This window comes from Acidimicrobiia bacterium, from assembly GCA_035948415.1.
Lineage (GTDB): Bacteria > Actinomycetota > Acidimicrobiia > IMCC26256 > PALSA-555 > PALSA-555.
The window spans coordinates 1-56642 of sequence record DASZJD010000123.1; the positions used below are offsets into that span (position 1 = coordinate 1).

The 56642-nt window shown below is 72.0% G+C and carries 58 protein-coding genes (1 of these 58 running past the window's edge); 38 read left to right on the forward strand and 20 right to left on the reverse strand.

The window, feature by feature from the left end; genetic code table 11:
- The 3 genes from VG869_16265 to VG869_16275 all read left to right on the forward strand — a co-directional run.
- On the forward strand, nt 1-1103 hold a 1103-nt coding region (locus VG869_16265; protein ID HEV3452739.1), incomplete at its 5' end, for a hypothetical protein.
- A gap of 68 nt (nt 1104-1171) precedes the next feature.
- On the forward strand, nt 1172-1984 hold the full coding sequence (locus VG869_16270; GenBank protein ID HEV3452740.1) for an enoyl-CoA hydratase/isomerase family protein: 813 nt from the start codon (nt 1172-1174) through the stop codon (nt 1982-1984).
- A 16-nt stretch (nt 1985-2000) separates the two neighbouring features.
- Nucleotides 2001-2813: a pyrimidine reductase family protein gene (locus VG869_16275; GenBank protein HEV3452741.1), complete on the forward strand. Its 813-nt coding sequence runs from the start codon at nt 2001-2003 to the stop codon at nt 2811-2813.
- Here VG869_16275 and VG869_16280 read toward each other — a convergent pair.
- Genes VG869_16280 through VG869_16300 form a run of 5 tightly spaced genes read right to left on the reverse strand, consistent with a single transcriptional unit; the run spans nt 2787 to nt 6570 of the window.
- Entirely contained in the window at nt 2787-3434 is a 648-nt protein-coding gene (locus VG869_16280) for a TetR/AcrR family transcriptional regulator (GenBank protein HEV3452742.1), read from the reverse strand. The genes VG869_16275 and VG869_16280 overlap by 27 nt on opposite strands.
- A complete protein-coding gene (locus VG869_16285) occupies nt 3431-4438 on the reverse strand; it encodes an aldo/keto reductase (GenBank protein HEV3452743.1) in 1008 nt (335 codons plus the stop codon). Before VG869_16285 ends, VG869_16280 begins: the two co-directional genes overlap by 4 nt.
- 60 nt (nt 4439-4498) lie before the next feature.
- On the reverse strand, nt 4499-4786 hold the full coding sequence (locus VG869_16290) for a hypothetical protein (protein ID HEV3452744.1): 288 nt from the start codon (nt 4784-4786) through the stop codon (nt 4499-4501).
- Nucleotides 4783-5868: a glycosyltransferase family 4 protein gene (locus VG869_16295; protein ID HEV3452745.1), complete on the reverse strand. Its 1086-nt coding sequence runs from the start codon at nt 5866-5868 to the stop codon at nt 4783-4785. The genes VG869_16290 and VG869_16295 overlap by 4 nt, the downstream gene beginning before the upstream one ends.
- A 21-nt stretch (nt 5869-5889) precedes the next feature.
- The gene (locus VG869_16300; protein ID HEV3452746.1) at nt 5890-6570 is read right to left on the reverse strand and encodes a hypothetical protein; all 681 of its coding nucleotides are present in this window, start codon (nt 6568-6570) and stop codon (nt 5890-5892) included.
- Between the two features lie 584 nt (nt 6571-7154).
- Here VG869_16300 and VG869_16305 point away from each other — a divergent pair.
- From VG869_16305 to VG869_16335, 7 genes are all read left to right on the forward strand, one after another.
- Nucleotides 7155-8333 carry a hypothetical protein gene (locus tag VG869_16305; GenBank protein HEV3452747.1) on the forward strand — a complete coding sequence of 393 codons (1179 nt, stop codon included), beginning with the start codon at nt 7155-7157 and terminating at the stop codon, nt 8331-8333.
- The gene (locus VG869_16310) at nt 8314-8667 is read left to right on the forward strand and encodes a hypothetical protein (protein HEV3452748.1); all 354 of its coding nucleotides are present in this window, start codon (nt 8314-8316) and stop codon (nt 8665-8667) included. Before VG869_16305 ends, VG869_16310 begins: the two co-directional genes overlap by 20 nt.
- Before the next feature lie 257 nt (nt 8668-8924).
- Nucleotides 8925-9701: an enoyl-CoA hydratase-related protein gene (locus VG869_16315; protein ID HEV3452749.1), complete on the forward strand. Its 777-nt coding sequence runs from the start codon at nt 8925-8927 to the stop codon at nt 9699-9701.
- Nucleotides 9702-10559: 858 nt separating this feature from the next.
- Nucleotides 10560-12041, forward strand: a complete 1482-nt coding sequence (locus VG869_16320; GenBank protein ID HEV3452750.1) for a hypothetical protein — start codon at nt 10560-10562, stop codon at nt 12039-12041.
- Between the two features lie 33 nt (nt 12042-12074).
- On the forward strand, nt 12075-13685 hold the full coding sequence (locus tag VG869_16325) for an acyl-CoA carboxylase subunit beta (GenBank protein ID HEV3452751.1): 1611 nt from the start codon (nt 12075-12077) through the stop codon (nt 13683-13685).
- Between the two features lie 116 nt (nt 13686-13801).
- Complete coding sequence (locus tag VG869_16330) at nt 13802-14020, forward strand: biotin/lipoyl-binding carrier protein (GenBank protein HEV3452752.1); 219 nt, start codon at nt 13802-13804, stop codon at nt 14018-14020.
- A gap of 1 nt (nt 14021) precedes the next feature.
- Nucleotides 14022-14798: an enoyl-CoA hydratase-related protein gene (locus VG869_16335; GenBank protein ID HEV3452753.1), complete on the forward strand. Its 777-nt coding sequence runs from the start codon at nt 14022-14024 to the stop codon at nt 14796-14798.
- Nucleotides 14799-14850: 52 nt separating this feature from the next.
- Here VG869_16335 and VG869_16340 read toward each other — a convergent pair whose 3' ends face one another.
- Nucleotides 14851-15723: a class E sortase gene (locus VG869_16340; GenBank protein HEV3452754.1), complete on the reverse strand. Its 873-nt coding sequence runs from the start codon at nt 15721-15723 to the stop codon at nt 14851-14853.
- Between the two features lie 125 nt (nt 15724-15848).
- Between VG869_16340 and ccmA the strand changes: the two genes are divergently transcribed.
- The 13 genes from ccmA to VG869_16405 all read left to right on the forward strand — a co-directional run bounded on the left by ccmA (nt 15849) and on the right by VG869_16405 (nt 27404).
- Nucleotides 15849-16547 carry a heme ABC exporter ATP-binding protein CcmA gene (gene ccmA, locus VG869_16345; GenBank protein ID HEV3452755.1) on the forward strand — a complete coding sequence of 233 codons (699 nt, stop codon included), beginning with the start codon at nt 15849-15851 and terminating at the stop codon, nt 16545-16547.
- Nucleotides 16544-17218: a heme exporter protein CcmB gene (locus VG869_16350; protein HEV3452756.1), complete on the forward strand. Its 675-nt coding sequence runs from the start codon at nt 16544-16546 to the stop codon at nt 17216-17218. Before ccmA ends, VG869_16350 begins: the two co-directional genes overlap by 4 nt.
- On the forward strand, nt 17215-17979 hold the full coding sequence (ccsA, locus tag VG869_16355) for a cytochrome c biogenesis protein CcsA (GenBank protein ID HEV3452757.1): 765 nt from the start codon (nt 17215-17217) through the stop codon (nt 17977-17979). The genes VG869_16350 and ccsA overlap by 4 nt, the downstream gene beginning before the upstream one ends.
- A 112-nt stretch (nt 17980-18091) precedes the next feature.
- Nucleotides 18092-18505 (forward strand): cytochrome c maturation protein CcmE, encoded by a 414-nt coding sequence (locus tag VG869_16360; protein HEV3452758.1) that lies wholly within the window; start codon nt 18092-18094, stop codon nt 18503-18505.
- Nucleotides 18502-20532, forward strand: coding sequence for a cytochrome c-type biogenesis CcmF C-terminal domain-containing protein (locus tag VG869_16365; protein ID HEV3452759.1), 2031 nt, complete (start codon nt 18502-18504; stop codon nt 20530-20532). The genes VG869_16360 and VG869_16365 overlap by 4 nt, the downstream gene beginning before the upstream one ends.
- Nucleotides 20529-21071 (forward strand): TlpA disulfide reductase family protein, encoded by a 543-nt coding sequence (locus VG869_16370; protein ID HEV3452760.1) that lies wholly within the window; start codon nt 20529-20531, stop codon nt 21069-21071. Before VG869_16365 ends, VG869_16370 begins: the two co-directional genes overlap by 4 nt.
- A complete protein-coding gene (locus tag VG869_16375; GenBank protein ID HEV3452761.1) occupies nt 21068-21523 on the forward strand; it encodes a cytochrome c-type biogenesis protein CcmH in 456 nt (151 codons plus the stop codon). The genes VG869_16370 and VG869_16375 overlap by 4 nt, the downstream gene beginning before the upstream one ends.
- A 4-nt stretch (nt 21524-21527) precedes the next feature.
- Complete coding sequence (locus VG869_16380) at nt 21528-22388, forward strand: tetratricopeptide repeat protein (protein HEV3452762.1); 861 nt, start codon at nt 21528-21530, stop codon at nt 22386-22388.
- Entirely contained in the window at nt 22385-22858 is a 474-nt protein-coding gene (locus tag VG869_16385; GenBank protein HEV3452763.1) for a peptidylprolyl isomerase, read from the forward strand. The genes VG869_16380 and VG869_16385 overlap by 4 nt, the downstream gene beginning before the upstream one ends.
- A gap of 12 nt (nt 22859-22870) precedes the next feature.
- Nucleotides 22871-23767: a DNA-3-methyladenine glycosylase 2 family protein gene (locus VG869_16390; protein HEV3452764.1), complete on the forward strand. Its 897-nt coding sequence runs from the start codon at nt 22871-22873 to the stop codon at nt 23765-23767.
- A gap of 43 nt (nt 23768-23810) precedes the next feature.
- Nucleotides 23811-24590 carry an oxygenase MpaB family protein gene (locus VG869_16395; protein ID HEV3452765.1) on the forward strand — a complete coding sequence of 260 codons (780 nt, stop codon included), beginning with the start codon at nt 23811-23813 and terminating at the stop codon, nt 24588-24590.
- 100 nt (nt 24591-24690) lie between these two features.
- The gene (locus tag VG869_16400; GenBank protein HEV3452766.1) at nt 24691-26976 is read left to right on the forward strand and encodes an aconitate hydratase; all 2286 of its coding nucleotides are present in this window, start codon (nt 24691-24693) and stop codon (nt 26974-26976) included.
- A complete protein-coding gene (locus VG869_16405; protein HEV3452767.1) occupies nt 26973-27404 on the forward strand; it encodes a hypothetical protein in 432 nt (143 codons plus the stop codon). The genes VG869_16400 and VG869_16405 overlap by 4 nt, the downstream gene beginning before the upstream one ends.
- A 3-nt stretch (nt 27405-27407) precedes the next feature.
- Here the strand turns inward: VG869_16405 and VG869_16410 are convergent, their stop codons facing one another.
- Complete coding sequence (locus VG869_16410) at nt 27408-28754, reverse strand: CUAEP/CCAEP-tail radical SAM protein (GenBank protein HEV3452768.1); 1347 nt, start codon at nt 28752-28754, stop codon at nt 27408-27410.
- A 96-nt stretch (nt 28755-28850) separates the two neighbouring features.
- On the reverse strand, nt 28851-30035 hold the full coding sequence (locus VG869_16415) for an ATP-grasp domain-containing protein (GenBank protein ID HEV3452769.1): 1185 nt from the start codon (nt 30033-30035) through the stop codon (nt 28851-28853).
- Nucleotides 30036-30052: 17 nt separating this feature from the next.
- Here VG869_16415 and VG869_16420 point away from each other — a divergent pair, with 17 nt between their 5' ends.
- Nucleotides 30053-30679: a NifU family protein gene (locus VG869_16420; GenBank protein HEV3452770.1), complete on the forward strand. Its 627-nt coding sequence runs from the start codon at nt 30053-30055 to the stop codon at nt 30677-30679.
- A gap of 6 nt (nt 30680-30685) precedes the next feature.
- Here VG869_16420 and VG869_16425 read toward each other — a convergent pair whose 3' ends face one another.
- Genes VG869_16425 through VG869_16440 form a run of 4 tightly spaced genes read right to left on the reverse strand, consistent with a single transcriptional unit; the run spans nt 30686 to nt 33820 of the window.
- Complete coding sequence (locus VG869_16425) at nt 30686-31402, reverse strand: DUF169 domain-containing protein (protein HEV3452771.1); 717 nt, start codon at nt 31400-31402, stop codon at nt 30686-30688.
- Between the two features lie 28 nt (nt 31403-31430).
- A complete protein-coding gene (locus VG869_16430; protein ID HEV3452772.1) occupies nt 31431-31892 on the reverse strand; it encodes a VOC family protein in 462 nt (153 codons plus the stop codon).
- Nucleotides 31893-31899: 7 nt separating this feature from the next.
- A complete protein-coding gene (locus tag VG869_16435; GenBank protein ID HEV3452773.1) occupies nt 31900-33045 on the reverse strand; it encodes a cysteine desulfurase family protein in 1146 nt (381 codons plus the stop codon).
- Between the two features lie 10 nt (nt 33046-33055).
- Nucleotides 33056-33820, reverse strand: coding sequence for a helix-turn-helix domain-containing protein (locus tag VG869_16440; protein ID HEV3452774.1), 765 nt, complete (start codon nt 33818-33820; stop codon nt 33056-33058).
- Nucleotides 33821-33873: 53 nt separating this feature from the next.
- Between VG869_16440 and VG869_16445 the strand changes: the two genes are divergently transcribed.
- Genes VG869_16445 through VG869_16465 form a run of 5 tightly spaced genes read left to right on the forward strand, consistent with a single transcriptional unit; the run spans nt 33874 to nt 38949 of the window.
- Nucleotides 33874-35022: an Mrp/NBP35 family ATP-binding protein gene (locus VG869_16445; GenBank protein ID HEV3452775.1), complete on the forward strand. Its 1149-nt coding sequence runs from the start codon at nt 33874-33876 to the stop codon at nt 35020-35022.
- Between the two features lie 39 nt (nt 35023-35061).
- Entirely contained in the window at nt 35062-35292 is a 231-nt protein-coding gene (locus tag VG869_16450; GenBank protein HEV3452776.1) for a DUF3107 domain-containing protein, read from the forward strand.
- A 7-nt stretch (nt 35293-35299) separates the two neighbouring features.
- Nucleotides 35300-36271, forward strand: a complete 972-nt coding sequence (locus tag VG869_16455) for an ArsA family ATPase (protein ID HEV3452777.1) — start codon at nt 35300-35302, stop codon at nt 36269-36271.
- The gene (locus tag VG869_16460; protein ID HEV3452778.1) at nt 36268-37455 is read left to right on the forward strand and encodes an ArsA-related P-loop ATPase; all 1188 of its coding nucleotides are present in this window, start codon (nt 36268-36270) and stop codon (nt 37453-37455) included. Before VG869_16455 ends, VG869_16460 begins: the two co-directional genes overlap by 4 nt.
- Before the next feature lie 9 nt (nt 37456-37464).
- Nucleotides 37465-38949 carry a sensor histidine kinase gene (locus VG869_16465; GenBank protein ID HEV3452779.1) on the forward strand — a complete coding sequence of 495 codons (1485 nt, stop codon included), beginning with the start codon at nt 37465-37467 and terminating at the stop codon, nt 38947-38949.
- 41 nt (nt 38950-38990) lie between these two features.
- On the opposite strand, the gene VG869_16470 is transcribed toward VG869_16465, so the two are convergent.
- On the reverse strand, nt 38991-39281 hold the full coding sequence (locus VG869_16470) for a WhiB family transcriptional regulator (protein ID HEV3452780.1): 291 nt from the start codon (nt 39279-39281) through the stop codon (nt 38991-38993).
- A gap of 181 nt (nt 39282-39462) precedes the next feature.
- Here VG869_16470 and VG869_16475 point away from each other — a divergent pair, with 181 nt between their 5' ends.
- A complete protein-coding gene (locus VG869_16475) occupies nt 39463-40176 on the forward strand; it encodes a glycerophosphodiester phosphodiesterase (GenBank protein HEV3452781.1) in 714 nt (237 codons plus the stop codon).
- A gap of 4 nt (nt 40177-40180) precedes the next feature.
- Here VG869_16475 and VG869_16480 read toward each other — a convergent pair whose 3' ends face one another.
- Entirely contained in the window at nt 40181-41101 is a 921-nt protein-coding gene (locus VG869_16480) for a diacylglycerol kinase family protein (protein ID HEV3452782.1), read from the reverse strand.
- A gap of 32 nt (nt 41102-41133) precedes the next feature.
- Between VG869_16480 and VG869_16485 the strand changes: the two genes are divergently transcribed.
- Complete coding sequence (locus VG869_16485) at nt 41134-41868, forward strand: uracil-DNA glycosylase (GenBank protein ID HEV3452783.1); 735 nt, start codon at nt 41134-41136, stop codon at nt 41866-41868.
- On the opposite strand, the gene VG869_16490 is transcribed toward VG869_16485, so the two are convergent.
- The gene (locus tag VG869_16490) at nt 41822-42655 is read right to left on the reverse strand and encodes a sulfite exporter TauE/SafE family protein (protein HEV3452784.1); all 834 of its coding nucleotides are present in this window, start codon (nt 42653-42655) and stop codon (nt 41822-41824) included. The two genes, VG869_16485 and VG869_16490, sit on opposite strands and share 47 nt — an antisense overlap.
- A 25-nt stretch (nt 42656-42680) precedes the next feature.
- On the opposite strand from VG869_16490, the gene dapA reads away from it, so the two are divergent.
- The 3 genes from dapA to VG869_16505 all read left to right on the forward strand — a co-directional run bounded on the left by dapA (nt 42681) and on the right by VG869_16505 (nt 46000).
- Entirely contained in the window at nt 42681-43577 is an 897-nt protein-coding gene (dapA, locus tag VG869_16495) for a 4-hydroxy-tetrahydrodipicolinate synthase (GenBank protein HEV3452785.1), read from the forward strand.
- A gap of 132 nt (nt 43578-43709) precedes the next feature.
- Nucleotides 43710-45383, forward strand: a complete 1674-nt coding sequence (locus tag VG869_16500) for an MFS transporter (protein HEV3452786.1) — start codon at nt 43710-43712, stop codon at nt 45381-45383.
- A complete protein-coding gene (locus tag VG869_16505) occupies nt 45380-46000 on the forward strand; it encodes a TetR/AcrR family transcriptional regulator (protein ID HEV3452787.1) in 621 nt (206 codons plus the stop codon). The genes VG869_16500 and VG869_16505 overlap by 4 nt, the downstream gene beginning before the upstream one ends.
- Before the next feature lie 4 nt (nt 46001-46004).
- Here VG869_16505 and VG869_16510 read toward each other — a convergent pair whose 3' ends face one another.
- The 4 genes from VG869_16510 to VG869_16525 all read right to left on the reverse strand — a co-directional run bounded on the left by VG869_16510 (nt 46005) and on the right by VG869_16525 (nt 52567).
- Nucleotides 46005-49718 (reverse strand): multifunctional oxoglutarate decarboxylase/oxoglutarate dehydrogenase thiamine pyrophosphate-binding subunit/dihydrolipoyllysine-residue succinyltransferase subunit, encoded by a 3714-nt coding sequence (locus VG869_16510; protein HEV3452788.1) that lies wholly within the window; start codon nt 49716-49718, stop codon nt 46005-46007.
- A 70-nt stretch (nt 49719-49788) separates the two neighbouring features.
- A complete protein-coding gene (locus VG869_16515; protein HEV3452789.1) occupies nt 49789-51150 on the reverse strand; it encodes a 3-deoxy-7-phosphoheptulonate synthase class II in 1362 nt (453 codons plus the stop codon).
- A gap of 4 nt (nt 51151-51154) precedes the next feature.
- The gene (locus VG869_16520; GenBank protein HEV3452790.1) at nt 51155-51628 is read right to left on the reverse strand and encodes a proteasome activator; all 474 of its coding nucleotides are present in this window, start codon (nt 51626-51628) and stop codon (nt 51155-51157) included.
- A 138-nt stretch (nt 51629-51766) separates the two neighbouring features.
- Nucleotides 51767-52567, reverse strand: a complete 801-nt coding sequence (locus VG869_16525; GenBank protein HEV3452791.1) for an SDR family oxidoreductase — start codon at nt 52565-52567, stop codon at nt 51767-51769.
- 284 nt (nt 52568-52851) lie between these two features.
- Between VG869_16525 and VG869_16530 the strand changes: the two genes are divergently transcribed.
- Complete coding sequence (locus VG869_16530) at nt 52852-53226, forward strand: Hsp20/alpha crystallin family protein (GenBank protein ID HEV3452792.1); 375 nt, start codon at nt 52852-52854, stop codon at nt 53224-53226.
- A gap of 30 nt (nt 53227-53256) precedes the next feature.
- On the opposite strand, the gene VG869_16535 is transcribed toward VG869_16530, so the two are convergent.
- Entirely contained in the window at nt 53257-53685 is a 429-nt protein-coding gene (locus VG869_16535; GenBank protein HEV3452793.1) for a nuclear transport factor 2 family protein, read from the reverse strand.
- Nucleotides 53686-53771: 86 nt separating this feature from the next.
- Between VG869_16535 and VG869_16540 the strand changes: the two genes are divergently transcribed.
- From VG869_16540 to VG869_16550, 3 genes are all read left to right on the forward strand, one after another.
- Nucleotides 53772-54380, forward strand: a complete 609-nt coding sequence (locus VG869_16540; protein ID HEV3452794.1) for a TetR/AcrR family transcriptional regulator — start codon at nt 53772-53774, stop codon at nt 54378-54380.
- A 91-nt stretch (nt 54381-54471) separates the two neighbouring features.
- On the forward strand, nt 54472-55281 hold the full coding sequence (locus tag VG869_16545; protein HEV3452795.1) for a phosphotransferase: 810 nt from the start codon (nt 54472-54474) through the stop codon (nt 55279-55281).
- 315 nt (nt 55282-55596) lie between these two features.
- Nucleotides 55597-56642, forward strand: partial view of a zinc-binding dehydrogenase gene (locus tag VG869_16550; protein ID HEV3452796.1) — the 5' portion only. Its footprint extends 151 nt past the window's final position; 1046 of the gene's 1197 nt are visible here — the first part of the coding sequence; its start codon is at nt 55597-55599; the stop codon falls past the right edge of the window.

Genomic DNA, 56642 nt, shown 5'->3' on the forward strand with positions numbered 1-56642 from the left:
TGGAGATCCCCGCCCGCTACGGCGTCCGCCAGCCGGTGGGGGACAGCGTCGGCCCCGGTGGCATCAGCCGCGCGCTGCGCAGCGTCCCGGTGCTGCTGCGCATCGCTCAGCAGGTGGCGCGACGCTGCCCCGACGCGCTGCTGCTGAACGTGACGAACCCGCTCTCGGCCCTGTGCCGCGTCGTGACCCGCGAGACCGCGGTCCGCACCGTCGGCCTCTGCAACGAGGTGGTCGGTCTGCAGTTCGTCACCAGCCTCCTCCTCGACGCCGACCTCCGCCGGGTGGACCCGGTGGTGGCCGGGGTCAACCACCTCCCCCTCGTCACGGCCCTGCGCGTCGACGGCGACGACGGGTTCGCGCGCCTCCGGGCCCTGCTCGAGGACGAGGAAGCTCAGCGCCAGCCGCTCTGGATGAAGCCCCCGGCGGGGATGCACTACCAGAAGGTCAGTTCGGGCCCCACTTGGACGAAGGCCGACGTCATCGCTGGGAACCGGCTCAAGCTGGAGTTGTTCCGACGGTTCGGCGTCCTGCCGGGCTCGTCGGACACCCACGTCGGCGAGTTCTTCCCGGGCTTCGTGACCGCCGCCTCCGACTTCGGGCGCGACTGGTCGGTGCACCACTACGGGCTCCAGGGCCACATCGCCGACAAGCGCGCCGACGAGCAGGAGGTCGCCGAGCTGCTGGCCAGCGACGAGGTGAGCCCGCATCCCTCCGGCGAGCTCGTGGCACCGCTGCTCGACTCGATCGTGCGCCAGGCGCCCCGGCCGCTGCCCGTCAACCTCCCGAACGCGGGCCAGGTTCAGAACCTCGACGAGGGCACGGTCGTCGAGTGCATCGGCCTCGCCCAGGCCGGTGAGGTCGTCCCGCGCGACTCGGTCGACGTGCCGTCGATCCTGGGCGAGCAGCTGCGCCGCGTCGCCGTCGCCGAGGAGCTCACGGTCGAGGCGGCCCTCAGCGGGAGCCGGACCACGGTCCTCGAGGCCATGCTGGCCGACCCCATGGCCGGGCGGCTGCCCTACGAGCACGTCGTCGCGATGACCGACGAGCTCCTCGCTGCCACCAGGCCCTGGCTCCCGCAGTTCGCCGGTGACCAGCCGGGCTGACCGGCCGCCATCGCGGACGCCCGGCGGAGGAGCGGCGTGACCCGCCCCGTGTCACCGGACGTCAGCGCGTGACCGACCGCTTCGCGGCGTTCGAGTCGCTCGACTTCGACCGACCCGACCCGGGGGTGCTGCGGATCACGCTCGCCGGCCCCGGGCTCAACGCCGTGAGCCCCCGCATGCATCGCGACCTGGCCTCGGTGTGGCCGGCGGTCGACGACGACCCGGCCACGGCCGCGGTCGTGGTGCGGGGCGCGGGCGAGGCCTTCTCGGCCGGCGGCAGCTTCGAGCTCATCGACGAGGTCGCCGAGAGCCACGACGCCCGCCTCCGGGTGATGCGCGAGACCCGCGACCTCGTCGTGCGCATGCTCGAGTGCTCGAAGCCGATCGTCTCCGCGATCCGGGGTCCCGCGGTCGGTGCCGGGCTCGCGGTCGCGCTGCTCGCCGACATCTCCGTCGCGAGCCGCGCCGCCCGGCTCCTCGACGGTCACACGCGCCTGGGCGTGGCCGCCGGCGACCACGCCGTGCTGGTCTGGCCGCTGCTGTGCGGCATGGCGAAGGCGAAGTACCTGCTGCTCAGCTCGAAGACCGTGAGCGGCGAGGAGGCGGAGCGGATCGGCCTGGTCTCGCTGTGCGTCGACGACGACGACGTGGACGAGACGGCGCTCCAGGTGGCGCGAGAGCTCGCCGCCGGCTCCTCGAGCGCCATCCGGCTGACGAAGCTCGCCCTGAACGAGTGGTATCGAACCTTCACCCCCGCCTTCGACGCCTCGCTCGCCTACGAGTTCCTCGGCTTTGGCGGCACCGACATCCACGAGGGCATCGCGGCCGTGCGCGAGCGCCGGCGGCCGCGGTTCTCCGGCCCGGCCACGCCGGAGGGATGAGCGGTCACCGGTCGGCATGCCTCCGCCCGCGTCCTCGCCCGACCAGCCGATCCTCCGGGAGCTCTTCCCGGTGCCGGGGGACGCCGACCTCCACGCCCTCTACCGGCCGACGCTCACTGCAACGCACGACCGCCACGTGCGCGTGAACATGATCTCGAGCGTCGACGGCGGCTCGTCGCGCGCCGGCACCTCGGGGTCGCTCGGCGGCACCGCCGACCGGCTCGTGTTCACGGCCATCCGCTCGTTCGCCGATGTCATCGTCGTCGGGGCCGGCACCATGCGCGCCGAGGGCTACGGGCCGGCGCGCCTCGGCGATCCCGACCGGCGGGCTCGCGTCGAGCGCGGCCAGTCGCCGGTGCCACCGATCGCCGTGGTCACCCAGCGCGTGGACCTCGACTGGGCCGCACCGTTCTTCGCCGCCGCCGAGGCCGCGCCGCTCATCGTCACCGCCGCGGCGTCACGCACGCGGGTGCCGGCCGAGGCGCCGGTCGCCGCCGTGCTCCTCGCGGGGACCGACCGGGTCGACCTCACGTCGGCGCTCGCCGAGCTGTCCCAGCGGGGGTACCGCCGGGTCCTCGTCGAGGGCGGCCCCACGATCAACGGCGAGCTCGCGGCCGCGGACGCCGTCGACGAGCTGTGCCTCACCGTGGCACCGACGCTGCTCGGCGGCCCGAGCTCGAGGATCGTCCGCAGCGGCGACGAAGGACCGGCCCCGGCCATGCGCCTGGAGTCGGTCGTCACCGCCGACGGGTTCCTGTTCCTCCGCTACGGGCGCGAGCGCCCGCCCGCGCCGCCGTCCGGGTCAGGGCGTCCCGACGCCGCCGGATGACGACGCGTGCTGGGCCGGCTCGTCGGCCCGGATGCCGCGCAGGCCGAACCAGGCGAGCTCCGAGACCCACCGCGCCAGCTGCTCCGGCTCCGGGCCGGCCCCTCCGTCGGTCAGGGTGTCGCGGCTCGTCGCCTCGGCGACCCCGATCAACGCGTGCGCGAGCACCCTGCGGTGCTCGGGGGTGCCCTCGATCTCGATGAGGAGGCTGATGACTCCGGCGATCTGGTCGAGCAGGCGCTCGATGACGTCGGCGAACTCGGGGTCATTCCGAGCCGAGGCGCCGAACAGCAGCCGGAACGCGGCCTCGTTGCGGCTCGTGAACCAGAAGTAGGAGGCGAAGCCGGCCTCGACCCGCTCCCGGCCCGACTGGACCGCGGCGGTGGCCCGCTCGAGCTCACCGAGCAGGCGCTGGCCGAGGTCCCCGAGCAGCTCGACGAACAGCGCCCGCTTCGACGGGAAGTGCTGGTAGAGGACGGGCTTCGTGACGCCCGCCGCGGCGGCGATGTCGTCCATCGCGGTGGCGTGGAACCCTCGGTCGGCGAACACCGTGCAGGCCACGTCGAGGATCTGCTGGCGGCGCCGCTCGGCCGGCAGACGGGTCGTGACCGGGCGACCGGTCATGCGCTGGACTTCAAGGGCATCTGGTACCGGTCGACGTGATCGAAGTTGCGGTCCCACAGCTGGTCGAGCCGGGCCTTGTCCTCGAGCGTGAGTGGCCGGTCGGACGCGGCCGCGTACTCCCGCACCTCCTCGACGGTCACGCACGTGGGGAGCACGGTGGTGAACGCGGGGTTGGCGAGGATGCCGGCGATGGCCGCCTGCGCCATGGTCCGCTCCCCGTCATCCCAGAGGAAGGTGAGGGTCTCGGCCTTCTCGAAGTTGTCCAGCATGTTGTCTCGGTTTCGGTGGGCGCGATGGTCGTCGGCGGCGAACACCGTGTCGCGGTCGATCTTGCCCGAGAGCACGTCCGACGCGTGCGGCACGCGAGCGATGAGACCGACCCGGCCCTCGGTCACGCTCGGCTCGGCGGCGAAGGTCAGTCCAGGCTCCTGCTCCAGCACGTTGAACACCGTCTGCAGCGACGCGATCGGGCGCCGCCGCAGCGATTCCAGGCCCTCCTGCACCCATCCGATCGCGGGGCCGAGGGCCACCCCGAGCTCGCGCACCTTCCCCTCGTCTCGGAGGCCCTCGAGCACCGCCCACAGCTCGTCGTCGAGGATCGGGTCCAGCCGGGCGTTGTGGAGCTGGTACAGGTCGACGTAGTCGGTGCCGAGCCGCCGGAGGGACGCCTCGAGCTGGCCGCGGATCGACGCCGGACGCCAGTCCTGGGGACGCTCGGACTGGCCGGGATGCTGGCGGGGGGCGTCGATGTCGTAGCCGCACTTCGTCGTGAGGACGATCTCCTCGCGGTGGGCCGCGAGCAGCCCGGCCAGCAGCGATTCCCCGACGCCGTCGCGGCCGTAAACGGGCGCGGTGTCGAAGAAGGTGACGCCGGCGTCCAGGGCCGCGTGCAGCAGCCCGTCCTTGTCGTCGACCCGGCCCCACCAGTCGCTGGCAAGGGTCCAGGTTCCGAACCCGACCTCGGAGACCATGAGCTCCGAAGCCCCGAACCGGCGGTATCGCACGGCGGTCTCCTCCAGCTGGCGACTGATCGAGGCTAGATGCTGTCGCGACACATCGACGAACTAGCCCTCGGTCGGCTCGCGCTCCGGCGGACGGCGCCGCGCCGCGTCCTCACGCTCGGCTGCCCGCAGGCCGTAGCTCAGCACGATCGGAACCGGCAGCACCGCGATCGAGACGATCAGGGCCGCCACGGTCGCCACGACGGACCAGTTCGGGAACCCCGTGCTGGCGCCGACGACGAACGCGACGACGGCCAGGGCCATGGCGCCGTACCCGAGGCGCTGCGCGATCGTCACGAGGCGCCGGATGCGGGCGCGCCGAGCCACGATCGGGTCGTGCGTCTCGCTCACCAGCGGTCCCAACCTACCTGGGCGAACGCCTGCGCCAACCGGCCCGGCAGCCGAGCCAAGGAGAGCTCCCGGCCGACGATCTGATGGTTGCGTCGGAGGACCTCGAGGTCGGGATGCTCGACGAAGGAGGCGACGGCCAAAGCGTCTCCGATCGGCAGCACCTCCACGCCGAGGGCCAGCAGCTCGCTCAGCACGGGGTAGGGGGCGCAGGCGACCGGGCGCTCGGCGAGCATCGCTTCGGCCACCGGGTTGCCGAAGCCCTCCCAGCTCGAGGGCATCACGACGAGGTCGGCCGCCGCGTACACGTCGGCGACGCGCTCGGTTCGACCTCTCGTGACCGGCACGGTGGCGCCTGCAAGGATCCGCTCGACCTCGGGGCCGTAGCCGTCCTCGTCTGGCCCCGTGAGCCAGTACCGCGTGCTGACCGACGGGTTTGCGTCGGCCAGCTGAGCAGCGAGCCCGAGCCCGGCGCGGATCCCTTTCCGTGGAATGGCCCGCGTGGGTTGGACGACGACTTGCTCGTCCTCGCCTAACCCCAGCCGTCGACGGGTGCCGTCTCGGTCCCCTGGTGCCGGCTCTGGGTCGAAGGCGTTCCGGATGGTGACGGCCTCGATCCCGCGCTCAGCGAGCGTGGCCCGGGCGTGGTCGCTGATTGTGACGTGGAGCGCCCCCGGCAGCGGCGGAGGCAGGCCGGGCGCCGGGGTGAGCTCGGGTCGTTCCCACGGGAGGTCGTGGTGGTGAAGCACGATCCGGCCCGGGAATCGCGCCAGCACCGCGGCGGCACCCGTTGCTGCGCTCGCATTCACGGGCAGGGAGAGCAGGTTCTCCACGACGACGACGTCGGCGCCAGCGATCGCCGCGTCCAGGGCGTCGAAGTCGGCTGAGACGGACACGTCGGCGCCGATCCGCAGGAAGGGCAGCGGCGTGTCGTCCCTCCGGCCCCCGTCTTCGAGCTCACCGGCGACGCGCCGGGTCTCGAAGCCGAGGGATCGCAGCGCCCACTCCCACTTCCGCGCCTCGACCGAGACGCCATCGGCGCCACCCAGCCGGTAGGAGAGCAAGACGGCGACCGGAGTCCTCACGACTCCGATTCTGTGCCCCGATCAGGCCAGGGGATGATCGCCCGGGAGATAAGGGAGGCGCCGGTTGACGGCGTCAAGGACGGCGCGGACGGCGCCGAGGTCCGGCGACTGCCGGGCGAGCGCGGCGCCGACCAGCTCGAACTCGTGCGGCGGATCAAGGTGGATGAGGGTCACCGCGACCACATCGTGGCTTCCGACCCGAGCCACGGACGCATCTTCAACCTCGAGCGCCTGGGCACCGTCGTGCAACTGTCGAAGCGCGTCGAGTGTCGCCGAAGCAACCAGGCGCAGCCGGGTCGCGCTGGCCGCCGAGCCCTCGGCGTAGCCGGTCGCCTCCAGGTCGCCCGATGAGAGGGTGATCCGGATCGTCGCACGACGGGTGTCGACCTGGGACTGGATCGCACCGATCGTCGTTCGGGCCAGGTCGGGCTTCGGCAGCTCACCCGGGCTCTCCCCCGTAGGGCCCAGCTGCACGACCGAGACGATTCGCCGATCGATATCCACGCCGAACGAGGCGAGAGCGACCGATTGCACGTCACGCACGACCTGCTTCGGGTGTTTCCCTGGATGTGCCAGCACGTGCACCTCGAGGGGGCGACCCAGCGAGTCAGCGACAATTCGACACGCCACCACGCCGGGAAGACGGGTGATCTCGTGTTCGATCGCTTGGGTGTCGACGCCAGCGATCTCCTGGTCGGCCATCACCCTGCCTTCGCATGCCCAACCACTTGAAATCGAAGATTACGGAATCGAGGGACACGGGCCGCGGATGCCTCTGTGGCTGGCCGAGTCTCAGGAATGCTTGCGTGGATGAAAGGAGTCGATGAAACTGACGTGACCTAAGTTCGTTGAGGGGCCGCAGTCCTGATGGGAGCGAAGCCGAACGGTGACCGATTGAGGGATTGGGCGCGCGGAGCCTCAAGCACTAAACCCTTGATGAGTCCGAAGGCGAATGCGAAGCTAACGGGCCCTCTACACGTGGGGAGGGGTAGCAATGAGGAAAATGGTTGCGCGTGGAGCGCTAATCGGATGCGGCTTGGTCGCGATTGTGCTCGCGGGAGGAGCAAGCCGAATCTGGAAGTAGCGAGAAGAGGTCGGAAAGAACTCGACCCCGGATCAGTCGATCTGGAGTCTATGGGTCAAACGGCTCGGACGGTGGCGGTCTGCCGCCAAAGTGTCTACTCGGTCCACCCATCTTCTATTGGATCGCCACCGCCACTTGCCGTTCTGCTGCGGTACGGACGCCCTCAGTCCACGACGGCTCCCTCAAGCTGGCTGAATGCGACATGCTGAAGCGCGCGCCGCAGTCTCTTGCTCTAACTGCCGCAGGCGGAGCTGCCGCAGTCGTCGCGCTCTTGGTCGGAGCCAGTCATCAAGTCCTCGACCTGGTCGTCATTGGCACCGCGCTTGTCGTTGGCGATCTCTTCGATCTTCGGCCGGCGGGCCGCGCAAGCATTCCAGTGGGCTTCGCAGTCGTTGTTGTATTGTTGCGTGCCGCTACACCGCGAGAATTCATCACGGTCATCTTCGTAACGGCAGTGGTGGCAGCAGCGCTACGTGCGGAGCCACAGCTAATTGGAGCGCGCGTTTTCCTCCTAACCGAGATCCTGACGGCAGGGCTACTCGCCGGTGCAGTCTTCCGTGTCATCCTCGGATCGACGAGCGCAAATTCGAGAATCGGCGTGCTATCGGCTCTCGCTGGGGCCGCGATTGCACAGATACTCGTTATCGATCTCGTCGCATTCCAAAGGGACCATCGATTGGCCGCCGTCGGACGCCGGGGTGCCGACGTTGCGGTGGTTACGAGCGGCATCTTGATGGCCGTCGGCTACGGCGGCTTGGGAGGTCAAGGTCGGCTCGGTCTCTGGGGTCCCTTGCTATTCTCGATTCCCCTCTTCGCCGCTTGGTATTCATTCGAGTTGCTCAGACGGACTCGCCGCACGTTTCGTCAAACGGTTCGCGCCCTGGGTATCGCTCCTGAGCTTGGCGGCTTAACAAGGTCGGGCCATATCGAACGCGTCGCCACCCTCTCTGTATCGCTAGGTCAGGAGCTAGGGGTGACGGCTGGTCAACTCGAGGACCTGGAGACGGCGGCCTGGCTCCACCACCTCGGAGCCGTGTGCATCGATGATCCGACTCCCGGTGAGCAACCCGATGCAATGGAAGTGGCTCGCGCCGGTGCAAAAATGTTGCGCACGAGCCACGCGCTAGCGAGCGCCGGCGACATTGTGGCTTCGGAGCCCAGTCTGCACCGGCCGCCGCATCTCGATTCGGAGCCGGCGTCGGCTCTCCTCGGCCAGATACTGAAAGTCGCCAGCGCCTACGACGAGCTAACTGAAGGTGACGATGCGCACGCTTCATGGGCTGTTGAGGCGCTTTTCACTGGCCCGGCCTATGTCTATGACGGGCGAGTCCTGACTGCGCTCGAGCGGGTTCTCTCGAAGCGTGGCCATCTTTCGAGATGAGCATCGGCGTTCGAGCTCGGCGACTCGCGTAGTAAGCGAGTTCACAGATGCCGACCGATATCACCAGGTCCCCGAACGAGACAATGGTGTCAAATGGCTTTGGGAACAGGATTCGGTCTCCGAGAAAGGAGAGCAGGTCACCTCCCATCGCTTGCCGATGCTTCACGGTCTGTTCAACGGGCTTGAAGATTCGATTGCCATGAGAATCGTTGCCGATCGGCTTTGTCGGCATCCCAAGATTCAATCCAATCACGAGCGCGTTCATTGCCACCCCGATCGCGATAACGCCGAAGCCGCGGGTCGCGATGTTGGATATGCAGAAGGCGAGAATTAACGCATACGACAACATCAAGAGCGCGTACCCGACCGTCTCGATCTGGTTACGCGGGAATGTGATGTACTCGAGCACCGCTTGAATGACGAGGCCAAGCAGCAGTAGCGGTGCTCCGAGCGGTCGGAGCGTTCCGATTTGCCTCGGGCTGCCGCGAGTAACGGCAACAACAAGACCAGCTGACAGAGCCGTGACTAAAAGAAGCCACACGCCTAACGGTATCGACCTTCGGGGTGGAGTGGATTGCATACGATCGCCCTATGGCTGACGTGCTGTACGAGGTTCGCAACTCAGTTGCCCGAATCACGATCAACCGACCGGATCGTCGCAACGCGATGTCTGCCGGGGTCCTGGACGGCCTGAACGAATCTCTCGATACCGCATCGCGCGACCAGTCGGTGAGAGTCGTCGTAATCGCTGGAGCTGGAGACCGCGCTTTTTCGGCGGGTGCTGACCTCGGCGGGATGGCGCCGGAAACGTCGATGATCAATGCACACGACGCGCGCGGCCTAATCGCGGCGATCTTTCGAAAGCTCTGGAAACTAAACAAGCCGTCGGTGGCTAGCGTGAGGGGTTTCGCGCTGGCGGGGGGTTTTGGACTGGCTTTGGCCTGCGACTTTGTCGTTGCAGCGTCTGATGCTCAGTTCGGGACACCAGAGATCAATGTGGGCCTCTGGCCTTACATGATCACTGTGCCGCTCCTGCGTTCGATGCCGCCCCGCTATGCCCTCGAACTAATGGCGACTGGTCGACGCGTGCAGGCGGATGAAGCGCAGCGCATCGGATTTGTGAACCGTGTAGTTGCGGTCGATGAATTGGATAGCACTGTTAACGAACTCGCGACCACACTTGCTTCCAAGTCGCCTCTCATCATGAGACTTGGCAGACAGTCCTTCTATCGGGTCCTTGGCATGGACGCCGACGCGGCGCTCGACTATCTCCAATCGATGCTCACCCTAACGGTCTCCAGTGATGACACTGCCGAGGGCCTTGCTGCGTTCGCCGACGGGCGTCAGCCGGAGTGGCGAGGAAGCTAAAAGAGACACCATCCAGCAGCACTCGTGACGCTTAAGTCGCACCTTTCTTTGTGCGACACCCGTAGTAATCGCGCTGATGGATCGCTAGTTTCCTCGCTAAGGGATGCCGCACCGGGGCGCGGCAGAGCGGGGGAGCGTATGACGAATCCGGGGGGGCCGGAATCGTCGGACGAGGGCCAATTAGCGACCCTCATCGCGCAGTATCGAGACGACGCCCTGCGGGTGGCTCGACGACTCGTACGGACTCAACATGAGGCTGAGGACCTGGCTCAAACAGCCATTCTGAACGTACTCCTGCGCGCAAACAACATTGAGGACACCGCAAACGTCAAGGCATACCTACTGGCATCTGTCCGCAACCTCTGGCGTAACCAGCTGCGCCAACAAGGCCGGCGACGCTTTGTCGGGGCCGACGCCGCTGACTCATTGCCCTCCAGCGATCTGGGCCCAGAGGAACAGGCACTGAATGCACTGGATGCGGCGCTGGCTCGGGCGGCCTTCTCATCGCTATCGGCAACCAGCCAACGGATCCTCGCTCTTCGCTACGTGGACGGCTTGGGATTCTCTGAACTCGCGGACCAGCTTGGAATATCAGAAGTCGCTGCGCGCCAACGAGCGCATCGAGCGCGAGAGGAACTCGTCGGAGCCTGCATCGAACGAACATCCCTCGTGGGTGATGTCGGGGCGTGTTCGTCCGTACGCTCACGACTCGGTCGCTATCTGCGAGGACGGTTAAGCCGAAAGTCCCGCGCTGCAATCGCGCTTCACCTCGGCGCCTGCGAGGCCTGCGAGCGGTGTTACAGAGAAGTGGTTGACCTATACGGGCATCTACTGATTCGGTCGGGGGAGTAGTCCCGAATGCGCGACCAAGAGACCGAGATAGTCGTTCAATCGACACGGAGTTCGAGCTCCCGGCAGTGGCGGCTTCGCGGTTGGGCTCTCGTAACGCTTGCCGCGTCGATCGTGAGTGCAGGATTCGGTCTCTCGTCGGCTCAAGCGATACCCATCGGAGTCTTCGTGGGACTCGGGGCCACTCTGGTTGCCGCCGAACACCGAGACCGGCTGTTCGGCGACGAAACGTCTGTCAGCGGCAGCATCGTTGTCGGGATGGCGGCGGTCGTCGCCTTCTCCAAGGGACCATGGTTGGCCGGACCGGTGCTCTGTGCCGCTATGGCTGGTCTCTACTGGCCGCACCTCCGGACGTTTGCGTTCTCGAGGGTGGCAATCAACGCCGCATCCATGGGCCTCGCAGCTGGCGCGGCCGCGTCGGTGTTTCATGCCACCGGCGTCAGCGCGATCGCGTTCGATGCTCCCTTCGTAGGGGCCGGCGTCCTCGCCCTCGTCGCTTTTTGGTTTGTGAACAGCACCGTTCTTGGCGTCGCAGTAGGCGTAATACAAGATCGAAGATGGTGGTCAGTCTCGCTGGAGCTTGTTAGGTCAGACCTGAGTCTGCTGCCGTTCGCTATGGCTGGCCTGATTGGCGGGTATCTCATCCTGCGGTCTGCGTTTTGGGTGGGCTGGCTCACACTCTTGCCGATCTTGCTACTCGTCGATCTCGTCGTCATTCGGAGGAGTGTGTATTGGTTCCGTGGTCACGTGCGAGCAATAGTCGCAACGCTGGCAGTGACTGCAGTCGTCACGTCTGCTTGGATCGATAAGCCGCACGTCGGTTACGCACTTCTTGTCGTGGTAGGGCTCGCCGTTGGCGGCGTCCTGTTGCTTGATCGCGCACGCACGGGTATTGCCTACGGACCCGAAGTTGTCTGCCTCGGTTGTGCAGCCGTCGAGTTTCATCGCAGCGCGCCCCTCTTCGCGCCGCTCGTAGTCGGACTGGCAACGGGCCTCGCGCTGGCAATCTGTGCCCGGAGGACTCACTCGATACTTGGAGATCCAAGTCGGGCCGCGCTAGCCGCGTTGGCAGTCGCGTGTGCCGGGAGCCTGCTTCCAGCCTTTCTTGGTGTGTCGCTCTATGGGTCGTTGCTCATCGGGCTGGCCAGCGGCTTGGCCGCATTGATCGGATGGCACGCGGTGCCGGCGCTGTCACTAGTTGCTGCGGTTGGTCGAAATGCTTGGCGGCCCGCCGCGGACCTTGTTCTTATCGATGCCGGCCTCTTCGTGACCGCAGGTCTAGGGGGCGCTCTTTGCGGCTGGGCGTCGCTCGAAGCCGGGCTTGCCGGCCTGACAGCGTCACTCTGTGTCGTTGAGTTCGCAATGGTGATGGTCAGCAATCGGCGCTTTCGCGAGCCAGCACATCGCGCGCTGACCGATGCCGCGCTCGAAGACGTCGTGCGGAGCGCGCTGCTGGACCTTCCGGCATCGCGGCTGCCAGACGACTTGTAGGGTTTTCGGTGCGGCACGTGCCAGGATGATCCTGTGAAAGACGATTCAAAGGCTGGTGCCAGGAACGCTCCGCCGGCTGCCGGCACCGAGCTTCATGACTGGGGGCCGCTCATTGCCGACCTAGAGCAGCGTCGAAGTCGTGCGCTTGACATGGGCGGCCCGGAGCCTGTCGCCCGCCAGCATTCACTCCACAAGCTCACGGTTCGAGAGCGACTTGATCTCTTGATTGACGCGGGTACCTGGGTTGAATACGGACAGCTCGCCGACAGCATGGATGCCAGCTACGAGGGGCGTTACCTGGCTGCCGACGGAGCCGTGACTGGAATCGGGCGGATCGACGGCCGACCCGTGGCCGTTGCCGCATATGACTTCACGGTGCTCGCCGGCTCGATGGGTCGAGTTGGCGAGCAGAAGATCAAGCGGATGCGCGAGTTGGCGATAAGGCAGCGGATCCCCATGGTCTGGCTTCTCGACTCAGCAGGAGCGCGGATACAAGCACAGAGCGGCTCGACCTTCGCGGGAATGGGCGACCTGTTCCGCGAGCAGGTGACGATGAGCGGCGTCGTTCCAATGGTGGCGGCGATGTTGGGTCATTGCGCGGCCGGCACTGCATACATCCCAGGGCTGGCCGATTTCGTGCCGATGGTGAAGGGGACGTCGTCCATGGCGCTTGGAGGTCGCCACCTGGTCAAGGCGGCAGTTGGCGAGGATGTGACCGAAGAGGAGATGGGCGGTTCCGCTGTCCACACCAAGATCTCAGGCTGCGCCGACCTCGAGGTCGCCGATGACCGTGAGTGCCTCGAGACCGTTCGCGAGTACCTGTCCTTCTTTCCATCGAACAATCGAGAGCAACCACCCGTCCGGGCCACAAGCGATTCGGTCGAGCGCCAGGTCAAGGAGCTGTACGACATCGTTCCGACGGCGCCACGTCGCGCTTACGACGCCAGACATGTTGTGCGGGCCGTCGTCGACGATGGGCACGCCTTCTGGATCAAGCCCGAATGGGCGAAGAATCTCGTGACGGCGCTGGCACGAATCGGAGGCCATCCAATCGGAGTGCTCGCGAACCAGCCGATGGTCCTCGGCGGCGCGCTGGACGTGAACGCGGCGGACAAGGCCGCCCGCTTTGTCTGGTTGTGCGATGCGTTCAACATCCCTCTCGTGTTCCTGCACGACGTTCCGGGCTTTATCGTCGGGTCGGCGGTGGAGCGCCAGGGCATCATCCGACACGGAGCAAAGATGCTCTTCGCGGTATCAGAGGCCACCGTGCCGAAGATCAGTGTCGTCATGCGAAAGAGCTACGGCGCCGGCTACTTCGTCATGAACGGGTTCGGCTATGAGCCCGACTACCTCGTCGCCTGGCCGACGGCTGAGATCGCAGTGATGGGTCCCGACGGGGCTGTCAACATCATCCACCGGAGGACACTCGAAGCGGTGCCGGAAGACCAGCGGGCTGAGAAACGCCTCGAGCTCGCGGAGGAGGTGCGGCGGAACATTGATCCCTTCGTTGCCGCGGGTCACGCCCTCGTCGACGACGTCATCGATCCTGCCGAGACCCGGGCTGCGATCTGGCGGGGTCTCGAGCTTTCGCGCGACAAGCAGATCGTCCGACCGTGGCGGAAGCACGGCGTGATGCCGGTCTGACGCTCCGACGACGCGCGTTCGTCGAACCCAGCGGTGCTCGTAGGGCCCGGCGCTCGTCTCGGGTCACGAGTCCTGAACAATCCGTGTCAGGATCGGGACGCTAACCTCCTGTCCCCGTGCACGAGATCCGCGCAGAGATCACCGCGAACGTGTGGCAGGTGCTCGTCGATGAGGGTCAGATGGTCGCCGAGGGCGATGAGATCGTCATCCTCGAATCGATGAAGATGGAGATCCCGGTAGCGACCGAAGTGCCGGGCGTGGTTCGCGAGTTGCACGTTCAGCCGGAGGACGTGGTCCAAGAAGGCGACCTCATCGCGCTTATCGACGAGTCATGACGTGCCAATCCGATGGGAACGCGACGATGACGTCGGGATCGCGGTTATCGATCGCCCGGAGCGCAGCAACGCCCTGAGCGCCGAACTGTGCGAAGAGCTGCACGGTCATCTCGACGCCGATGGCGATCTGCGCGCGGTCGTGATCACGGGTGCGGGCGACAGGGCGTTTTGCGCCGGCGCGGACCTGGCTCGCCGCAGATCTGATGTGGGGGTTCTCGGGCACGGAGGCGGGGACACCTTCCGCCCCGCGTTCGACGCGTTGCTGGCCTCCATCGTCGGCTACCCCAGCCCGGTGATTGCCGCCATCAATGGCACCGCCCTTGGTGCGGGGATGCAGCTCGCGGTGGCGTGTGATCTCCGTGTTGTCGCCGAACACGCGACCTTCGGGATCCCGTCCGGCCGGCTCGGTGTGCTGTTGAGCTCAACGAACATCTGGCGTCTCGCGACACTGGTCGGACAGGCGATGGCGCGAGATCTCTTGCTCACGGCGCGGATCCTCGACATTGAAGAGGCACACCGTGTCGGCCTCGTGCAGCGCCGCACCGACAACGCACTGGAGAGCGCCAAGGTGCTGGCCGCTGAGTTGACCGCGCTCGCTCCGTTGTCGAGCGTCGGGCACAAGCGGGCGCTCAACCTCGTTGCCGAGGCACACGCCCTCGCTCCGCCGGCCCGAGCAGAGATCGAATTGCTCGAAGCCGCGGCCTTCCGGAGTGCTGACCTGCAGGAGGGCCTTACCGCCTTTGCTGAGAAGCGCCGGCCGCACTTCCAGGGGGCGTGAGACGCCGGCGCGTCAGCGTCGCGACTGCTCACCGGATCCCGGCTCGGACGGCCTAGTAATTGGACGGCAGAACGCGCTCGAGATACGAGTAGAAGACGAACAGGGCGACGGCGAACGGGATGACACCGGCTAGCCAGTTCGTCCAGCGCGGATGCCGGTGAAACCCGAGCCACCACAGCCCGCCGATCAGAGCGGCGATGATCCCGGTGAGGACGGTCGGGAGCTTCGAGCCGGGATCGCCCGAGAGTCCGGTCTCGGCGAGCTTGCTTCGTCGTGGAAGCCCAACCGGTGGCGGCAGCGGCGCCGGACTGTCGAGGGCGGCCTTGACCACGAGACGCTGCGCGGCCGAGTACTTCGGGTTGCAGGTCGTGAGGGTCAGGGTCGCCGGCCGTGCAGGATCCGGGTCGAGAACGGCGACGTTGCTCGGATCGACGACCAGCTGCTGGAAGACACGGTACGTGAAGAAGCCCTGAAGCGTTCGCAGTCTGACCTCGTCACCCGTCGAGAGCTGATCGAGGTTGCCAAACGGAGCGCCGTAGGTCGTCCGGTGACCGGCGATCGCCGAGTTGCCCTGCTGTCCGGGCAGCGGCGTGGCTGGGTAGTGGCCCGGTCCCTTACGCAGGTCGTCGCGGCCTATTCCGTTGACGACGATGTCGTCCAGGCCGATCTTGGGGATCTGAATCCGCGCGACCGCGTCACCGGTCGGCGGCAGCGGCGGCGACAGGGTGGTCGTCGTCGTCGGCGTTGTCGGCGCCTTGGCCTTGGCCGACGCCTTATGGAGCGCGGCGTCGAACTGGTTCCGGAGTCGACTTTGCTGCTGGGACGTGTAGATGCCGGTGCCCCAGAGCTGGTACGCGACAAAGAGGAGGATGAGGATGCCCGCGGTCAGGAGGGTCCGACCGAGGGCGGCGGCGGCTCGGCGCAAGGCACTGATCCTACGATCGGAACAACGAGGGGTTGCGGTTCGCCGCCAGCACGGGGCTCTCCGTAGACTCACGACACCCGCTCTTCGGAGACGCTGTGCAGCCCGTCGTCCGCTTGCGTTCCGCCGTGTGCCTCCTCGGTCGCTTTCCGGCACTGGCCGGCGTGGACCTGGACGTCCTCGACGGGGAGGTGGTGCTGCTCTCCGGTGGGAACGGCGCCGGCAAGACGACCCTGCTGCGCTTGCTCGCCGGCCTCGTCCCTCTTCACTCCGGGACCGGGGAGGTGCTCGGACACGACCTCACCATCGACCGGCGGGCCCACCGACGCCTGGTTGGTCTCGTCGGGCATGAAACCGGCTGCTACGACGACCTCACCGTCACCGAGAACCTTCGGTTCGCCGCCCGGGCGGCCGGCGTCGAGGACCCGCACGAGCAGTCGGTGATCGACCAAGTCGGTCTCGGGCCGCTCGCCGACGTTGTCCATCGCAAGCTGTCCGCGGGACAGCGGCGACGCCTGGCGCTCGCGGTCGCACTCGTCCGCAACCCGCGTCTCCTGCTGCTCGACGAGCCGCACGCTGGACTCGACGCGGAGGGGCGGGCCACGCTCGACCAGGTGCTCGCGGGCGCGGCGGCGTGCGACCGTTCGATCGTGCTCGCTTCGCACGAGCTCGAACGAGCACGGCCTCTCGCCTCACGTGAGGTGGTGCTCACCGCCGGCCAGGCGCACGGCATCGCGCCGCAGCGCGCGCCCGACGCCCGAGAGCGCACCGACCCCGCGCCGGCGCGGCGACCCGAGCCGCAGGCCGGCGATCGGAGTCTGCGGTGAGCTTGCTCCAGGAGGCGATGCTCGTCGCGGGGAAAGACCTGCGGATCGAGGCCCGCTCGCGGGTCACGGCGCAGCAGATCCTGCCGTTTGGGCTCGTCGTCTTACTGCTGTTTGCCTTCGCGCTCGATCCGGACCGGGGGGTGCTCACACGAGTCGCCCCGGGCCTGTTCTGGGTCACCGTTCTGTTGGGCACCCTCTTGGCTGTCGGTCGTGCCTTCGCCATCGAGTCCGAGAACGGAGCCCGCGACGGCCTCCGGCTGACCGGGCTCGACAGCGCCGCGCTCTTCCTCGGCAAGGCAGGCGCCGTCGCTGTCGAGCTCGCGGCCCTCGAGGTCCTCTTGACGGCGGGCGTGGTCGTGCTCTTCAACGTCGGGTTGGCCGGCCTCGCGCCGTTGGTCCTGGCCACGCTGACCGCGACCGTCGGTCTGGCTGCCACCGGTACCCTCTACGGCGTCCTGGCCGCAGGGCTGCGCGTGCGCGAGACGCTGCTGCCGGTGCTCCTGCTACCGGTGGTCGCCCCCGTTCTCCTGGGGGCCAGCCGAGCGTGGGAGGCCGCCATCGACGGCGCCACGGGTGACGCGTGGCCCTGGGTCGCGCTGTTGGGGATCTTTGCCGTGCTGTTCACAGGCATCGGGATGCTGGCCTTCGGGCCGCTCCTGGAGGAGTCATGACGCTGCTGAATCCCAGGCTCAGCCGAGCGCTCGGTTGGCTCTCGCTGGCGGCCATCGCGGTGCTGGCCGTGTTCGGCCTCTGGGTCGCGCCTCCGGACCGGGTCCAGAGCGACGCTCAGCGGCTGATGTACCTCCACGTCCCGGCGGCCTGGATCGCGTACCTCGCATTCGGCATCACCGCGTTGGCATCGGCGCTGTACCTCTGGCGGCGCACCCGCTCGCCGGTCTGGGACCGGCTCGCCGGCGCCTCGGCGGAGCTCGGCGTCGTGTTCACCGGCCTCACGCTCGTCCTGGGGTCGCTGTGGGGCCGACCCGTGTGGGGGGTGTGGTGGGCGTGGGACGCCCGGCTCGTCACCACCGCGGTGCTGTTCTTCCTCTATGTCGGCTACCTGGCGCTGCGGCGGGTGCCCACCTCGCTCGAGGCGCGAGCCAAGCGGAGCGCGATCGCCGCCCTCGTCGCGTTCGTGGACGTGCCGATCGTCCACTTCTCGGTTGACTGGTGGCGGACCCTCCATCAGCAGGCCACGGTTTTCACCCCCAGCCTGAACGCCCACATCCACGGCGTGATGGCGTTCACGCTCTGGTGGGGCGTCCTCGCCTTCACCCTCCTCTTCGTGTACCTCCTGGACCGGCGTTACCGGCTCGAGGCGCTCGAGGAAAACATCGAAGCCCGGGAGCTCGAGCGCGCGATCGAGGAACGGCTCCACGGCGCCGGCATGACCGCGCCACCGGAGCAGATCGAAGTGGGAGCCGGCCGATGAAGTTCGCCGAGTACGTGATCGGTGGCTGGGCGCTGACCGGTGGCGTCTTGGCGGCGTACTGGCTCCGGCTCGGCGCCCGCATCCGGCGCGCCGAGCGCCTAGACCGAGGCGCATGAAGCACCGTCGCCGTCGCACCTACGTCGCGATCGCCATGTGCGTCGGTGCGCTTGCGGCGATCATCGCCTTGGTCGTCGTGCTCTCCCAGAACATCCAGTACTTCCGGACGGTCTCGGAGGCGGTCGCGCATCGCCAGGACAGCTCTCGCTTCCGCATGGCGGGCGCAGTCGTGAACGGCTCCATCGTCCCGACTCGGGCCGGCGTCGACTTTCGCGTGACCGACGGGAAGGCAACGGCACGGGTGGTCCAGCACGGCGACCCGCCCCAGCTCTTCAAGGACGGCGCCCCGATCGTCTGCGAGGGCCACTGGGCCGCCAACGGGAGCTTCGCGTCGGACCGGATCTTGATCAAGCACGGCAGCGACTACCGGCCGCCGGCCGTGAAGCAGTCGTCGGCAGGCGGCCGATGAAGGCGTCGCTCGGGATCTTGGGCGTCGCCCTCGGCGCGAGCGCGGCCGGGCTCGGGATCGTCACGCTGGCCCGGGGGCTCTGGTCCCACGACGATCACCTCTTGACCGTGGGCCGCCGGTTCCTGTTCGCCGTGCTCGCCGCCGCCGCCGTCGCCGCCGGGGCGATGGAATGGGCGCTGCTCACCCACGACTTCTCGCTGCGGTACGTGGCGGAGAACAACGCCCGGGCGACCCCGCTCCTCTTCACCGTCACCGGCCTCTGGGCCGCGTTAGAGGGCTCGATCCTCCTGTGGACGCTCGTGCTCGGGGGCTACCTGGCGTACATGGCGCACCGGTTCCGAGCCCGGGCCACCGATCCGGTGGTGGCCTGGGCGAACCTCGTCGGGCTCGTCGTGGCGCTGTTCTTCTTCGCGCTCATGCTCGGGCCCGCGAACCCGTTCCGGACGCTGAGCTCGGCGCCGGCTGACGGTCGCGGTCCGAACGCCTTGCTGCAGGACCACCCCCTGATGGCGTTCCACCCGCCGCTGCTCTATCTCGGGCTCGTCGGCTTCACGGTCCCGTTCGCGTTCGCGGCGGCCGCACTCATCACCGGCCGCTTCGGTGAGGGCTGGCTCGAGGACACGCGCCGCTCGACGCTCTTCGCCTGGGGCTGCCTGGGGGTCGGCATCATCCTCGGGGCCTGGTGGAGCTATGAGGTGCTGGGCTGGGGCGGGTTCTGGGCCTGGGACCCAGTCGAGAACGCCGCCCTCCTGCCGTGGCTGACCGCCACGGCGTTCCTCCACTCGGTGATCGTCCAGGAACGCCGCGGGATGCTCCGAGTCTGGAACCTCTCGCTGGTCCTGGCGACCTTCTGCCTCACGATCCTCGCCACCTTCCTCACCCGCAGCGGCGTGCTCAACTCGGTCCACTCGTTCACCGAGTCCGGCATCGGGCCGTGGCTGCTCGTGTTCCTGGCGATCGTCGCTGCCGTCGGCGTCGGCCTCATCGCCTGGCGCGGGGACCGGCTGCGCTCACCCGGGCGCATCGACGCCCCCGTGTCCCGAGAGTCGGCGTTCCTGGTCAACAACCTGCTCTTCGCCGGGCTCGCCTTCGTCGTCCTCCTCGGCACCGTGTACCCGCTACTGGCCGAGGCGCTGCAGGGCCGCCAGCTCTCGGTCGGGGAGCCGTACTTCAGCCGGATGACCACGCCGCTCGGGATCGCGCTGCTGCTGCTCATGGCCGTGGCGCCCGCGCTGCCGTGGCGGGCGTCGACGGCCGAGGTCCTCCGCCGGCGCTTGATCGTCCCCGCCTACGCAGGCGCGGCGACGATGCTCGTGGCCCTGGCGCTCGGCACCCGAGGCGTCACGACGGTGCTGGCCTTCGGGCTCGCCGCCTTCGCGGTCGCCGGCGTGGCGCGCCAGTTCGTCGTCGGTGTCGCGGCGCGTCGCCGGGCCGAGGCCGAGCGCTGGCCGAGAGCGTTGCGACGGACGGTGGGTGGGAACCCGCGCCTCTACGGCGGCCTCGTCGTGCACGTGGGCGTGGTCTGCATCGCCCTGGCCCTGGCCGGGTTCGGGGCCTTCACGACGAAGCGCGAGGTGCAGCTCGCCCGGGGCCAGTCGGCCACGGTGAGCGGGTATCGGCTCACCTACGTCGGGTCCCGCACGGTGCGGAGCGCGCAGAAGACGAGCGTGAAGGTGCTCGTCGCCATTCACCACGACGGCAGCAGCCTCGGCGTGTACGCCCCCGCGATCTCCACCTTCCCGAACACCGCCGAGGGCATCGGGACGCCCTCGGTGCGGTCGGGGTTGCTGCGCGACGTCTACCTCACCGTCGTGTCGACCCCGAACCAGCGCGGTCGGGTGACGATCGGCGTCGGCATCAACGCGATGGTGGTGTGGCTCTGGATCGGCGGCGGCGTGGTCGCGGTCGGGACGGGGATCGCGCTGTCGCCCCGCCTCCGTCGGCGGGCCCGGTTGCCGCTCGAGGTGCCGGCCCGGGATCCGGTCGCGGACCCGCGGCCCGAGGAGCCCGAGGTCGTGCCGGTATGAGCCATCCCGCCCGGTGGGCCGCCGTCGCCGTGGGCGTGACCGTGGCGGCCTTCGGGATCGTGCTCGCCACCCAGGTCGGGACCAACCCGCAGGCCGCGACCGAGCGGAGCCAGCTGGTCGGGAAGCGGGCGCCCACCTTCACCGCGCACACCTTCGACGGCCAGACGCTCTCGACCCAGAGCCTGGCGGGGAAGCCGCTGCTCGTGAACTTCTGGAACTCGTGGTGCATCCCGTGCCAGCAGGAGCTGCCGTCGCTCCGGCAGTTCGCGCAGCGCCACGCCGGCGACTCGAGCTACGTGCTGCTCGGCGTGGTCCGAGACGACACGACGGACGCCGCCCGGCAGTACGCGAGCGCCGAGGGGATGACCTGGCCGCTCGCGGCTGACCCCGGCGCCGCCCTCTCCCTGGCCTTCGGGACGCGTGGCCAGCCGGAGACCTACGCCATCTCCCCGAGCGGCGTGATCGCCGGCGCCGAGATCGGACCGGCGTCGGTCGGCACCCTCGAGACGCTGCTCGCGGCGGCGCGAGCGGTCCGGTGACGACGCGAGGGGCTCTCAGCTGGGCCGGCCTCGCCGCCGTCGTCGTCGCCGCGCTGGTGTGGGCGGCGTGGCCCAGCTCGGGGTCCCGGACGGCGGCGCAGCGCGCCCACGAGCTCGGCACCGAGCTCCGGTGCCCCGACTGCCAGGCCCTCTCCGTCGCCGACTCGTCGAGCAGCACGGCCCGAGCGATCCGAGCCGACCTGCAGCGGCGGACGGCGGCCGGCGAGTCCGACGCCACGATCCGCCAGGTCTACGTCAACCGCTACGGCGAATCGATCCTCTTGAAGCCGTCCGGCAGCGGGTTCGGGATCCTGGTGTGGGGCCTGCCCGTGGTCGCGGTGGCGCTGGCCGTCGCCGGCCTCGGCTTTGCGTTCGCGCGGTGGCGTCGCCAGCCCCGCCTGCGCGCGACGCCCGCCGACGAGGTGCTCGTCGAGCGGGTCCGCAGCGGGTGAGCTGATGACCGAGGTCACGGAGCCGGCCGCCGAGGGGCGCGAGGGCCTCGAAGCCGAGCGCGACTTCCTGCTCCGGTCGCTCGACGACCTCGAGGCCGAGCGCGCCGCCGGCGGGATCGACGCCGAGTCGTACGCCCGCCTCCACGACGACTACACCGCCCGCGCCGCGGCCGTGATCCGCCAGCTGCGGGACGGTGTCGACGCGCTGCCGGCGCCGCCGACGAAGTCGATCCGGCGGCGGGCGCTGATCCTGGCCGCGGTGCTCGGGTTCGCCACGCTCGCGGGGATCGCGCTCGCCGCCGCGCTCGGCGCCCGCCTCCCGGGCCAGACCTCCTCGGGCAACAGCGCCGTGCGCACCGGCTCCGCCGCCGACACGGCCACGGCGGCCCGGCAGGCGCTCCAGGCCGCGGTGGCCCGCAACCCGCAGGACGTCCAGGCCCGGCTCCTCCTCGCCAGCGCGCTCGAGCAGGGCAACGACCTGGCCGGCGCCCTCGCCCAGTACGACCAGATCACGAAGATGGACCCGTCGAACGCCGAGGCCGAGGCCCAGGCCGGCCGCATCCTCTACCTGACCGCCCAGGCGTCCCCCGCGAACGCGGCGCGGCTCGTGAGCCTCAGCCGGGCTCGGCTCGACCACGCCGTGCAGCTGAACCCCCAGTACCCCGACGCCCACTTCTTCCGTGCCATCGTGCTCGCCAACGAATTCCAGGACTTCGTGGGCGCCCAGAACGAGTGCCAGCGCTACCTGGTGTTGGCCCCGAACGGCCAGTACGCGGAGCCGGTGCGCCAGCTCCTCGCCCAGGTGACCAACGCCCTGACGGGACCCCCCGCCACGTCCGCTCCGAGAGGAAAGGCCAAGCCGTGACCGCACCCCCTGCCCACCAGATCGACGACTCGAAGGGTTACCGCGCCACCATCGACACCGACCGCGGCGGCATGACCCTGGAGCTCGACCCCCAGCTGGCCCCGAACACGGTCAACAACTTCGTGGCCCTGGCCCGCCAGGGCTACTACGACGGGCTCACGTTCCATCGCGTGGTCCCCGAGTTCGTGATCCAAGGTGGGTGCCCGGAGGGCACCGGGCGCGGCGGCCCCGGCTACAAGTTCGCCGACGAGCCCGTTCGTGGCGAGTACACGCTCGGCGCGGTCGCGATGGCGAACGCGGGCCCGGACACGAACGGCTCACAGTTCTTCATCTGCATCGACGACTGCACCACCAAGCTCGCCAAGTCCTACAACCTCTTCGGTCACGTCGTCGACGGGGTCGACGTTGCCCAGTCGATCGCGGTGGGCGACGTGATCCGATCGGTCACCGTCGAGGAGCACGACCGCTGACATGATGCGCCGGTGCGTGAGCGCCGGCTCCGGCCGCCCGGCCCCCTCGACCTGACCCTGACCCTCGGCCGGCTCCGCCACGGACGGCAGGACCCGTGCCTGCGCCTCGGCTCGGGCACGGCGTGGCGGGCCACGCGCACGTCGGCGGGGGCGGCCACCCTGGCGCTGACCGCCGAGGGCGGCGAGATCGCCGCGCAGGCGTGGGGTCCCGGTGCGGACGCCGCGCTCGAGCAGCTCCCCGAGCTCCTCGGCTTCGACGACGACCCCACCGGGTTCGGGCCCGCGCCCGGCCTCGTGCGCGACCTGCACCGCCGGCGGCCGGGGCTGCGGCTCGGGCGGACGGCCGCCGTCGTCGAGACGCTCGTCCCCACCGTCGTCGCGCAGCGGGTCACCGGCGTCGAGGCCGCTCGGTCGTACGGGAGCCTGGTCCGACGCCACGGCGAGCCGGCGCCGGGCCCCTGCGGGCTGCTCGTGCCGCCCGCCCCCGACGTCCTGGCGGCGCTCCCGTACTGGGCGTTCCACCGGTGTGGGATCGAGCAGCGGCGGGCCGAGACGATCCGGCGCGTCGCGGCGCGCGCGTCGCGGTTGGAGGCCGCGACGGCGCTCGCGCCCGGCGAGGCGACGCTCCTGCTGACGGCGGTGCCGGGGATCGGCGCGTGGAGCGCGGCCAAGGTGGCCCAGGCCGCGCTCGGCGACCGCGACGCCGTCTGCGTCGGCGACTACAACCTGCCTCACCTCGTGGGGTGGGCGCTCGCCGGGGAGCGGCGCGCCACCGACGAGCGGATGCTCGAGCTGCTCGCGCCGTACCAGGGCCAGCGGGCGCGCGTCGTCCGCCTCCTCGAGTTGTCCGGGCGCTACCCGCCGCGCCGCGCGCCGCGCGCGGCGCTCCGGTCGTTCGCGGACTGGTGAGGCGATGGGGAGCGTCCGCCCGCCCGCTCGTAGCATGCCGGCGATGGACACCGGCCTGTTCGGTCCCGACAGCGTGGCCTGGCGGCTCCACGCCGACCCCGCCATGCTCGCCGGGGGGCTGCGGGCCCTGCTCGTCCAAGCGCTCGAGCCGCGGGCCATGGCCGGAGTCGACCAGCACAGCCGCTACCGGGTCGACCCGTGGGGCCGGCTCCAGCGCACCACCGAGTTCGTGTTCCTGACCACCTACGGCGACCACGCCACCGCCGAGGCGGCCTGCGAGAAGGTCCGGCGGGTGCACGAGCGGGTGCAGGGCCTGGACCCCACCACCGGGCGCTGGTACCGGGCCAGCGACCCGGACCTGCTGCTCTGGATCCACGCCGTCGAGGTGCACTCCTTCGTCGTCGCCTACCGCGCGTACGCGGGCCGGCTCGACGACGAGGACGCCGACCGCTACGTGTCCGAGATGGTGCGGGTGGCCGAGCGGGTCGAGCTCCCGGTCGGCCTGGCCCCCCGCACGATGGGCGAGGTGCGCGAGTACCTCCGATCGGTCGACGGGCTCGAGGTCACGCCGGCGGCTCGGGAGGGCCTGCGGATGATCTTCTTCCCGCCGATGCCGCTGCCCCTCCGACCGCTGTGGGCGATCCCGGCCATGGCCACGCTGGCGATCCTGCCCCGCGTGGCGCGCCGGCTCTACGGCCTGCCCTGGCCGGCGCCGGTCACGCTCCCGGTGCGGGCGAACGTGTTCGCGCTGACCCGGGTGATGAACACGCTCCTGCCCCGGGCTCCGATCATCCGCCGGGCTCGGGCCCGCGTCGCCGCCTGAGCCACGGCGCGGTCGGGGGCGTCACCTCGACGCCGGTGCCGACGCAGAGTTCGCCGGCTGCGGGACGTAGCCTGCGAGGAGTGCCGAGTGAGGAGCGCCGATGGCCGAATCGCAGGTCGGACCCACCACCCCGCTCGAGCTCGTCGAGTCCCGGTACCGCCGCTACCCAGAGTCCGTAGCGGCGGGCCGACGGCGGCTCGGCCGGCCGTTGACCTTCACCGAGAAGGTGCTCCTGGCCCACGCCGACGACCCGGAGACGGTCGGCCTCGACCGTGGCGCGGCATACGCCAACTACCGGCCGGACCGGGTCGCCATGCAGGACGCGACCGCCCAGATGGCGCTCCTGCAGTTCATGACCGCGGGCCTCGACCACGTGGCGGTGCCGACCACCGTGCACTGCGATCACCTGATCCAGGCGCACACGGGGGCGGGCCCCGATCTGACCGCGGCGCTGGACACGAACTCTGAGGTCTACGAGTTCCTGCGCAGCGTGTCGTCGAAGTACGGGATCGGGTTCTGGCAGCCGGGGTCCGGGATCATCCACCAGGTCGTGCTCGAGCAGTACGCGTTCCCCGGCGGGATGATGATCGGCACCGACAGTCACACACCGAACGCCGGCGGGCTCGGCATGGTCGCGATCGGGGTCGGCGGCGCCGACGCGGTGGACGTGATGGCCGGGTGGCCGTTCAACACCCGCGTGCCGCGGCTCATCGGCGTGCGGCTCACCGGTCGGCTGTCGGGCTGGGCGGCCTCGAAGGACGTGATCCTCGCGGTGGCCGGCGTCCTCACGGTCAAGGGCGGCACGGGCGCGATCGTCGAGTACTTCGGACCGGGCGCGGAGTCGATCTCGGCCACCGGGAAGGCGACGATCTGCAACATGGGCGCGGAGATCGGCGCCACCTGCTCGGTGTTCCCCTACGACCATCACTCGGGGCTGTACCTGAAGGCGACCGGGCGAGAGGCGATCGCCGGCCTGGCTGACGAGCACGCTGACCAGCTGCGCGCCGACCCCGAGGCCGAGGCGGAGCCCGAGCGCTTCTACGACCGGGTCATCGACATCGACCTCGACGACCTCGGCCCGCACATCGTCGGGCCTCATACCCCCGACCTCGACCGCCCCCTGGCCGAGCTCGCCCGAGTGGCTGCCGAGGAGCGCTACCCGCTCGACATCTCCTACGCCCTGGTCGGGTCGTGCACGAACTCGTCGTACGAGGACATCGGACGTGCTGCGCACGTCGCTCGGCAGGCCAAGGCGCAGGGCCTCTCGGTCCGGTCCCCGTTGCTGGTCACGCCCGGCTCGGAGCAGGTGCGCGCCACCATCGAGCGGGACGGCCTGCTGGCCGACCTCGAGGCGATCGGCGCCACCGTCCTGGCCAACGCCTGCGGCCCGTGCATCGGGCAGTGGCAGCGGGACGACATCCAGCCCGGGGAACGCAACACGATCGTGTCGTCGTACAACCGCAACTTCCCGCGCCGCAACGACGGCAACGCCGAGACGCTGTCGTTCATCGGGTCGCCCGAGACGGTCGTCGCCATGGCCCTGACCGGTCGGCTCGACCACGACTTCGTCCACGAGCCGATCACCGCGTCGGACGGGCACGAGGTCCGGCTCGACCCCCCGGCAGCCGACGAGCTGCCCGCCGCCGGCTTCGATCCCGGCGAGTCCGGGTTCGTCCCTCCCGCCGCCGATGGCGCCGCGGTCACGGTGATCGTGAAGCCCGACTCGGAGCGCCTCGAGCTGCTCGAGCCGTTCCCGGCGTGGGACGGGCAGGACCTGCTCGGCCTCCGGGTGCTGGTGAAGGCGGTCGGCAAGTGCACCACGGACCACATCTCGCCGGCGGGCCGGTGGCTCCGTTACCGCGGCCACCTCACGAACATCTCCCAGAACTTGTTCAGTGGGGTCAACAACGCGTTCTCGCTCGACGAGGCGGGGACGGGCGTCGACGTGCGGGACGGAACCCGTCGCCCGCTCCCCGAGCTCGCGCGCGCCTATAAGGACGCGGGCATCGCCTGGGTCGCGATCGGCGACGAGAACTACGGCGAGGGTTCGTCGCGTGAGCACGCGGCGATGGAGCCCCGCTTCATGAACGGGCGGGCGATCATCGTCCGCTCCTTCGCCCGGATCCACGAGGCGAACCTCAAGAAGCAGGGCGTGCTGGCGCTCACCTTCGTCGACCCCGACGACTACGAGCGGGTCCTGGCCGACGACACCGTCGACATCATCGGGCTGGCCGAGCTCGCCCCCGACCGGCCGGTGACGGTCCGCCTCCGCCACGCCGACGGCGAGAGCACCGATGTCTCGTGCCGGCACACGATGTCCGAGGAGCACATCGAGTGGTTCCGCGCCGGGTCGGCGCTGAACGTGCTGCGACGGCCGCGGGGATGAGGGCCCGCGTCGCCGCGCTCCTGGCGGGCGCGGCGGTGCTCGCGGCCTGCGGCGGGGGCGGCGGCGGGCGGGTGCAGACCCGGCCGCCAGTCACGAGCGCCCCGACCGTCCCGTCGACCCTGCCGTCGGCGGGAGGTCCGTCGGTGACGGTCGGCATCATCTGCTCCACGCCGACCGACGCCGCGCAGGCCGTCGTCAACGCCTGGATGGCCGCCGACCCGGCCGCGGCCCAGCGCTGCGCATCACCCGCGGCGGTCGGGACCCTCTTCGCGCGGGCCCGGGCGGCCTGGACCTTCCAAGGCTGCGACGGGCCGGACCCCGGGGTCCCGCAGTGCACGTACGCGTACCCGGGCGGTCACGCCTCGCTCACCCTCGCCGGCACCGAGGCCCAGGGCTGGAAGGTAGACCGCGTCGCGTTCGGCCCGTGATCGTCAGGGCGCCAGCGGGAGCAGCTGCGCCTGCGTTGGCTCGGCGCAGCAGAACCACGGCTCGCTGAGCCTCGGCACCGCCGCCGCGCGCGCCTCGTCGACCGCGACCGGGGGGAGCCCGAGCGCGGCGCGGACCCGGCCGTAGACGGCCGGGATCGACGCGCCGGCTTCCGTCTCGGCCTCGACGAGCCCGGCCAGCTCCACCTGCAGCGCGTCGACCGCCGGATCGGCGGCCCGCCACGCGTACGTCGCCCGCTCTTGGTCGTACGAGCCGAGGTGCGGGACCACGTCGGGGTGGTCGAGGAGCAACGAGCCCGGCGGCAGCAGCAGCCGGATCGTGTACTGCACGGGGTCGACGTTGCCGACGAGGTCGTGGGCGGCCACGAACTCGACCAGGGCCTGGAGCTGCTCGAGGGTGGTCCAGGGCGTGAACGGCAGCCAGGACGGGCGCACCTCGATCCCGTGCGTGCGCAACAGCGTCACCGCCGCGGCCGCGTCGGCGGTCGTGTGGCCCTTGTCGAGGCAGGCCAGCGTCCGGTCGTCGACGCTCTCGAAGGCCGAGACGACGAACAGGCACCCGGCGGCCGCCAGCTCGGGCCAGAGGTCCTGGTGGGCGAGCACGTGCTCCACCTTGACCGTGCAGTCGTAGGTGAGGGCCGGGAACCGTTCGTGGACGGCTCGGACGACGCGGCGGGCGTGGTGGGGGCCGTTCAGGAAGTCGGGGTCCGCGAAGGTCAGGTGCTCGGCCCCGGCTGCGACCTGCTGGGCGACGTCGGCGAGGACGGCGTCGACGCCCACGACGCGGATGCGGCCGTCGTAGACGACGGGCACCGGGCAGTGCCGACACCGGTGCGCGCAGCCGCGGCTCGCCTCCACGGCCCCGACGAGCCGCTCGCGGTCGCCCCAGCGGAGCCGGGCGTACCGGTCGAGGGGCGGGAGGAGCTCGCGGGCCGGACGCGGGACCTCGCCGCCGTCCCGCTCGAGGTGGACGACCCGGCCGTCGTCGGCGCCGTCGATCCAGGCGAGGAGCGCGGCGTCGGTCTCGCCGGCGAAGACCCGGTCGGCGCGGTCGGCCATCGCCGCGCCGTAGAGCCCGAAGCAGGCCACCGGGAGCTCGGGTCGGCGCCGCCGCACCTCGTCGATCACCTGCCGCGCGATGCGGGTGGCGGTGTGCATCGGCACGGAGCAGGCCACGCGGTCAGCCCAGTCGACGAGGCCAGGGTCCCACGGCTGCACCGCCAGGTCGTGCCCCCGGACCTCGTGGCCGGCGGCGCGGAGCCGGGCGGCGGGGCCAGCGACGCCGAGCGGCTGATGGCCGAGCTCGTAGCAGGACACCAGGGCGACGCGCATCGGGCCGAGGCTAGGCCCGGTCGCCCGGCCCGGCGCCGAGCCGGCGGACCGGTCGCCGACGCCGCGGCCCCGCCGCCGGCCGAAGCCGACCGGCGCTCAGGCGATCTCGACCGTCAGCCGCGCGTGCGCGCGTCGGAGCGCGTCCTCGACCCCGGCCGGATCCGGGGCGCGGGCGAACAAGAACCCGAGGTAGCGGTCACCCTCGGGCAGGGCCCGCACGGCGCGACCACGCGGGATCGTGACCTCGAGCCCGACGATCCCGGGCACGGCGCGCGCGTCGTCCTGGCCGCGGACTGCCACCAGGGTGCCGGAGCGCGGGATCGGCAGCATCATCACGCCCGATGCCTGCGGCTCGCGGGTCAGGTCCTCGATCGGCAGCTGCAGCGCGTGCCGCAGGATCACCTCCTCGAGGCTGATGCCGGCGCCGAGCCGGAGCGAGCGCGCGCACAGCCCGCCGATCGAGCGTGCCGCTACCTCGAGCACCGACACGCGCCCCTCGTGGACTCGCAGCTCGGCGTGCACCGGACCCTCGGTGAGGCCGAGCGCGCCGGCGGCGTCGGCGGCGACGCGTCGCACCGACGCCAGCGTCTCCTCGGGAAGCCGCGACGGCGTGACGTAGATCGTCTCCTCGAAGTAGGGGCCCTCCATCGCATCGGGCTTGTCGAACACCGCCAGCACGGTGAGCTCGCCGCCGCGGAGCAGCCCCTCGACCGCGACCTCGACGCCGGGCACGTACTCCTCCACGAGCAGCGGCTGGCCGGCGATGGCCGCCGCCTGGCGCGCGGCCGCCTCGGCGCCCGCGGGGTCGTCGGCGCGGATCACGCCCCGGCTGGCCGAGGACCGCGTGGGCTTCACGACCCGAGGCCAGCCCACGTCGGGGAGGTCGTCCGGCGCCGCCAGCCGCGCGTAGCGCGGCTGGGGCACCTCGGCGGCGGCGAGGGCGTCGCGCATCGCCGCCTTGTCGCGGGTGCGGGCGACCGCGTCCGGCGGGTTGTGCGGGAAGCCGAGGCGCTCGCCGGCCTGGGCCGCGACGACGACGCCCTGGTCGTCGACGGCGACGACGGCGTCGATCGGGCTGCGGGCGTCGAGCGCCTCGATGACCCGCGCCGCCTGGTCCGGATCGTCGAGGGGGACCGTCACCGCCCGGTCGCCCATCGTCGCCGCCAGCACCGGCGCCTCCTCGGAGGCGACGACGACCTCCACGCCGAGGGCCCGGGCCGCAGCGACGAAGTCGGCGGCCCGGTAGGTCGCCGTGGGCAGCAGTAGGAGCGCACGGGGCACGGTCTTATGATGGCCACATGAGCGACGAGGCCCAGCCAGCGGTGGTCGTCACCGACGCCGCCCGCGAGAAGATCCTCGAGGTTCGGGCCGACGAGCCCGACGCCGACGCGCTCGCGCTGTGGGTCGAGGTGAGCGGCGAGTCCGCGGGGGCGTTCAGCTACACGATGGAGCTGCGCCCGCTGGCCGAGGCCGGGACCGACGACCTCGTGCAGCGCCACGACGACCTGTCCCTCGTGGTGCCGGCGTCGAGCGTCGATCGCCTCCGAGGCGCGACCTTGGACTTCGCCGGCGCCGGGATGGTGATGCAGAACCCGAACCGGCCGGCGGCGGCCCCGAGCGCGGGCTCGCGTCCCTCCGCCGACCTCTCCGGGCCGGTGGCCCAAGCCGTGCTGACGGTGCTCGACGAGCAGATCAACCCCGCCATCGCCGCCCACGGGGGCCAGGCCGACCTCGTGGCGGTGGAGGAGGGCGTGGCCTACGTGCGCATGTCCGGCGGGTGCCAGGGCTGCGGGCTGGCCGCCGTCACCCTGACCCAGGGCATCGAGGTCGCGATCCTGGACGCCATCCCCGAGATCAGCTCGGTCGTGGACGTGACCGACCACGAGGCCGGCGACAACCCGTACTACGAGTCGGCCAAGAAGTAGCGCCGCTCAGCTGAAGCGCTTGGCGTCCTCGGCGGCGTAGCGCGCCACCGCGGTGTCGGCCCGGGCGGTGGCGACGACCGCGTCCAGCACCGCCGGCAGCTGCGCGGCCGGGATCGCGCACGTCATCTCGGTGGCGGGCATGCCGGTCCGGACCCGGCTCAGCGCGCAGCCGACGCTGGCCGCGGCCTCGCCCTGCTCCTTCGCCACCGCGACGATGTGGCACTGGGGCTTGCCCTCGATTCGGAGCCCCGGGAGGGCGTCCGAGAGGACCATTAGCTGCTTCGCGTGCACGCGCAGCAGCACCACGTCGGGGTCGACGGTCGTCTCGGCGAGGGGCCCGTAGGTCACCGCGCCGGGGCGGGTGCGCACGGTCGGGATCTGGGGCACCGCGTCCATCGTCACCCAGCCCGCCTCGAGGAGCGTCGCGACGTCAGCGCTCGTGGCGACGTCCTCGAGCGTCGTGAACCCGTGGGTGACGCTGCCGACCGAGCAGTTGGCGTGGTCCTCGGCCACGGTCGAGAACGTGCGCTCGGTGGCGTGGGTCCAGAACACGCAGCCGGCGGGCACGCGGCCGGTTCGCCCGTCCGCGGTCGGGGGCGGCGTCGGGGCGTCGAAGGGCTCGACCTCGGGGGGCGGCTCGGCGCCGAAGGTGATCGCGATCGGGGGCGCGGCCAGGTTCAGCGCGTCGGTCAGCTCGCCCGCGAGGCCCGGCCAGTCGGTCACGCCCCCACGCTACCGAGGCGCTCGGTCCTCAACCGTGCCGGGCGATCTCGGCGTCGAGGTCGAGGGGCGCGACCGCGGCGTCGTGCTCGTGGGCGCCCCACTCGTCGCGGGGCAGCATCCACATGACCTCGAACTCGTTGCCGTCCGGGTCGTGCCCGTAGATCGACTTCGTGGCCCCGTGGTCGGACTCGCCGGCGTAGGCCCCCACCTCGCGGAGCGCGTCGCGGGCGGCGCGCAGGTCGCGGACGGAGCCGACCTCCCACGCCAGGTGGTAGAGGCCCACCCGACCCGCCTCCGGGCCCGGCGCGCGCGGCCCGACCGAGAACAGGCCGAGGTCGTGGTGGTTCTGGGACCCACGCGCCCGCAGGAACGCCGCGCCCGGGAACTCGGCCACGGTCTCGAACCCGAACGTCGAGCGGTAGAAGTCGGCGGCACGGGCCGCGTCCCGCACGTAGAGGACGGCGTGGTTCAGGCGCTGGACCGGGATCATGGCCACCTCAGCCGCCGCGGAGGGCCCGCAGCTTCCCGATCACCTCGGGGAAGGCGGCGCCGAAGGCGGCGACGTCGGCGTCGGTGGTGCTCCAGCCCACGCTCGGCCGCAGCGACCGCTCGGCGTCGACCCCCATCGCCGCCAGCACCGGTGAGGGCTCGAGCGCCTCGCTCGAGCACGAGGAGCCGGAGTGCACCGCCACGCCGTGCTGGTCGAGGCCCAGCAGCACCGGCTCGGCCTCGACGCCGTCCACGGCGAGGCACACCAGGTGCGGCAGGCGCGCCGTCGGGTCGCCGAGCTCGTGGACGCCCTCGACGGCGGTGGCGTCGGCGACGAGCCGGGTGGTCTGGGCGCGGGCGGTCTCGGCCTCGGCGTCGAGCCGGCCGGCGGCGTCGAGCTCGGCGGCGGCGGCGCCGAAGCCCACGATGGCGGGGACGTCCTCGGTCCCGGCCCGCCGGGCCCGCTCCTGGTCCCCCCCGACCACGAACGGCGGCAGCCGGACCCCACGCCGCACCAGCAGCGCCGCCGCCCCCTTCGGCCCGCCGAGCTTGTGGGCGGTGACCGAGCAGAGATCGGCGCCGAGCTCGCCGAAGTCGAGGCGCACGTGGCCGGCGGCGGCGCAGGCGTCGACGTGGACGAGCACCCCCCTGTCGCGCGCGCCCGCGACCACGACGGGAACCCCGCCCTGGAGGGTCCCGACCTCGTGGTTGGCGAGCTGCACGGTGACGAGCGCCGTCTCCGGTCGGAGCGCGGCGACGACCTCGTCGCCGTCGAACCGGCCTCGCCCGTCGACCCCGACGACGGTGACGTCAGCGTCGGCGCGTCGGCACGACTCCAGCACCGCCGAGTGCTCGACCGCGCTCGTCACCACGTGCGGCCGCGCCGGAGCGGCCGCGGCCCGGGCCACCGCGCCCCACACGGCCGCGTTCACGGCCTCGGTGCCGGTGGCGGTGAACACGACCTCGCGGGGTCGGGCCCCCAGCAGCGCGGCCACCTCGACACGAGCGTCCTCGACGGCGACCCGGGTGACGCGGCCGTCGCTATGGACGCGCCCGGGGTCGGCGGGGTGGTCACGCAGGTAGGGGAGCATCGCCTCGAGCGCCACCGGTCGCAGCGGCGAGGACGACGCGTGGTCCAGGTAGGCCCGGCTCACGGGCTTGCCTTCAGACCCGGGCGACGCAGTGGTCGCTGCCCTCGGGGCGGCTGGCCTCGAAGTGCGGGGACGTCTCCCCGTACAGGCCGGCGAGCATGCCGCGGATCATGCCCCGGTCGAGCGCGCACACGACGTGCGGGTAGCGCTGCGCAGCGTCGCCGAACGGGCAGCACTCGGACACGATCGTGAAGTCGTCGCCGTCGGCCTCGGCGTGGGCGGCGAAGCCGTGGGCGGTGAGGGCGTCGGCGACCGCCGCGATCGCGGTGCGAGCCGACCGGTGCCCGGCGCCGGGGTCCATCCGCCGGGCGAGGTCGCGGCCGTACTCGTAGCCGACCTGGTCGGCGAGGGCCTCGGCCGGCTCGGGCCCGAGGGCGTCGAGCGCGCCGGCGAGCAGGCTGGCGAGCACGCCGTCGTGGCGGAGCGGGAGGGCGAGGGTGTCGTGGCCCGAGGCCCGGTAGCGCTTCGACGGGCGGCCGGCGGGCCGGGCCCCGTCCCCGGGGCGGGCGATCTCCACGAACAGGTACCCGCCGCCGGTGAGCTTCTCGAGGTGGTGGCGCGCCACGTTCGGGTGGAGGGCGAAGCGCTCGGCGACGTCGGCGGTCGTCACCCCCTCGGCGGCCTCCCGCACGAACAGGTAGATGTCGCGGCGGGTCGGGTCCCCGAAGGCGTTCGTCACCGCGGCGACGGCCGCGGTGAACTCGTCGGCGCTCAAGGCGCGTTCCCCGGCGGTGACGTCGGGGTCGTGGAGCGCCCGCAGGGCGGGTTCGCCGGCCACGCCGGTATTCTACCTACGCTGGTAGTGGAAAATCCCGTTCCCGGAGTGCCGCCGTGACCGTGTCCGACGCCGACGTGCGGGCGGCGCTGCGCGGGGTCGAGGACCCCGAGCTGGGGCGCTCGGTCACCGACCTCGGGATGGTCGCCGGGGTCGAGCGGGACGGGCCCGCGGTGGTCGTCCGCCTGGCGCTGCCGCTCCCCGAGGAGGGCTGGCCGCCGGACCGACTCGACGACCGGGTCCGCGCCGCCGCCCTGGCGCTGCCCGGGGTGGAGCGGGTGGCCGTCGAGCACCGGCCCATGACCGAGGCGGAGGCGGCCGGCGCCGCCCGGGTCTTGCGCGGCGAGCCGGCCGCGAACCCGCTGGCGGTGGTCGACGCCGCCGCCGGGCCGGCCCCGCCCTCGCCGCGCCGGAACCCGTTCACCGACGCCGCCACCCGGGTGCTGGCGGTGGCGTCGGGCAAGGGCGGCGTCGGCAAGTCGTCGGTGACCACGAACCTGGCGGTGGCGCTGGCCGCCCGCGGCCACCGCGCCGCGGCCCTCGACGCCGACGTTTGGGGCTTCTCGCTGCCGCGCATGTTCGGCGTCGACCATCCCCCGGGGCTCGTCGACGACGTGATCGTCCCGCCCCGAGCCCACGGGGTGCAGCTGGTGTCGATGGGCTTCTTCGCGCGCGACGACCAGGCCGTGATCTGGCGGGGACCGATGCTCCACAAGGCCCTCGAGCAGTTCATCACCGACGTGCACTGGAACGACCCCGACCAGCTCCTGGTCGACCTGCCCCCCGGCACCGGGGACGTGGCCCTCTCGATGGCCCAGCTGCTGCCCCGAGCCGAGGTGATCGTCGTCACCACCCCCCAGCCCGCGGCGCAGCGGGTGGCGCAGCGGAGCGCGGCGATGGCCGAGCGGGTGAACCTGCCCGTGGTCGGCGTCGTCGAGAACATGTCGTGGTTCACCGGCGACGACGGGAAGCGCTACGAGATCTTCGGGGCCGGCGGCGGCCAGGCCCTCGCCGACCAGCTCGGGGTGCCGCTGCTCGGCCAGATCCCGCTCGTGCCGGCGCTGCGGGCCGGCGGCGACGAGGGCCGGCCGATCACCGTCGCCGAGCCCGACAGCGAGGCGGCGGCGGCGTTCGTCGCCATCGCCGAGCGCCTCGACGCGCTGGCGCCCCGGCGGGTCCGCCACCCCGAGCTCCGCATCTCCTGAGCGGAGCCGCACCGGCCCGGTTCGACGTACAGTCGTCGCATGGACGTCCGGATCGGCGTGCTCCACTCCCCGAAGGAGCTGACCGTCGAGGTCGACGGCGACGCCGCCGAGCTCGAGGAGTCCGTGAACGACGCCCTCCGCGAGGATCGGTCGGTGCTCTGGCTGACCGACGTGAGCGGCCGACGGGTCGGCGTGCCGGCCGAGCGGGTCGCCTACGTGGAGATCGACCTGGACGGCAGCACCAAGCGGGTCGGGTTCGGACCCGGCTGAGCGCCCGGTGACCCCGGCGTCGCTCGGCGCAGGCTTCCTCGACCGCCGGCTCCTCTTCTTCACCGGCAAGGGCGGGGTCGGGAAGAGCACGGTCACGGCGGCGTCGGCGTTGCTCGCCGCCGACCGGGGGCGGCGGGTGCTGCTCGTCGAGGTCGACGCCAAGGGCAACCTCACGTCGCTGTTCGAGCACCCGCCGGTCGGCTTCGACCCGGTGGAGGTGTACCCCGGGGTCAGCGCCATGCAGATGCGCACCGAGGCCGCGCTCAGCGAGTACCTCCGCCTGAACCTGCGGGTCCCGGTGCTCGGCCGCCTCGGGCCGCTCGCCAACGTCCTCGACTTCGTCGCCACCGCCGCGCCGGGCGTCAAGGAGATCCTCACCGTCGGCAAGGTGTGCTGGGAGGTCCGGGAGTCGCTGCAGGGTCGCGCCGACTGGGACGTGGTCATCGTCGACGCCGCGGCCACCGGCCACGTGGTCGCGCAGCTCGACTCGCCGCGCGCCATCCAGGAGCTGGTGCAGGTCGGGCCGGTCCGCCAGCAGACCGAGTGGATGGTCCAGCTCCTGTCGGACCCGAGCGTGACCGCCCTCCATGTCGTCACCGCGCCCGAGGAGATGCCGGTGAACGAGACCATCGAGCTGGTGGCGCGGGCGCGGGCCGAGCTGGCGGTGCCGCTCGGTTCGGTGGTCGTCAACCGGGTGCTGCCGGAGCCGTTCAACCGCGCCGACGAGCCCGCCTTCGAGGCGCTGCTCGACGGCCCGGCCCGGGACGAGCTCGAGGCCGACGTCGGGACGGGGGTCGGCGCCGTCCTCGAGGCGACGCGGCTGGCGGTGTCGCTGCGCCGGTCCCGGGCCGCCCACCTCGCCCGGCTACGCGACGTCGGCCTGCCCCTGCTCTACCTCCCGTACCTCTTCGTGCGCGATCACGGACTGCGCGTGACGCGCGTGGTTGCCGACCACCTCGCACGCGAGCTCGGGCTGTGACGTCGACGAGCATCGAGCCGCTGCTCGCCTCCCGCGAGATCGTGGTGTTCTGCGGCTCGGGCGGGGTCGGGAAGACCACGACGGCGGCCGCCACGGCGCTGGTAGCGGCGGCCGAGCTCGGCGGCCGGGTCCTCGTGCTCACGATCGACCCCGCCCGCCGCCTCGCCGACGCGCTCGGCCTCGAGTCCATCGGCAACGTCGAGCGGCGGGTGCCCGACGAGGCGCTGCGAGGCGCGGGCCTCGAGCCTCGCGGCGAGCTGTTCGCGGCGATGCTCGACACCAAGGCGTCGTGGGACGACCTCGTCTTGCGCCACGCCCCCGACGAGGAGACCGCGTACAAGGTCCTTGGGAACAGCCTCTACCAGAACATCACGGCCCGCTTCGTGCAGAGCCACGACTACATCGCCATGGAGCGCCTCTACGACCTCCACACCAACGGCCGCTACGACCTCATCGTCGTCGACACGCCGCCGACCCGAAACGCCATCGACTTCCTCGAGGCGCCGAAGCGCATGGCTGAGTTCTTCGGGGGGCGGCTGCTGCGGTGGCTGACCATGCCGTACCGGCTCGGCGGGCGTCGCGGCGCCCGGGTCGTGAACTTCGCCAGCCGGCCCTTCTACCAGCTGGCCGACCGGATCCTCGGCAGCCAGTTCCTCCAGGACATCGCCGAGTTCTTCCTGAGCTTCCAGAGCATGTACGACGGGTTCGTCGCTCGCGCCGAGGCCGTCGAGCGGCTCCTCCACGACCGGCGCACGACGTTCGCGGTCGTCACGACGCTGGAGGGGGCACCGCTCCGCGAGGCGGAGTTCTTCGCCCGGGAGCTCACGCGCCGCCAGTACCCGTTCGGCGCCATGGTGCTGAACCGGGTGCTGCCCGAGTTCCTGTCCTCGGCCGACGGCCAGGCCGCGGCGGCGACGCTCGCCGACCACGCCGACGAGATCGCCAAGCAGCTGGCGGGCCTCGACGAGCCCGTCCTCCAGGAGCCGGACCGGGTCACCCGGGTGCTGCGCACGATGGCGGGGACGTTCCGTGACTACAGCGTCGTGGCCACGCGCGAGCGGGAGCTGCGAGCCGAGGTCGCGGGGCTGCCCGAGGTCGTCGCCTCGGTGCCGGCCTTCCCCGACGACGTCCACGACCTCGCCGGGCTGGCGCAGATCGGCCGGGCGCTGCTCGGGACTCCGTAACCTCTGCCTATGGCCGTCGGGCTGCTCGACCTCGCGCACGCGAACACCGACCTGCAGGGCGCGGCGCTGCGGCACCTGCAGCGGCTCGTGGCGTCGTGGCAGCCGCTGGCCGACCTGTGCTTCGCCGACCTCATCGCCCTGGCCCCGGTCGAGGGCGAGGAGGGGCACCGCTTCGTGGTGCTGGCCCACGTCCGTCCGGTCACGGGCCAGACCCTCTACCCGGCCGAGCTCGTGGGCACCGTGGTCCAGGAGGTGGAGCGGCCGCTCGTGGCCCGCGCCTGGCGGAAGCACGAGATCGTCGGCGGCGACGCCACCGTGCTCGGGTCGGCGGAGCGGGCCCGCACCCAGTGCATCCCGCTCCTGCTCCGCGACGAGCCGATCGCGGTCGTGAGCCGGGAGGCGCCGACCGCATCGGGCCGGCGGCAGGGCGAGCTGGAGCGCGTCTACCTCGACACCTTCGAGCGCTTCGCGCGGATGATGACCGAGGAGGCGTTCCCGTTCGCCCGCGACGAGGTGCAGCTGGAGGAGGCACCCCGTGTCGCCGACGGCGTGATCCTGCTCGACGACCAGCTCCAGATCCGGTTCACGAGCCCGAACGCGATCAGCTCGCTGCACCGGATGGGGATCCACGCCTACACGAACGGACTCCAGCTCGGAGAGATCGGCTTCGACCAGGACGCGGCCGAGACCGCGTTCCGGCTCCGGGTCCCGGTCACCGAGGAGATCGAGCGCGGCGAGACGTCGCTGCTCATCCAGGCCATCCCGCTCCTCGAGCACGGTCGTTCGACCGGCGCCATGCTGCTGGTCCGCGACGTGACCGACCTCCGCCGTCGTGACCGGATCCTGCTCTCGAAGGACGCCACGATCCGCGAGATCCACCACCGGGTGAAGAACAACCTCCAGACCATCGCCGCGCTGCTGCGGCTGCAGGGGCGCCGGCTGCACTCGACCGAGGCCCAGGAGGCGATCAAGGAGTCGGAGCGGCGGATCCGGTCGATCGCGATCGTCCACGAGACGCTGTCTCGCGACGCCGCCGACATCGTCGACTTCGCCGACATCATCGGCCCGCTCGTCCGCGTCGTCGAGGAGACGGTGTCGACGCCGGAGCTGCGGCTGCACTTCGACGTCGAGGGCGACGCGGGCTGGCTGCCGGGAGAGGTGGCCACGCCGCTGGCGGTCGCGCTCAACGAGCTGATGCAGAACGCGGTCGACCACGCCTTCCCGGTCGACGAGGGCGGCCCGAGCGAGGGTCACGTCCGGGTGCGGCTCCGCCGCGGCGAGGGCGAGCTGGCCATCGACGTCATCGACGACGGCGTGGGGCTGCCGCCCGGCTTCACGCTCGAGCAGTCGCGCGGGCTGGGCCTCTCGATCGTGCAGGGGCTGGTGACGAGCGAGCTCGGGGGCTCGCTCGAGCTCCGCGACGACGGCGGCACCCGCGTGAGCCTGCGGGTCCCGCTGAAGCCGGCCGGGCGGGTCGAGCTCGAGACCCTCTAGGCGCGGCGGCGCCGGCCGGCGCGGAGCCGGTCAGGAGCGGTTCAGCAGGCGGCGCGCTGGCGGGCGACCCAGGCCTTGCGGAGCTTGCGGCGCTCCTCCTCGGTGGTGCCGCCCCAGATCCCGGCCTCCTGGTTGGTGGCGAGGGCGAACTCGAGGCACTCGTCGGTGACGAGGCAGGCGGTGCAGATGCGCCGCGCCGTCTCGATCTGCTCGAGGGCCGGGCCGGTGGTCCCGATGGGGAAGAAGACGTCCGGGTCGGAGTCCCGGCAGGCTGAGCGCCCCCGCCAGGCCTCGGCGTCCCAGTCGTGCGTGCGGATCCACGTCAGCGCCACTGCTGTCCTCAGTTTCTCGGCCTTCGGGCCGTCGAACCTTGCCCCCGCTGCCGGGCCGACAGGCTCCGGCGCGTCCCTGCTCCCGGGCCGTCGCCCTGGAGCCACGGAGCGTAGATGCCGGACGCGGTCGTCCACAAGGGCCTTGACCTGGGGTTTCGCGTCGACCCGTAGCATCCGCCGGGTGCGCGCCCGCCCCGCCGCTCGGGTGTGGGCCCACCGGGGGGCCCGCCGGCGGGCGCCCGAGAACACCCTCGAGGCGTTCCGGCTGGCGCTGGCGCTGGGCGCCGACGGGGTCGAGCTCGACGCCCGCCGCAGCGCCGACGGCGTGGTCGTCGTCCACCACGACGTCGCCGCCCCCGGGTTCGGGGTGCTGGCCGACCGTCCCTTCGCGGAGTTGCGGGCGGCCCGCCCGGACATCCCGACGCTCGACGAGGCCCTCGACGCCTGCACCGGCGCGCTCGTGAACGTCGAGGTCAAGAACCTCCCGGGCGAGCGGGACTACGACCCGGGTGACCGGGTGGCGGCGCTCGTGGCCGAGCGGCTGCTGGGCCGGGGCGGCGACGACGTCGTGGTCTCGTCGTTCAACCTGGCCACCCTCGACCGGTACCGGCAACTCGACCCGGGCCGGCCGACGGGCCTGCTCACGCTGCGCGGCTTCGACCCGCGCGACGCGCTGGCGCTGGCGGCCGACCGAGGCCACGCCGCGCTGCACCCGGACGTGCGGGGGCTGCGCCGGCTGGCGCCGGCGCTGGTCGAGCGGGCCCACGCGCTCGGGCTGGCCGTGCACGTGTGGACGGTGAACGACGCGGCGCGGATCCGCCGGCTGGCGGCCGCCGGTGTCGACGCGCTCATCACCGACGTGCCCGACCTCGCGGCCCGGGCCCTCGGCCGGTGACCGGTCAGCCGATCGGCATCACGACGGTCAGGCAGGCGGGCTCGTAGCGGACCTCGAGTCGCTCGACCTCGCCCAGGTAGTCGCCGTCGACCTGCCACGGGAACGGGGAGCTCTCGGCGACGAAGGCCACGGCGTCGAGGTCGGCGAGCTGCACGATGTCACCGTCGCGCTCGAGCCGGCGGCCGGTGACCATCGCCGACAGCGCCGCCGGGAGCAGCACCCGGGTCTCGAGGTGGCGGAACAGGGTCAGCGCCAGCTTGCGGTCGAGCCCGGCGGCGTGGGTGACGGTGAGCGGGCGCAGCCCGAAGAACGCGTAGGGGGTGGTGTTCGACACGACGGCGAAGAACCCGTTCCCGATCGTCTCGGCGCCGACCTCCACGCGGTAGGTGGGGTGGGCGCGGTCGTAGCCGCGGAAGAAGGTGGTGAGGGCGGTGACCGCGAAGGCGGGGTGGGCGAGGCGCCGCTTCAGCCAGGCGTGGCGCTCCATCTGCTCGATCACCTCGGCGTCGAACCCGGTGCCCAGGTGGAAGAGGAACCGGCGCCCGTTGCCGGCGCCGAGGCCGACGCGCCGGAACGAGCGGGCGGCGAGGCTGGCCACGAGCTGCTCGGTCGCCGGGCGGAGCGAGTTCGGCACGCCGATGGTGCGGGCGAACACGTTCGTCGACCCGCCGGGCAGCGCCGCGAGCGCGGTTTCGGTGCCGGCGAGCCCGTTGGCGGCCTCGTTCAAGGTGCCGTCACCGGCGGCGACGACCACGGCGTCGAAGCCCTCGCGTGCCGCGTTGCGGGCGAGCCGGGTGGCGTGGCCGCGCCGGACGGTCTCGGCCACCTCGAGGCGGTGCGCTTCGCCGAGCGCGTGCTGGATGCGAACGCGTCGCCGCGGCGTCATCGACGACGCGGTCGGATTCACGACGAGGAGGAGCCGCACGGCGGGGCAGGTTAGGGCGGTACCGTCCGCGGGTGCCGACCGCGCTCGACGAGCTCACCGCCGAGATCGTCGCCTGCCGCGCGTGCCCGCGCCTGGTGGCGTGGCGCGAGGAGGTGGCTCGCACCAAGCGCGCCGCGTTCCGCGACGAGACGTACTGGGGGCGTCCGGTGCCGGGCTTCGGGGATCCGCGCGCGTCGATCCTCCTGCTCGGGCTGGCGCCGGCGGCGCACGGCGGCAACCGGACCGGCCGGGTGTTCACCGGGGACCGGTCGGGGGACTGGCTGTTCGGCGCCCTGCACCGGGCCGGGCTCGCCAACCGGGGCGAGTCGGTGTGGGCCGGCGACGGGCTGCGGCTCCGGGGGGCCTACGTGGCCGCGGCGGTGCGGTGCGCGCCGCCCGGCAACGCGCCGACGACCGAGGAGCGCGACCGCTGCCTGCCGTACCTCGAGCGCGAGCTCGACGTGCTGGCGCAGGTTCGGGTCGCGGTCGTGCTCGGCGCGTACGCGTACACGGCGTTGTGGCGGGTGCTCGGCGACGCGGGGGTGACGCTGCCCCGGCCCCGACCTCGCTTCGCCCACGGCCTCGAGGTGCCCACCTCGCGGCTCACCATCGTCGGCTGCTACCACCCGAGCCAGCAGAACACGTTCACCGGCCGGCTCACCGAGCCGATGCTCGACGCCGTCATCGATCGGGCCCGGCGCCTGGCCGGGCTCGACCGGGTCAGACCAGGGCGAGGGTCTCCCCGAGGCCGTACGCGACGGCGATGACGCCGAGCACGCCGCCGACCAGGAGCCGCAGCGTCCGGTCCGAGCTCCGGATCGTGAGGTGGGCGCCGAGGCGCGCCCCCGGCACCACGCCGACGCAGAGCGGCAGCGCGTACAGCCAGTCGATGTGGCCGAGCGCGGCGTGGGTGATCAGGGCGGGCACGGCCAGGACGCCGACGCAGGCCAGCGACGTCGCCAGCGCCGGCTTGATCGACAGGCGCACCCAGCCGGTGAACGCGGGCACCAGCAGCACCCCGCCGCCGATCCCGAGCAGGCCGCTGACGGCGCCGGCGGCGACCCCGATCACGGCGAGGCGCCACGGCTCCGCTCGGCGGGGCGGGCGGGCGTGCAGGTTCGCCAGGCCAGGCGCGGCGTCGGTGAGACCCTCGGTCGCCACCACCGGCTCCGGCTCGGGGACCGCCGCCGGTCGCCCGAGCCGATAGGCGCCGAATCCGACCAGCACCGCGGTGGCGATCATCAGCGGGTGGCCGCCCCCGGGCACCGCGTCGGTGGCGAGCGCGCCGCCGACGGCGGCGGCCATCCCGGCGCCGCCGGTCCAGGCCACGATCCGCCAGTCGATGAGCCGCTCCCGCCCGTAGCGGAGGGCGCCGCTCACCGCCGACGGGATGATCGACGGGATGGTGGAGGCGACGGCGGCGAGCGGCGTCGCGCCGAGCACCCGGATGGCGGGGGTCGACACGATGGCGCCGCCGATGCCGAACATCCCCGACAGGATCCCCGTCCCCACCCCGAACAGCGCGGTGAGCACGATTCGCCAGAAGTCGGACACTCACGCGGAGGCTAGCCTTCGCCTCGTGGCATCCGGCGCGACGTTGCGCGGCGTCTACATCCCGATCGTCACGCCGTTCGCCGCCGACGGCTCAGTCGCGCTCGACGCAGTCGAGCGGCTCGCGCACCGGCTCCTCGACGCCGGCGTGGCCGGGCTCGTGCCGCTCGGCACCACCGGCGAGACGCCGCTCCTCGAGCCCGACGAGCAGCGCGCCGTCGTCGACGTGTGCGCGCGGGCGTGCCGTGATCGCCGCGCCGACCTCATCGTCGGCGCGGGGACGAACAGCACCCGGACCACGATCGCGGCGACCGCCGGGCTCGCCGACGTCGCCGGGGTCACGGCGACCCTGTGCGTCGTCCCGTACTACCTGCGGCCGAGCCAGGCCGGGATCGTCGCCCACTTCGAGGCGGTGGCGGCCGCCAGCCCGGTGCCCGTCGTCCTCTACAACATCCCGAGCCGCACCGGGCAGGCGCTCGGCGTCGAGGGCCTCCTCCGGCTGGCCGGGACCCCGAACGTCGCCGGCCTCAAGCAGTCGACCCCCCTCGACGGCGACACGCTGCGGCTGCTCGCCGAGGCGCCCCCGGGCTTCGCCGTGCTCGGCGGCGAGGACCCGCTGCTGTTCCCGCTGGTGCTCCTGGGCGGCTCCGGGGCCGTCGCCGCCTCCGCGCACGTCTGCACCCGCCGGTACGTCGAGATGATCGAGTGCGCCCTCGCCGGCAAGGTCGACGAGGGTCGGGCCCACCACGAGGCGCTGCTGCCCGTCGCCCGGGCCTGCTTCGCCGAGCCGAACCCGGCGGTGTTCAAGGGGGTGCTCCACGCCCAGGGCCTGATCCCCACCCCCGACGTGCGGGCCCCGCTCACCAACGCCTCCCCGGGTGCAGTCCGGTCCGCCCTCGAGGCGGTCACCGCCGCCGGCGGCTGAGCCCCGCCGTGACGGCGGTCGTGTTGTTCGGCGGCCGCGCCGTCGGTACCGTCGGGAATTCGGAACGCGGTCGTTCCGGTTAATGACTCACGGGTCCACAGGCCCGCCCGAGCCGACCGGAAGGGGCAGCCCATGACGAAGCTGGCGGATCGCGTGCAGAGCCGCGCCCACGAGCGGCGCTGGCTGATCCTCGGTGTCCTGTGCTTCAGCCTGCTCGTGATCGTGCTCGACAACTCGATCCTGAACGTGGCGCTGCCGAGCATCGTGCGTCAGCTGCACGCGACGAACAGCCAGCTGCAGTGGATGGTCGACGCGTACACGCTCGTGTTCGCGGGCCTGCTGCTGACGATGGGAAGCCTCGGTGACAAGTTCGGTCGCCGACCCGCCCTCCAAGCCGGCTTCCTCGTCTTCGGCGTCGGGTCGCTGCTGTCGGCGCTGGCGGGCTCACCGAACCAGCTCATCGGGAGCCGCGCCTTCATGGGGATCGGCGGCGCGCTCATCATGCCGGCGACGCTGTCGATCATCACCAACGTCTTCGCCGGCAACGAGCGCCCGAAGGCGATCGGCGTGTGGGCCGCCACGGCCGGCGTCGGGGTCGCGCTGGGCCCGCTGACCGGCGGCGCCCTCCTCGAGCACTTCTACTGGGGTTCGATCTTCCTCGTGAACCTGCCCATCGTCGTCGTCGGGGTGCTCGCCGGCATCTTCCTGATCCCGAACTCGAAGGACCCCCGCGCCCCCCGACTCGACCTCGTGGGCGCGGTGCTGTCGATCGCCGGGCTCAGCGCGCTGCTCTACGCGGTCATCCAGGCGCCCACCGTAGGCTGGACCGCGCCGCGGATCCTGGCCTTCTTCGCCGGCGGCGGCGTCCTGATGACGGCCTTCTTCGGCTGGGAGCGGCGCGTCGACCACCCGATGCTCGACGTCCGGTTCTGGCGGAACCCCCGCTTCAGCGGGGCCAGCGCCGCCATCGCGATCACCTTCTTCGCCATGTTCGGCTCGATCTTCCTGCTCACCCAGTACCTGCAGTTCGTGCGCGGCTACTCGCCGCTGGCGACGGGGGTGCGCCTGCTGGCGTTCGCGGTGCCGATGATGATCATCGCTCCGCTCAGCCCGAAGCTCGTGGACCGCATCGGCACGAAGCTCACGGTCGGGCTGGGCCTGGTCTGCAACGTCGCCGGGCTCGCCGCCATCGCCAACCTGGGGCAGGGCAGCACGTTCCTCGAGATCGCGTGGCCGATGGCGCTGGCGGCGTCCGGGATCGCGCTGACGATGAGCCCAGCCACGGAATCGATCATGGGGTCGCTGCCCCTCGCTCGGGCCGGGGTCGGCTCCGCCGTCAACGACACCACCCGGCAGGTCGGCGGCGCCGTCGGCGTGGCCGTCATCGGCAGCATCTTCTCGAGCATCTACGGCTCGAGGGTCGTGAGCGCGCTCCGGGGCCAGCGGCTGCCGACCACCGTCGTGCACAACGCCAAGCAGCAGCTCGGCTACGCGCTCCAGGCCGCGGCGCACCTGCCCCCCCAGGCCGCCCGCGTCTTCGTCGCCCTCGCCAAGACCGCCTTCCTCGACGGGTTCCAGACCAGCGTGTACGTCGGCGCCGCGGTCGTGGCCGCCGGGGTCGTGGCCGTGCTCGTCTTCCTCCCCGCCCGACCTCGGGCCGAGGACGTCGAGCGCCAGGCCGCGGAGTACGGGGAGGAGTGGGACCTCGCGCCGGCGGCGCCGGTGGGCGCCGACGGGCAGGCGGGGCGCGGAGCCGAGGAGCCGGCCGACGAGCCGCCTCGCCCCGCCCCGGCTCGCGCCCCGTGACCGCGGTCGCCCGCCCCGGTCGCCCGCGCAGCGCGGCCTGCGACCAGGCCATCGTCGGGGCCGCCCTCGAGGTGTTCGCCGAGCAGGGCTTCGACGGGCTCACCATGGAGGCGGTGGCGGCTCGGGCCGGGGTCGGCAAGGCGACGCTGTACCGCCGCTACCCCGGGAAGGCCGCGCTCGTCCTCGAGGTGGTGTCGTGCCTCGCCGCCAGCGACGCCCCGCCGCCGGACACCGGCTCGTTCACGGGCGACCTGACCGCCCATGCGCGCCAGCTCGTGCACGTGCTCACCGCGACGGAGGCCGGTCGCTTCCTGCCCCAGCTGGTCGCGGCGCTGCCACGCGCCCGCGAGCTGGCGAGCGCGTTCGAGCGGTTCGTGGCGGCTCGGCGCGCGAACATTCGCGCCGTCGTGGAGCGGGCCGTGGCGCGCGGTGACGTGGGGCCCGAGGTCGACCCGGGCCTCGTCGCCGACCTCGTGGCGGGCTCGATCTTCTACCGGCACCTCGTGAGCCGGGCCCCGCTCGACGAGGCCTACGCCGACGGGGTGGTCGCGATGGTGACGACCGCGACCGAGCGATCGTCGACCGCAGCGCCCGAGCCGGTCGGCGCCGCGCGCTGATCGACTACAGGTCGGCGAGCGCGGCCGCCAGCAGGGCCTGCTGCTCGGCCTCGTGGACCTTGGCGCTGCCGGTGGCGGGGCTGGCGCTGGCGTGGCGCGCCACGTGGTCGAGGCGCCCGTCGCCGCCGACGAGGCGCCGGAGCGGGTCCTGCGCGTACCGCCAGGCCCCCATGTTCACCGGCTCCTCCTGCACCCACCACACCTGCGTCGCGTTCGGGTAGCGGTCGAGGGCCGCGGCCACCTCGTCCTCCGGCCACGGGTAGAGCTCCTCGACCCGCACCACCGCCACCGGGGCGCCGGCCTGGTCGCGGGCGTCCATGAGCTCGTGCCCGACCTTGCCCGTGCACACGAGCACCCGCCGAACCGCGCCGGCGTCGAGGTCCGGCGACCGGTCGCCGAGCACGGCGTGGAACCGATCGTGGGTGAAGGCCTCGACCGGCGAGCGGGCCTGCGCCATGCGGAGGTAGCGCTTCGGCGTCAGGCACACGAGCGGCGCCCGCGGCGCCAGGCGGGCCTGGCGGCGCAGCACGTGGAAGTACTGCGCGGCCGTGGACGGGTACACGACCCGCAGGTTGTCGGCCGCGCTCAGATCGAGGAAGCGCTCGAGGCGGGCGCTCGAGTGGTCCGGCCCCTGGCCCTCGAGGCCGTGGGGGAGGAGGAGGGCCAGCCCCGACCGCTGCCCCCACTTGTCCTCGGCGCTGGCGAGGAACTCGTCCACCGTGACCTGGGCGCCGGTGATGAAGTCCCCGAACTGGGCCTCCCAGCAGGTGAGCGTGTCCGGGGCCTCGAGCGAGTAGCCGTACTCGAAGCCGAGCGCGGCGAACTCGGAGAGCACCGAGTCGTAGAGGCGATAGGGGGCCTGATCCGGGCCCACGTGGTTCAGGGGCACGTACTCGGTCTCGTCGACCGAATCGACGAGCACCCCGTGGCGTTGGCTGAACGTGCCGCGCCGCGTGTCCTGGCCGGCCACCCGGACCGGGGTCCCCTCCAGGAGCAGCGAGCCGAAGGCCGCCGCCTCGCCCAGCGCCCAGTCGATCGTCCCCGCCTCGAAGGCGCTGCGGTGGGCGAGGAGGACGCGCGCCAGCTTCGGGTTCACGTGGAAGGTCTCCGGCCACGTCGTGAGGGCGCGCACGACGGCGTCGAGGACGGCCCGATCCACCGCGGTCTCGACCGGCGCCGACGGGGCCGCACGCTCCGGCCGGTCGAGCGGCGACCGGGCCTCGGCGAGGCCGGTGTCGTGCGGCTCGTGGGTCTCCTCGAAGGCCCGGTCGAGGCGGGCCCGGAAGTCGGCCTGCGCCGCCTCGCTCTCCTCGGCGGTCAGCTCGCCCCGGTGCACGAGCTGCTCGGTGTACAGCTGGCGCACCGACGGGTGCGCCTCGATCAGCGCGTACATGCGCGGCTGGGTGAACGCGGGCTCGTCGATCTCGTTGTGGCCGTACCGGCGGTAGCAGACCAGGTCGACGACGACGTCCTTGTGGAAGGTCTCCCGGAACTCGAACGCGAGCCGCGTGACGCGCACGCACGCCTCGGGGTCGTCCCCGTTCACGTGGAAGATCGGCGCCTGCACCATCTTCGCCACGTCGGTCGCGTACACGCTCGAGCGACCCGACTCGGGTGACGTCGTGAACCCGAGCTGGTTGTTCACGACGACGTGGACGGTGCCGCCGACGTCGTAGCCCTCGACCTCCGACAGGTTGAAGGTCTCGGCGACGACGCCCTGGCCGGCGAAGGCGGCGTCGCCGTGCACCAGCACCGGGAGCGCGGCGTCGACCGGGTCGCCGGCCTGGTCGGCCAGCGCCCGGGCCATGCCCTCGACGACGGGGTCGACGGCCTCGAGGTGGCTCGGGTTGGCGGCCAGGAGGAGCCGCAGCTCGTGGCCGGCGGGGGAGCGGTGCTTGCCGGTCTGGCCAAGGTGGTACTTCACGTCGCCGGACCCCTGGGTGCTCGACGGGTCGAGCTCACCCTCGAACTCGCGGAAGACCTGGGCGTACGACTTCCCGAGGACGTTGGCGAGGACGTTCAGGCGACCCCGATGGGCCATGCCCATGACGAGCTCGCGGATCCCGGCGTCGGCGGCGGCGCTGCAGAGGGTGTCGAGCATCGGGATGAGCGTCTCGGCCCCTTCGAGGCTGAACCGCTTCTGGCCCAGGTACTTGACGGCGAGGAACCGCTCGAAGGCCTCGGCCGCGTTCAGCCGCCGCACGATCCGACGCTTCTCGGCGCTGTCGAGCGGCGCCGCGCCGCCCTCGACGCGCTGCTGGATCCACGCCTTCTGGTCCGGCTCCTGGATGTGCATGTACTCGACGCCGATCGTGCGGGCGTACGCGTCGCGCAGCACCCCGAGGATCTCGCGCAGGGGGAGCCGGGTGGCGGCGATGCGCCCGGCGCCGAGACTCCCGATCGGGAACTCGCGCTCGAGGTCCCAGATCGACAGCCCGTAGTGCGCGATGTCGAGCTCCGGGTGCGTGTGGGGCTCCGACCGGCCCAGCGGGTCGAGGTTGGCGATGAGGTGGCCGCGGACCCGGTAGATGTTGATGAGCTGGTGGACGTGCACGATCTTCTCGGAGCTGGCCTGCACGTCGGCGAAGGGGCTCTGGTCCGGCAGCCACCGGGCCGGCTCGTAGGGGACCTCGAGGCTGCGGAACACGAGGTCGTAGAACTCGTCCTCGCCGAGCAGCAGGCGGTGGATCCGGCGGAGGAACTCGCCGCTCTCGGCGCCGCCGATGATGCGGTGGTCGTAGGTGTTGGTGAGCGTGGTGACCGGGCTGATCCCGAGCTCGGCGATGGTCTTGGGGTCGGCCCCCTCGTACTCGGCTGGGTAGCCGATCGTCCCCACGCCGACGATGAACCCCTGGCCGCGCATGAGGCGCGGCACGGAGTGAACGGTGCCGATCATCCCGGGGTTCGTGATCGTCCCGGTCGTGCCGACGAAGTCGTCGGGCGTGAGCTTCCCGCCCCGAACCCTGCGGATCAGGTCCTCGTACGCGCGCCAGAACCCGGCGAAGTCCAGGTCGTCGGCGTGCTGGATGTTCGGGACGAGGAGGGTTCGGGTCCCGTCGGCTCGGTTGACGTCGACGGCGAGACCGAGGTTCACGTGCTCGTGGCGGGTGATGGTCGGCTGCCCGTCTCGCTCGTCGTAGCTGGCGTTGATCCCGGGGTGGTCGCGCAGCGCCTGAACCACGGCGTACGCGATCAGGTGCGTGTAGCTGACCTTGTCCCGCCCGGTGCGCCCGAGGTGGTTGTTGAGGATCTGGCGGTTGACCTCGAGCAGCTTCGCCGGGACGGTGCGGACCGACGTGGCGGTCGGGACCTCGAGCGAGGCCTCCATGTTGGTGACGGTGCGCGCCGCGGCGCCCCGCAGCACCTCGGGCTGGTCGCCATCAGGAGCCGGGGCCGCCGCCGCCGGTGGGGTCGGTGGTGCCGCCGTCGGCGGCGCGGAACTCGCCGGCGGCGGGCTCGGTGCGGCCGGGGTCGGAGGCGCCGGGTTCGACGGCGCGGGGGCGGTCGGGGCGGGGCCCGACGGCGCGGGGGCGGCTGGGACGGGGCTCGGGACGCCAGGCGTGGAGCGGGCGTCGCCGGGGAGCTGCTCCCCGTTGCCGGGACCCGGGGATCCGAAGTACTGCCGCCACCGTTCCGGGACCGAGTCCGGGTCTCGCCGGTAGCGGTCGTACAGCTCCTCGAGGAGCCCCTCGTTCAGCCCCCCATCGCCCGTGGTCATGGCCCCATGGTCGCGCCGCTCGCGACCATGCCCGCGCCCCGGGCGCCGGCCGCTCGCCACCCGGGTCGGCTCAGCGGCGGAGCAGCCCCGCGACCTCGAAGGCCAGGTCGAGGGACTGGCGGGCGTTCAGGCGCGGGTCGCAGATCGTCTCGTAGCGCCGCTCGAGGTGCTCGTCGAGCACCTCCTCGCTGCCGCCGAGGCACTCCGTCACGTTCTCGCCCGTCAGCTCGAGGTGCACCCCGCCCGGGGCCACGTCGGCGGCCTCGCAGGCGGCGAAGAACCCCCGCAGCTCGCGCAGCACGTCCTCGAAACGGCGGGTCTTGTAGCCGCTGGCGTGCACGAACGTGTTGGCGTGCATGGGGTCGCAGGCCCACAGGACGGGATGACGGGCAAGCGAGACGGCGCGGAGGAGCGGCGGCAGGGCCTCGGCGACCCGGTCGGCGCCCATGCGGGCGAAGAGGACGAGCCGTCCGGCCTTCCGCTGAGGGTTCAGGCGCTCGCAGAGGGCCAGGACCTCGTCCGCGGTGGCGGCGGGGCCGAGCTTCACGCCGACGGGGTTGTGCACGCCGGCGAGGAACTCGACGTGGGCCCCGCGCGGCTGACGGGTCCGCTCGCCGATCCACAACAGGTGCGCGGAGCAGTCGTACCAGTCGCTGGTGATGCTGTCCCGACGGGTCAGCGCCTCCTCGTACTCGAGGAGCAGCGCGTCGTGGGCGGTCCAGAAGTCCACCTGGTGCAGCGCCAGCTCGGCCTCCAAGTCGATTCCGCAGGCGCGCATGAATCGCAGGGCCCGGTCGATCTCGCCGGCGAGGGCGTCGTAGCGGCGACCCTCGGGGCTGCTGGCCACGAACTCCTGGTTCCATGCGTGCACGCGCGACAGGTCGGCGAACCCGCCCTTGGCGAAGGCGCGCACCAGGTTCAGGGTTGCCGCGGCCTGGTGGTAGGCGCGCACAAGCCGGCTCGGGTCGGGTTGGCGGGCCAGCTCCTCGAAGGCGAAGTCGTTCACCGTGTCGCCTCGGAACGACGGCAGCTCGACCTGGTCTCGCACCTCCGTTGGCGACGAGCGCGGCTTCGCGAACTGGCCCGCCATCCGGCCGACCTTGATCGTCGGGACGCCGCTGCCGTAGGTGAGCACGACCGACATCTGGAGGATGACGCGGAGCTTGTCGCGGATGGTGTCGGCCGAGAAGCCCTGGAACGACTCGGCGCAGTCCCCGCCGACGAGCAGGAAGGCCCGGCCGTCCTGCGCCGCTGCAAGGGCGTCGGTCAGCGAGCGCGCCTCCCCTGCGAAGACCAGCGGCGGGAGGGCGCGCAGCTCGGCGCAGGCCTGCTCGAGCGCGGCGTCGTCGGGCCACGCCGGCTGCTGCGCGGCGACCCGGTCGCGCCACGCCGAGGGCGACCAGCTCGAATCGAAGAGCTCGGCGGTCGACATCGGATCAGAGGTAGCCGCTGCCGGGCTCTGCCGTTCGCAGACCCTGAGCGGATTCCAGCGCCCGGCGGCGGCGCATCTCGTCGAGCTGCTGCTGGGCCGCGGCCTGCTGGGTGAAGAGGGTGGCCTGGATGCCGTGGAACAGCCCCTCGAGCCAGCCCACGAGCTGGGCCTGGGCCAGCCGCAGCTCGGACTCCGACGGCGCCTCCGACGTGAACGGCAGGACGACCTCGGCCAGCTCCTTCTGCAGCTCGGGGGAGAGCACCCCCTCGAGCTCGTGGAGCGACCGCTCGTGGATCTCGCGCAGCCGGCGGCGCCCGGCGTCGTCGAGAGGCGCGCGACGCACCTCGTCGAGCATCGTCCGCACCATCGACGCGATGCGGATCAGCTTCGTCGGCTGGGTGACCTGCTCGCTGTCGTCACCGCCGGGGCCACCCGCTGGGGACGACGGTGGTCGCGGCTCGAGGACCTCGGGCTGCACCCGCTCGCGATCGGCGCCGTCGTCGACACTCGGGTTGGTCACGGGAGGCTCCTGGGTCGGGGCGGGGCCGCGGACGATCCAGGATACGAACCCGGGCGTCCCCGCAAGACATCCGTTTGCCGGGTCAGCGCCCGGCGCTCACACGGCCCCGGAGCCGGGTGCCAGCCCCGGCGGGACGCGGCCGCGCGCCCCCTCGGTCCGGGGGCCCGGTACGTCGCGGAACTCGTACCGCACCGCGTCGCGCCCGGGCTGGCAGACCCAGCAGCGCCCGGTCTCGCCGCTCGTCACCGCGTGCACGACGGCGTCGGCGATCTGCGCCGGCGGTATGAGGGGGAAGTCGGCCGCGGCGAGCATGGCGCGCGCGTCGTCGGTCAGGATCGCGGTGTCGGTCATCCCGGGGTTCACGCAGTTTGCCGTGATGCCCTTCGGTGCCAGGGTCGGCGCGATGGAGCGCATGAACCCGACGACGGCGTGCTTGGTCAGGTCGTAGACCGGGTCGGGCGGGAACGGGATGAGCCCGGCCAAGGACGCGGTGGCGACGATGGCGCCGCCGCCGCCGCCTCGGAGCATCTCGCGAACCGCGGCTCGAGCCCCGTACACGACCCCGTCGACGTTCACGCGCATGATGCGGCGGTACACGTCGTCCGGGAGCGTCTCGATGTCGGTGTGCCCGATGGCGATGCCCGCATTGAGGTACGCGACATCCAGGCCGCCGAGCTCGCCGACGCAGTGCGCGAACGCACCGTCGACCTGACCGGCGTCGCCGACGTCGGCCACGTGGAACGTCCCGTCGATCCCCGCCGCAACCTCGCGACCACCGTCCTCGTGCTGGTCGACGACGCAGACCCGCATCCCCTCGGCGGCGAAGCGCTCGGCGGTTGCCCGGCCGATCCCCGACGCGGCGCCGGTGACGAGCGCGACCTTGCCGGCGAGGCTCACCGCCGGGCCGGCCAGCGCCGAACCGAGCCTCCGGGTGGGGCCAGCACCTCGCCCTCGCTCGCACGCACGAGCAGGGAGTCTGACAGCCCGGAGGACGGCGCGCGCCCCGCTCCGCGCGGGCTCGGCCGCTCCACGGGAGTCGGCCGCCTCCCGAAGACCGCGCCCGCGCCACGCCGAGCGCGAGACGGGCTGCGCGCGGTGACCGAACGGACGCGGTCGCATCGCGCTCCGCGAGCGAACGCGCCGATCTCGTTATCGTTGCCCATCGCGAGGAGGAGACCCCGATGCTGATCCGGTACGACCCGTTCGACGAGTGCGACCGCTTTCTCGCGCACGCGCTCGCGCAAGGTGCGGGCCCGCGTCGGATGCCCATCGACGCCATTCGGCGCGGCGACTGCGTCGAGATGAGCTGCGAGCTGCCGGGCGTCGATCCCGACTCGATCGTCGTCACCGTCGACGACGACGTCCTCGCCATCCGGGCCGAGCGCGTCGTAGCGCCCGAGGCGGGCGACGAGGTGCTCGAGCTCGAGCGACCCCAGGGCCTGTTCGGACGGGACGTGGCCTTGAGCCCGATCCTCGACACGTCGCGCGTCGACACCCGCTACGAGCGTGGCGTCCTGCGGATCACGATCCCGGTCGTCGCGGTCCTCCCCGTCTGAGCCCACGCGGCCCGAGCCCGCGCGCAGGGTTCAACGACCTGCGGGCTCGTGGGTGACGAGGTAGTCGTCGAAGTCGGCCACCTTCTGGGTGTCCTCGTAGACGGTGCCGAACTTGATCTTGCCCCAGGACATCTTGGCGAAGATCACCCCGTGGTTCTCGTAGACGACGCGCCCCTGCTCGTCGGCGGCGTGGTCGGTGAAGTGCACGCAGAGCGTCGTGTTCCAGGGCGGCCCCTGCACGAGGATCTCGCGCGGTTCGAGCTGCAGGCCCGCGCGGGCGAAGCGCTCGTACCACGCGCCGATGTCGTCGCGGTTCCGGAAGTCAGCGGCCCACGAGTGCCGGCCGGGGAAGACGAAGTGCCCGTCGTCGGCCCAGAGGGCCAAGGTGGGGGCCATGTCGCCGGCTCGGGAGCGGGCGGCCACCCGCCGGACCATCGTGCGGACCAACCACCGATACATGGCGTGCCTCCTCGGCTCACTAGATAGATCGCTCTAGCGCCGAGGGTAGCTACGATGGCGGGGTCCGGGCAACGCGGAGGGGCGAGATGGCGGCGAACACCAAGGAGCGGATCCTGGACGTGACCGCCGAGCTGTTCCGCCAGTACGGCTACACGGGCACGGGACTCAAGCAGATCGTGGCGAACGCCAACGCGCCCTTCGGATCCCTGTACCACTTCTTCCCGGGCGGCAAGGAGCAGCTCGGTGCCGAGGTGATCCACCGATCGGGTCGCATGTACTACGAGCTGTTCGAGGCCATCCTCGACGCCGCCCCCGACCCGGTCACCGGGGTCAGCGACTTCTTCGCGGGCGCGGCCGAGGTCCTGCGCCAGACCGAGTACGCGGACGCGTGCCCCATCGCCACGGTCGCGCTCGAGGTCGCGAGCGCGAGCGAGCCGCTACGGGAGGCCACGGCAGCGGTCTTCGAGAGCTGGATCGACGGCGCGGCCGGGCGGCTCGCGGCCGCGGGCGTCCCGACCGAAGCCGCACGAGAGCTGGCCGTCCTGGTGATCAACATGCTGGAAGGCGCGTTCGTCCTGAGCCGGTCTATGCGCAGCACCCAGCCGGTCGAGGTCGCGGGCACGGCCGCCACGGCTGCGGTGCGGGCGGCGCTGCCGTCACGGCGGGCCCGTCCCCGGGCCACCGCCCGCCGGTAGCGGAGGCGCGCCGAGACGGCGCGCCTCACCGTCGCCGCGACGGCTCCGTGCGTGCCGACCGACACCGGCGCGGTCCATAGGGTGGGCCCCGGTGGCGGCCGCAGGGGATCCACGGCAGAAGCTGGGCGAGGGTCGCGAGGCGGAGATCTTCGCCTGGGACGGCGGCCGCGCGCTCCGCCTGCTGCGGGACCCGGCCGGGCGACCGCGCCTCGAGCACGAAGCGACGGCGATGGCCGCCGCGCGCCAGACCGGCGTGTCGGTCCCGCGGGTGCACGAGATCGTCGTTCTCGACGGTCGCCCGGGGATGATCATGGAACGGGTGGAGGGCACCGACCTGCTCACCGACCTGGCACGGCGCCCGTGGCGGTTCGCGAGGCGGGCCCGCCAGCTCGGCCGCCTCGAGGCCCAGCTGCACGCCGTCGTCGCACCGGGCGGCCTCCCCGACCTGCGCGCCCTGCTCCGCGAGCGGATCGAGTGGGCGCCGCGCCTGCCGGCCCGGTTGCGGGCATCGGCGCTCGACGTGCTGGCCGAGCTCCCCGACGGCGACCACCTCTGCCACGGCGACTTCCACCCCGGCAACGTCATCGTCGGCCGAAGTGGCCTCGTCATCATCGACTGGACGAACGTCGCTCACGGCGACCCGATCGGCGACCTGGCCCGAACGATGCTCCTGCTCCGCGTGGCTGAGCGCCCGGCGCTCTCCGCCCTCGCGCGGGCCCTCGACCGGTTCGGGCGCGGCCAGTTCCGCCGCGCCTGGCTCCGCGCCTACCGACACCACCGCCCGGTCGATCCCCAACGGTTCGAGCGATGGGAGACCGTGAACGCGGCCGCCCGCCTGGCGGAGGGCCTCCACGAGGAGGTCCCGGTGCTCGTCGAGCTGCTGGAGGCCAGGCTGGCCTGACCGCGGCCGAACCGGGTCAGGGCGCGGACCCGGCCACGTCGACGACGTGCGCGTCCGTGCGAGCGGCCAGGACCCGGCGCGATCGCCGCGCAGGCGCGGAGCGCGTGGGCCCTCGAGCTGACCGTCCGACGCCAAGTCGCATCGTCGGTGGTGGAGGCGCGCCGCCCCGCCCGAACCGCTCGCCTCGCCGCGACAAGGGTCGCGTCGGAGCGAGGCCCGGATCTCTCGACCCGACCCACGGAAGCAGGGCGTGTTCGCCTGGCAGCCGCCGGCGTCGTGGGGCAAGGTGTCGGCTCGACTCTTGAGAGGGCAATCGTGAAGGCGCTGGTGTTCCGCCACAATCTCGCTCGCGAGGCGCTCGGGTTCGTCGGCGGCCGCTTCACGCGCCGCGCGTACACGGCCCCCGGATCACCGACCGGCCTCCGGGACGTCCCTGAGCCCGAGCGGCCTGGAGACGACTGGGTCCTGTGCGACACCATCGTGAGCGGCATCTGCGGATCCGACACGAAGCAGATCTTCATGCACGGGGCGCTCGACAACCCGCTGACCGCGCTCCTGTCCTTCCCCCACGTGCTCGGCCATGAGGTCGTCGCCCGACGGCGAGACACGGGTGGGCGCGTGGTGCTGAACCCGTGGCTCTCCTGCGGGCCCCGGGGGATCGACCCGGTGTGCCCGGCCTGCGCCGACGGCCGGTTTCCGTGGTGCCGCAACTTCGATCGGGGCGCCCTGCCGGCCGGGCTCCACCTCGGCAACTGCGCGTCGGCCCCAGGCGCGCACGCCGAGCGGTTCTTCGCCCACGAAGGCCAGCTGTTCGACGTGCCCGACGGCATGGACGACGACACCGCCGTCCTCGCCGACCCGGCGAGCGTCTCACTCCGCACCATCCTCCTGGCGCCGCCGACACCACCGGGTCCGGTTCTCGTCTACGGCTGCGGGACCCTGGCCGCGGCCGCGGTGGCGCTGCTTCGACATCTCTACCCCGACGTCGAGGTGTGGGTCGTGAGCCGCCCCGGGCCCCGAGCCGCCCTCGTCGAGCGGATGGGCGCGCACGCCGTCCTGCCGTGCACGCCGGACGAACTCGTCCGCGAGGTCGCGCGCCGCGTCGGCACCGAAACTCGCGTGCCCTGGAGCAAGAAGCCGTGGCTCCAGGACGGCCCCACGGTCGTCTACGACACCGTCGGCAGCCCCGAGACCGTCGAGACCTCGTTACGCCTGCTCACGACCGGCGGCACGCTCGTCGTCAGTGGCGTCGAGACACCGAAACGGTTCGAGTGGACGCCCCTGTACTTCAAGGAGCTGCACGTCGTGGGCTCGAACGCGTTCGGGATCGAGGACGTTCACGGCGTCAAGCGCCACGCCTT

Coding starts and splice junctions, on each gene's coding strand:
- VG869_16280 (HEV3452742.1), bottom strand. CDS start 3,434: ATGACCGGTCGCCCGGTCACGACCCGTCTGCCGGCCGAGCGGCGCCGC.
- VG869_16360 (HEV3452758.1), top strand. CDS start 18,092: ATGAAGCACCGTCGCCGTCGCACCTACGTCGCGATCGCCATGTGCGTC.
- VG869_16500 (HEV3452786.1), top strand. CDS start 43,710: ATGACGAAGCTGGCGGATCGCGTGCAGAGCCGCGCCCACGAGCGGCGC.
- VG869_16465 (HEV3452779.1), top strand. CDS start 37,465: ATGGCCGTCGGGCTGCTCGACCTCGCGCACGCGAACACCGACCTGCAG.
- VG869_16540 (HEV3452794.1), top strand. CDS start 53,772: ATGGCGGCGAACACCAAGGAGCGGATCCTGGACGTGACCGCCGAGCTG.
- VG869_16365 (HEV3452759.1), top strand. CDS start 18,502: ATGAAGGCGTCGCTCGGGATCTTGGGCGTCGCCCTCGGCGCGAGCGCG.
- VG869_16315 (HEV3452749.1), top strand. CDS start 8,925: ATGGCTGACGTGCTGTACGAGGTTCGCAACTCAGTTGCCCGAATCACG.
- VG869_16300 (HEV3452746.1), bottom strand. CDS start 6,570: ATGGCCGACCAGGAGATCGCTGGCGTCGACACCCAAGCGATCGAACAC.
- VG869_16400 (HEV3452766.1), top strand. CDS start 24,691: ATGGCCGAATCGCAGGTCGGACCCACCACCCCGCTCGAGCTCGTCGAG.
- VG869_16530 (HEV3452792.1), top strand. CDS start 52,852: ATGCTGATCCGGTACGACCCGTTCGACGAGTGCGACCGCTTTCTCGCG.
- VG869_16275 (HEV3452741.1), top strand. CDS start 2,001: ATGCCTCCGCCCGCGTCCTCGCCCGACCAGCCGATCCTCCGGGAGCTC.
- VG869_16410 (HEV3452768.1), bottom strand. CDS start 28,754: ATGCGCGTCGCCCTGGTGTCCTGCTACGAGCTCGGCCATCAGCCGCTC.
- VG869_16380 (HEV3452762.1), top strand. CDS start 21,528: ATGACCGAGGTCACGGAGCCGGCCGCCGAGGGGCGCGAGGGCCTCGAA.
- VG869_16305 (HEV3452747.1), top strand. CDS start 7,155: ATGCTGAAGCGCGCGCCGCAGTCTCTTGCTCTAACTGCCGCAGGCGGA.
- VG869_16535 (HEV3452793.1), bottom strand. CDS start 53,685: ATGTATCGGTGGTTGGTCCGCACGATGGTCCGGCGGGTGGCCGCCCGC.
- VG869_16395 (HEV3452765.1), top strand. CDS start 23,811: ATGGACACCGGCCTGTTCGGTCCCGACAGCGTGGCCTGGCGGCTCCAC.
- VG869_16405 (HEV3452767.1), top strand. CDS start 26,973: ATGAGGGCCCGCGTCGCCGCGCTCCTGGCGGGCGCGGCGGTGCTCGCG.
- VG869_16320 (HEV3452750.1), top strand. CDS start 10,560: ATGCGCGACCAAGAGACCGAGATAGTCGTTCAATCGACACGGAGTTCG.
- VG869_16515 (HEV3452789.1), bottom strand. CDS start 51,150: ATGTCGACCGCCGAGCTCTTCGATTCGAGCTGGTCGCCCTCGGCGTGG.
- VG869_16430 (HEV3452772.1), bottom strand. CDS start 31,892: ATGATCCCGGTCCAGCGCCTGAACCACGCCGTCCTCTACGTGCGGGAC.
- VG869_16450 (HEV3452776.1), top strand. CDS start 35,062: ATGGACGTCCGGATCGGCGTGCTCCACTCCCCGAAGGAGCTGACCGTC.
- VG869_16370 (HEV3452760.1), top strand. CDS start 20,529: ATGAGCCATCCCGCCCGGTGGGCCGCCGTCGCCGTGGGCGTGACCGTG.
- VG869_16420 (HEV3452770.1), top strand. CDS start 30,053: ATGAGCGACGAGGCCCAGCCAGCGGTGGTCGTCACCGACGCCGCCCGC.
- VG869_16510 (HEV3452788.1), bottom strand. CDS start 49,718: ATGACCACGGGCGATGGGGGGCTGAACGAGGGGCTCCTCGAGGAGCTG.
- ccsA (HEV3452757.1), top strand. CDS start 17,215: ATGACGCTGCTGAATCCCAGGCTCAGCCGAGCGCTCGGTTGGCTCTCG.